Source organism: Thermanaerothrix daxensis (genome assembly GCF_001306145.1).
In the GTDB taxonomy this organism is placed as follows: Bacteria; Chloroflexota; Anaerolineae; order Anaerolineales; family Anaerolineaceae; genus Thermanaerothrix; species Thermanaerothrix daxensis.
The window spans coordinates 288,358-340,950 of sequence record NZ_LGKO01000004.1; the positions used below are offsets into that span (position 1 = coordinate 288,358).

Consider the following 52,593-nt stretch of genomic DNA (forward strand, 5'->3'; position numbering starts at 1 on the left):
GGACGGCGTCGGGTAGATACCCACCTGCTAGCGCTCAAAAAACTGGGAGTGGAAGTATCTTACGATCGCTACTTCCACTTCCATGCCAATGGGTTGCATGGCGCTAACATCCTCCTCGATGAAGCCAGTGTAACCGCAACCGAAAACGCCATCATGGCAGCCGTCATAGCTAAAGGCGAGAGCGTGATCCGCAACGCCGCCTCAGAGCCGCACATTCAGGAACTCTGCCATTTCTTAAACTCTCTGGGCGCTAAAATTGAGAATATTGGCTCCAATACCCTGCACATCACCGGGGTGGATCACCTGCACGGCGGGGAATTCACCATCGGCCCTGATTATCTGGAAGTGGTGTCCTTCATCGGGGCGGCCGCAGTTACCCGTGGAGAAATTACAATCCGCAAGGCCGGACCGGAGTACCTGGACATGATTCAGCTGGTTTTCGGTCGGCTGGGCGTCCACTGGGAAGTACGGGGCGAGGATATCTTCGTCCCGCGCGAGCAACGCCTGACTATCGAGCCCGATTTGGGGGGCGCTATCCCCGAAATTAGCGTCATGCCCTGGCCGGCCTTTCCCACCGATCTGATGAGTATTGCCCTGGTCGTTGCCACCCAATCCAAAGGAACGGTGCTATTTCACGATTGGATGTACCCCAGCCGCATGTTCTTCACCGACAAGTTAGTCAGCATGGGCGCTCAAATTGTCCTGTGTGACCCCCATCGTTGCATTGTCCAAGGCCCCACCGAGCTCTACGGCGAGAAACTAGAAAGCCCGGATATTCGCGCGGGCATGGCACTGGTGTTAGCGGCCCTTTCCGCCCACGGCACCTCGGTCATCCGTAACATTGGGCAAATTGATCGGGGATACGAACGAGTGGACGAAAAGCTGGCGGCACTGGGCGCACACATTCAGCGTGTACGTGAGTGAGTGGCCGCTCGCCCCCAAGTAGGAAAGCCCGGTTTGGTTACCGGGCTTTCGCTCATTTTCATCACGAGGGGTAATTCAGGACTTGGTTTGGGTTGAAGCCGTCTGAACCACTTCCAGGAACTGCTCCACGACATCTCGCAACATACCTTCAGGCAAGGCGCCTACCTGACGATGGATCACCTTACCATTGGCAACAAAGAGAAGCGTGGGAATCCCTTGAACACCAAAACGTGTGGCCCATTCCGGATTCTCATCTGTGTTGACCTTGGCTACGATCAACTTACCAGCGTAATCCTTGGCAATCTTCTCAAGGGCTGGCGCGATGAGACGACAAGGTCCACACCATGGAGCCCAAAAATCCACAATTACCGGTAAAGCCGACTGCAACACCGTTTTCTCAAACGCTGCATCCGTCACGTGAATAGGTGCATCTATCATTCTATAATCTCCCTTCTGATACCCAAAGCTAAATCGGGTTTAGTATATCACAGTTCAGGCCCGATACCGTCTAATATGACTTATTATTTCTCCTCGCTTGAAGGCTTAGGACGATGGTCCGTGCTATACCAACCACTCCCCTTAAAAATCACCGCAGGTGCCTGGTACACCTTACGCACTCGAGTATGTCCACGCGGACATTGGGGCAGGTGGCCGTTATGAGAAAAATGAGCAAAGTGCTCAAAGGGCACCCCACACTCCTCGCACACGTACTGGTAAATTGGCATCTCAACCTCCTGTTTGCCAGAAATGTCAGCCGCCCCATCATTCTTCGGGGCGGCTGCTCCTCAGACTTACTTCGCTTTCACCGTAATGGTTTTCGGTCGCACAGCTTCGGCTTTAGGCAAGGTTAGGGTCAAAACCCCATTCTCATACTCGGCCTTCGCCTTATCTACTTCGACCGGCACCGGCAGAGTAAGGCTGCGGGAATATTGCCCATAGCGGCGCTCACGCAAGTGATACACCGCGTTCTTGACTTCCTCTTCCTGCTTCACCTCACCCGCAATAGTCAACACATTGTTGTTCACCGTGACGTGGATGTCTTCGGGCTTTACCCCGGGCATGGTGGCTTTCACCACTACCTCGTTGTCGGTCTGATACATATCTACTGCTATCCACTCCGTCCCCCGCAGCCAGTCCACCTGCCGGGTGAAGAGATCGTCAAAGAGTTGATCTACCGTTGAACGCAAAGCGGCAATCTCACGCATCGGATCAAAAACCATCAAGTTGGCCATCGTCCACCTCCTTCTCAGAAGGTTTTGATGACACCCTTTTTATATGCCCGATGCATAAGATTTGTGCTAGAGAAATATCAATTTTTTGTAGATTCTCGGCTCTGCTCACCGGGTTTCTGGCGTCGAAAATCCACAAAACGATAGCCCACTCCGCGTTCGGTCAGAATGTACTTGGGATTGGAAGGATCCTTCTCAATCTTTTGGCGGAGATAATTGATATACAACCGCACATAGTGGGGCTCATCACGATATTCATACCCCCAAACCTTCGACAATATTTGATCGTAGGTGAGAACCCAGCCAGCGTTTTGCACCAAGTGATATAACAAGCGGTACTCCGTAGGACGCAACTTGACCAATTTTCCTTCTACCCATACCTCACGTCGCCCAAAGTCAATCCTCAAACGGTCATCAACCTCTACCACCTCTTTGGAAATTGGGCTGGCCATTTCGGTCCTCCGTAGAACCGCCCGCACCCGGCTGACCAGTTCACGTGGGCTGAAAGGCTTGGTCACATAATCATCTGCCCCCAATTCCAATCCCCGAATGCGATCTTCTTCTTCTCCCTTGGCAGTCACCATAATAACCGGAACCTGGCTGATCTCACGAATGAGTTGGAGCACTTCAAAGCCGTCCATATCCGGCAGCATCACATCCAGAATCACCAAGTCGGGCAGGGCATCGCGCAATACGCGAATGGCTTCTTCACCGCGATGAGCCTCTACCACGCGGAATCCATCGTGCTCCAGGTTGAGGCGAATGAAACGTGCCATTTTCTCCTCGTCATCTACCACGAGGATCAGGCGGTCCCTCAGGCTCATATCGCTCATGGACGGGTTACTCCCTCACAAAGGAGATGACTTCCTCTTCTTCAGCCGCTGGCAGAACCTCAATGAAATTGATGCGGCTCACTGGCCAGATCACGGTGGTCACATTGGCTTCAATATAATGAAGATCCTTGCCATCCCGTTTGCGCGGATTTTTGACAATGATCAAATAATCCGTTGGGGCGGGTAAAGCGTCAATCTCACCCAATACAGGATCCTCATTATTCAAATGGATGATCACGCTCGGCATAGCTCCCTCATCTCTTATTGAATAATAACCTGGATTTTAAGCTTCCCCAAGGCAATAACATCGTGATTCTTCAGCGGATAATCCACGTGAGGAACAATCTTCTGACCGTTGACACGGGTGCCGTTAGATGATCCCAGATCCATAATGGAAATACGCTGAGGGGTAATTTTAATTGCCGCATGCAACCGTGAAACCCCATGAGCATAGGCTTCGTAGGGGGTAAGATCAATGTCGGGAAGAATGGGCTGACCTTCTACAACTCGCCCTAGAGTTACTTCTGAGCGCCCACTCAGGTGAATTACTTCGTCAGAATCAATGACCCGCAGGGCAATGCTTAATGCCGCGACCGGAGCCGCATTTTCCTCTGGAAGCGGAGGCAACGGCTTAGAGCGCTTCCGTTCAAAGTAGTCCGACTGAATCATATCCAGGGTTTGGGTGGCGCTTCGGTCCACAACCACCAGTTGAGCCCCACATTCACTACAAAATAACGCGCCAGGCAATTCTTGATGATGACAATTGGGACAGGTGATCATAGCCTTAATCCTTACGGGGTTCGGGTAGCATGAGAAGGGATCGCGTGCCATATTTGATCTGTTTCCCGCGCTCACCACTGAGTTGGTGGGTGCGTTGTAGATGTTCCGCCTCCAAAAGCACCGTCCGGGCCAAACTACGTTCGCCCTTTGCTAGCAGGTGAGTCGCTAGATATTGTAATCGGCGAGCCGCTCTTGATACCTCTCCGGTAGCAATCTCCTGACGGGCTTTCTCTTGCATGCGATAAAGCGTGAGGCGCGAAAGGGCTTGAAGTAAGGTTTCAGGAACAATCATTGATCCAACCTCCTCGCCCACCTCGCAACTGATCGTAAAGGGTAACCGCCAGTAGCGTGCCTCAAAAGCGGGGACCTCCATCATTAACTTACCCCACATTAAATTTAGACTTGTGATCTCAGGGGACAAAGGGGGAAGCAAAAATTCCAGCGCAATGCTCATCTTTTCGTCATAATATAAATCCCCCATTGGAATGGGAATTTCCAGAGGGAGCGGCGCAACATCTCCTGCGACTTTAAAGGCATAACGCAGGTTGCCTCCCCCTTCACTTATAAAATGGAGTTCCAGACCTCGCGCAAAGACTTGACGAGCACTCCTTCCCTTACGCTCAAAGTATGCAAGCAGATCTTCAGGGCTTCGCACATAGTGGGTATTGCCGCCGGCAATGCTCGTTAAGGCATCCAAAAAATCATCATTCCAATCCTCACCAATCCCAAATGCGTTGATTACAATCCCATCGCGGCGTACTGTTGCAGCCAGTTCAACACAGGCCTGCTCATCACCATAGGTGTGACCATCGGTAATCAACCATACCTGAGTAAATATGTTATTTGCGTGATTGGCATACCGCGAAAGGTTAATCGCCGTTTCCAGCCCGTGTAATATCTCCGTGCCCCCGCCCACTTGAATTTGATTGATGTGATGCAATATATCAATTTGATGCTGGGCAGGCGTCGCGTGCAGAATGACTTCTGCCCGATCACTAAATGCAATTAACGAAATCAAATCATTGGGTCTCAGATTCTGCACCAAATGGGCAATGCTCCGCTTGACCATTTCAATCCGCTCGCCTCGCATCGAGGTTGAGCGGTCTACTACCAGGCAAATATGAGCAGGCGGGGCTTTAGAAGGATCTGCAGGCGTTGTTACCCGCAGGTTGAGCAGCGCGTAAACCAGTTGGGGCTCCCTCAGACGGGGTAACACCTGGCGGCTGAGAACCCACTCGATAGCAATCGGCGGGGGTTGACGATAATCCGGGGGAATGCCAGCATCATAAGTGGCGCGACGTTGGGGATTGGAAAGCACTTCATACGCTTCCTGCACCCGAATAAACATTTGTCGGGCTTCGGGCGAGGGGTTGACATCTGGGTGATAGGCTCGTGTAGCAGAAAAGTAGGCAGCCCGAATTTCCTCGGCGGTTGCATCCAGAGGTATCTTGAGAATGTTATAGTACTCCGCTACACCAGTTGCCATCATCTATTTTCAAAGATATTGAACCAGAATCACACTAATATTGTCCGGCCCACCCGCTGCATTGGCTGCATCAACCAGATTCTTGCACGCAATTGCAGGGTTACGTGCCGCAGCGATGATTTGGAACATTTCGTCATCCGAAAGCACACCCCACAATCCATCACTGCAAATCAGCAAGAATCCAGGATGGGGCATTGGGTGAGTGTGAATGTCCGGTCGAAAGGGTTCCGACTGGCCTAGCGCACGATAGAGCACGTTCCGCTGTGGGTGACTTTGTGCCTCCTGTTCCGAGATCTGCCCCAGCTCGACCAAACGATGAACCAAAGAATGGTCCTGGGTGATCACCTGCATCCGTCCATCTGGATGAACAAAGTAGGCTCGGCTATCTCCCACATGAGCCAGTGTAACCTGCTCGCCGACAACCAGGGCAGCGGTTAGGGTAGTACCACCACCCGGCGCATACCTTACCACCGCTTGTTGGGCTTGCACAACCCCGTTTTCCATTACCTCTTGTAGACTGCTGCGTTGACGCTCTTCCATGGATAAAAATGGAAGATAAGAACGCGATAGAATGTATTCTGCCATTGTCCGCACAGCAACTCCACTGGCAATCTCACCATGCTCATGCCCTCCCATCCCATCGGCTACGATGAAAACCCCGAATGGCAACTCAGTATTTCCATCCGCCAAAATAGAAGTGAGCGAGAACAGAGCATCCTCATTGCGCTCACGCTGCAAGCCCACCGACTGCCCAACTCCCACCAAAAGGTGCCCGGGGGTTATAACCACAGGGGTCATCGTAACGGGTTGTAACTGCTCATCCGTTAGAGGGGCTGTTTGAACAAACTTGCTCTCGCTTTCCGGAAGCGTGGATTTGCGCCGGTTGAAAATACGCTCAAAAAACTTAACCACCTCTACCTCCACCTGGCTGGGGATCAGGCAAGCAAAGCATACACCATATGATCGGCTGAACCGAAATAAATAATGTTATTAAAAGCAGCAGGTGTACCGGTAATCGGGCCGTCGGTTGCAAACTTCCAACGCAACTTACCCGTCTTGTAGTCCAGACAGTACAAGTTACCATCCGCCGAGCCACAGTACAGGCTGTCCTTATACACAATTGGTGAGCCACTCACCTGGTGATCTGTCTGGAAGCGCCAAATTTCTTTAGATGTATTGGCATCCAGGCAGTAGATAAACCCATCTGCCGACCCGGCAAAGACGAAATTATCCACTCGATAGGGAGACGACACCGAGCCCTTACCCATTCGAAAACGCCAGATCATCCACCCCGACTTAGAGTCCAGGGCATAGAATGAGGCATCCAAGGAAGTAAAATACACCATTCCCTGGGTCACCGTGGGCGAAGAGGTAATGGCCCGTTTGGCTCGAAATCGCCACTTGATCTGCCCGCGATAATCTACGCAGTAAAATTCCCCTCCCTCAGTGCCAAAGTAGATGTATTCATTAGTCAAGAAAGGGGTTGAACGGATGGCTTCGCCCGTATCCAAACGCCAGGCCCGACGCGCAGAGGTGAGGTTGACTGCATACAGGTAGCCATCGTCACTACCGAAGAAAACATGCCCCTCGCTCACCCGCGGAGAGCTGTGAATTGCACCATCTGTCTTGTGATTCCACAGCAGTTTCCCGGTCTTGGCGGAAATACAGTACAAGAAAGCGTCCTTGGAACCGATCAGCACCATGTCTTGAGAGACGATAGGCCGTCCAACAATTGGACCTTCAGTGGGGAATTTCCAACGGAAGTCCCCATTGGTAGCATCCAAAGCATACAAATTATTGTCATAAGAGCCAATGTAGATCACACCGTTATCATAGAAAGGAGACCCTCGCACCTCATCTTCACACTTAAAAGCCCATAACGGCTTGATCTTTTCTTCTTTCATTGTGGCAGGCAAAGTGATGCGAGAAAGAATTCCCGTCTTGCGCGCCACAGCAAGCAAGGCTTCCTTCATTGCCGCCGCCGAAGGAAAACGATCTTCAGGATTGTATTGAAGGGCCGTGTTAACAACCGCCTCTAATTCTGGCGATACCGCGGGGTTAATTTTGCGGATTGGACGCTCTGAGAAAGAGAAAGGTGGTTCAAGTCGTGGATCACGCTTGGTTAGTAAATGATGCAGGGTAGCCCCCAGCGCATAGATATCTGCCAACGGCGTTGCCTCACCTCGATACTGTTCCGGAGGGCTGTATCCCTCTGTACCGATCATGGTGCCTTTTTGGCCCTCGCGAAAGATCTTGGCAATGCCAAAATCAATGAGCATAACATGGCCGTTGTGATTAATCATTATATTTGAGGGCTTCATATCCCGAAAGATGATCGGCTCGGGTTTGTGATTGTGCAGATAATCTAAAACATCACAAATCTCAATCGCCCATTTGACTACTTGATCTTCGGGTAAGAAGCCCTCGGTTTCATTTAAGATGGCTTCCAGGTCCTTGCCGTTAATATATTCCAGGACCAAGTAAGAACGTTCATCATACGAGAAGTAGTCAAATATTTTGGGGATGGCAACATGATTCAGCGTGACCAACAAATTGGCCTCGCGCTCAAAATTTTGCAGGATGGTCTGGCGCACCATCGGATCGCGTGCCTGATTGATCATCTCTTTAACGGCTACAATCTTGACCACATTCGGGAAGTGTAAATCGCGGGCTCGATAAACAGAGCCCATCCCCCCGACTCCAATGACTTCTTGGATCAGGTAGCGATCCACCAGTACATGACCTGGGGGTAGTTGCCGATTTGCTCCGCCACCACTAAAGCTTTGGGTAATACGTTGGGTCTCCAGGGCTACCTCCTCCAAAACCAAGAGACTGGAAGATAGTTTTGTTTATTATATGCCAAGCAAACTTTCCCGGGACCAATCTATGCAAACTAATTCTCCCCTGCTAGTAACACCACACCTTTAATAAATTATAATTTCAAACAGAGTTTTTGCGATTTCGCAATTCAAGGTCATTTTTCATGGATCCTTCCCTTTATCAATCTCCCTTTTCATGGCGATACGGCAGCCCGGACATGCGGACGCTTTGGAGTGAACACACCAAGCGCCGCTTGTGGCGTAAGGTGTGGGTGGCTCTGGCTGAGGCACAGGCAGAGTTTGGATTGGTAACCCCGTCCCAGATTCAGGACCTACATGATCATCAAGAAGATATTGACCTAAAGCGAGCCTTCGAAATAGAAGCCGAGATTCAACATGACCTCATGGCCGAACTTAAAACCTTTGCAGAGCAATGCCCCATAGGAGGGAAGATTCTTCATCTTGGCGCCACCTCTATGGATATTGAGGACAATGCCGAGGCCATACGATTACGCCAGGGAGTCAGCCTGCTCCTGAGCCGCCTCTCCGATCTCCTTCTGGCTCTGGTGGATAAGATTGAACGTTACGCCCGTCTGCCGATAATTGGTTACACGCATCTTCAGCCTGCCGAGCCGCTGACTTTGGGCTATCGTCTGGCTCTTTATGCTCAGGATTTGCTTGAGGATCATCAGACACTGACAGACCTGCATCACAAAATTCGCGGCAAAGGCTTCAAAGGAGCCGTAGGAAGTGCCGCCTCCTACGCTGACTTGCTCGGCCTCGAAAACTTAGAGCGTTTCGAATCGCTCCTCAGCCAAAAACTTGACTTGCCTTTCTACCCCGTAGCCAGCCAAACCTATCCTCGAAAACAAGATTTTCTGATCCTGAGTGCCTTAGCGGGCGTGGGAGCCTCTATTTACAAATTCGCTTTTGATCTCCGTCTGCTTCAGAATCCTATGATCGGCGAGTGGCGCGAGCCATTTGGAAGAGCCCAAGTGGGTTCCTCTGCCATGCCTTTCAAACGCAATCCAATTCGCGCCGAACGCATTAATTCTCTGGCTCGTCTACTGGCCACCTACCCATCTATTGCCTGGCAAAATGCCGCCCATTCGCTTCTTGAACGCACATTGGACGATTCAGCCAATCGCCGCATTATCCTCCCCGAGGCTTTTCTGGCGACAGACGAACTCTTGCTAACCGCGCTTACCATCGTAAGAGGACTTGAAGTGGACGAGGTGGCTATCCAGCGTAATCTACATAACTATCTCCCTTTTGCGGCTACAGAACGCGTGCTCATGGCGTTAGCCAAGAAGGGAGCAGATCGTCAAGCCATGCACGAGCGACTACGTCAGCACGCTCTGAAGGCGTGGCAAGCCCTTCAACAGGGAAAGGCCAATCCCTTACCTCAATACCTCAGCCAGGATGAAGCCATTTTGCGTTATTTGAGAGTCGAGGAGATCCTCGATCTTTTCCAGAACGCCGAGCATTATCTAGGCTCCTCTGCCCAGCGCGCCTTGCAGATGGCTGACTTTATCCGCAATAAATTAAAGCCTATGGCCTCCGAATCTGGAAACCAGGGTGATGAATGAACAGGGATAGCATGATAAAAACAACTAGACTTGCACCCTGGCCACGGCTAAAATGCTAGTGGAGTTCATCACTGACTTTATTGAAGGAGGTTCTTAGGCGTGAGCCAGTTTCCTGGTAAGGGCCGTGTGGCTGTTCTAAAAACCACCCCAGCCACAGTCCTAGAAGACATTGAACAATTAATGCGCATGGCAGGGGTAGAACAAGCCCTTCCGCATGGAGTTACCACCGGATTGAAGATCAATATCTCCTGGCAGACCTGGTATCCCGCCTGTTCCACAACCCCTTGGCAACTAGAAGGGGTGATCCTCGCTTTGCGCAAGATGGGATATCAGGACTTGGTGGGCATTCACAACGACACCGTCGTGGTAGATACCCGCGTGGGCGAATACAATAATAAGCACCGCTTTGTGACCGACAAACACCAGGTGCCCTGCCTCTATCTCTACCAGGATCAATTCGAGTGGATACGCTATCAACCCCGCTCACGCCCATTTTTGGTGCTCGATAAAGTCTATCCCGAGGGGGTGTACATACCCAAAGCCCTGATTGGGAAAAACATCGTCCATCTTCCCACTGTTAAGACCCATGTTTTCACCACCATTACCGGCGCGATGAAGAATGCGTTTGGTGGACTCCTCCATCGCAATCGCCACTGGACACACGGTGTCATCCACGAAACTTTAGTGGACTTGCTGGTCATTCAACAGGAAATTCACCCCGGGATCTTTGCCGTCATGGACGGAACCTTCGCAGGTGATGGCCCTGGTCCGCGCGCTATGCGCTGGCATGAAAAAGACATTCTGCTTGCCTCTGCCGACCAGGTAGCCATTGATGCCGTCTCGGCGCGATTACAAGGGTTTGACCCATTGCGCATCCCATTCATTCGGATTGCCCACGAACTTGACCTGGGAATAGGCGACCCTCGTCAAATTGAAATTGTTGGATACGATATCAACCAGGAACCCCCCTGGAATTTTGTACAAGAAGATACCTTCGCCTCTCGTGGGCAAAAGATGATCTACCACGGGCCGCTCAAGCCTTTTGAAAAAATTCTTTTACAAAGCCCCTTGGTGCCCTGGAGTTATTTTGCCAGCAATTTTTATCATAATGTCTACTGGTATCCTTTTGTTGGGCGCAAGCGTGTAGAAGCCGCCCTGCAAACCAAGTGGGGAAAGCTCTTCAAAGAATACGGCGATGGCCAAGTCGTCATGCCTGGAATGGAGCCTAAAACGGTAATCCAGGCGATTATAGCCCTTGGAGGAGTGGGTTTGTTGTTAGGTTTGTTGGGATATAGACGATATCGGCGATCCCGCCATTAGCCCATCTCCTCACAGCCTGTGGTCAGCACAGGCTGTGAAATTCATACCTCCCGGAGCCAATATGTTCAAAAATTTTACCGAGGCCCAAACTTACATCACCGAACATCATATCCGTCAGGTGGACCTGAAGTTTTGTGATTTATGGGGTGCCTGGCATCACGTCACAATCACCGCGCGTGAATTTACCCCAGGATTGTTCGCTCGGGGCGTTGGTTTTGATGGTTCCAGCGTAGGCTTCAAGAGCGTGCGGGCAGGAGATATGGTGCTTATTCCCGACCTGGGTACTGCCTTCCTGGATCCCTTCTGGGAGATCCCCACGCTCAGTTTTATCTGTGACATTTACGAAGCAGATACTCGCGAGCCGTTTTCCCGCGACCCGCGTGGAATTGCTCGCCGTGCAGAAATCTACTTGTGTCAAACCGGCATTGCCGATCAATCCATATGGGGGCCAGAGTTCGAATTCTACGTATTTAGCAATGTCCAGTTCGAGAACGGTGTCAACACTGCCTGCTATCGCCTGGATTCGATAGAATCGGCCTGGAAGAGCGGCACCGGTGGCCATGGCCATTACATTGCCCTCCATGAGGGCTATCACGCCATTCCTCCTAAGGATCAGCTCTATAACCTCAGAGCCGAGATGGTAGATCACCTCGAAGCGCTGGGACTTCCAGTTAAGTATCATCATCATGAAGTGGGCGGACCCGGTCAGTGCGAAATTGAAACACCTCTAATGGAATTCCTCCCGGCCGCCGATGCTGCGCTGATCCTCAAATACGTGACTAAAATGACTGCTTTGCGTATGGGATTATCAGTAACCTTTCTTCCCAAACCCCTCTACGGTGAAGCCGGCAATGGCATGCACTTCCACCAATTACTGAGGCTGAAAGGCCAAAACGTATTCTACGACCCTGACGCCCCTTATCACCTTAGTCCCATCGCACGTTATTACATTGGAGGGCTTCTCTTCCACGCACCAGCCCTCCTGGCTTTCACAAATCCCACCACCAATTCTTACCGTCGCTTGGTACCCGGATTTGAGGCACCAGTCAACTGCTTCTTTTCCAGTGGCAATCGCAGTGCCGCCATCCGCATTCCCAAATACGCCACTGAACCCGAAAGTTTTCGATTCGAATTCCGCCCCCCAGATGCAACTTGCAACCCCTACCTGGCAATGGCCGCCATGCTTATGGCAGGAATTGATGGCATTCGCCAGCAAATAGATCCCTCCGCTCATGGATTTGGCCCGATAGATGATGATATTTTTAGCTGGCCTCCCGAAAGGCGTAAGTCCATTAAGAGCCTGCCCACTTCACTAGGAGAAGCGCTTCAAGCTCTTGAAGCCGACCATGACTTCCTGCTAGCCGGTGGTGTATTTACTCCCGACTTGATTCAGGATTGGATTCGTAGAAAATCTGCTGAGGAAGCCCAGGTGCGTCTTCGCCCCCACCCTTATGAGATTGAGCTCTATTATAGCGTGTAGGTAGGCTCGACCACCCAAGCCTCACCCAACTGCGCCTGCGCGACATTTTGGGCACGGGCAAAGAGCCCGCAGGTAATCCCAGTGATAATTGCCAAAGTGGTGTCCGTCTTCCCATTCGATCGTAATGGCATAATTACCAACCGCTTCAACGGTCTTCAGACGCGTGGCTGGGGATTCAGGCAGTTCCAGTTCAAACACCTCAGGGTCGGGAAAGCGGCTCATACGTTCATGTCCACCTCGACAAACCGCGCAAGAACAGGCGGCTCGCAATAATCCAAAAGAATAAACGCTCACATGCCCATCATTCCATGTAATGGTAAGCGTTCGTTCACTCCTGTTAGCAGAGATGGAAAGCGGATAATATGACACCACGGTCTACCTCCATGTCGGGATCAAGGTTGTGGGGTTAGTTCCACAATTCTCAGGAAATCCGCGGCAGCCCACCCACTTCGATTTTTATCGTAGGGAGCCTGAAGGAACCACCAAACATAACCATCGGCCGGAACCGGACCATCCAACACCTGGAAGACTTCTTCTTCCATTGCCAGAAACATGACTGGCGAGCCTGTGCCAGGCTTTGCCCGCAATCGCAACCCCTCACCTCCCGTGCCAGACACCTGCACATACCCCCCAACCCGAATGCCTGTGGGGTTGAGTAGAGGATCAATGGTGGGCGTGGAAGTAGGCACTTGAAGCACAGCCGGCAATGAAGTTGATGTTGGAGCGGGGATCAGGGTATAAACGGCGGTGGTCTCCCCACCCACGGGCGCGCCTGAACGTAGAAAGATAAAAGCGGCCACCAGAGTGGCAAATCCCAAAGCCCCCAGACCACCTCCTATGGCGATTAAGATACCCAACGGCATTTTTCGCGTTTGCATGGCGAATCTCCTACACACCCATTGGCAATAGGAAAAATGCCAACCCAAGGATCAGATACACTGCCAGCAAGGTAGCCCCTTCTAGCCAGTTTGACTCCCCATCCATCGCCACCAGCGCTGCAATTAAGATGGCAGCAGCAAGTGCAATGAGTTCAAAGGGGTTAAAGATCAGGGTAAGCGGGTTCCCCATCATCAAACTGATGAATACCAGCAGGGGTGCCACAAACAGGGCAATTTGAAGGCTGGATGAAACAGCAATTTCAAGGCTTAGATCCATCCGATTCCGCGCAGCCACATTCACAGCCACCAAGTGTTCCGCCACGTTGCCGATCACCGGAATAAGGATGATACCAATGAAAAATTCGGAGACTCCCAGCGATTCCACTACCGCTTCAACCACGCTGACCAGTAATTCGCTCAAACCCACAACTCCCAGGGTGGCAACCACTAGGATCCCTACTGCAGTGCGTACGCCCCACTGTGGAGCGGTTTCCTTAAGATGTACATCACCAACCACCATCGGGGTCGTGGGACTACGTAAACTGTAAATAAGGCCAGCCATGTAGAGCACCATCATCACCCCGGCCACCCCCAGGCTGAGCCATTCAACCTCGAGGCTGGTTTCCGGGCCAATCAAATGGCTAAAGAGGGAGGGGATCAATAAGGCCACGACCGCCATCAGCAGCAATATGGCGTAATTTGAGGCCTGCCGGCGGTCAAAGGTTTGCACACCGTGCCGCAGGCCACCCACCAGCAGAGCCAATCCCATTACAAACAGCAAGTTACCCAGAATCGAGCCTGTGATTGAAGCCTTTACCAATTCTAGCAAGCCCGAGCGAATGGCTACCAGCGTAATGATCAACTCAGCCGCATTACCCAGGGTGGCGTTTAACAAACCACCAACTCTTGGCCCGGTGTGACTTGCCAGCGCTTCAGTTGCCTCGCCAAGCAAGCCCGCGAGGGGAATCAACCCTAAGGCCGACAACCCAAAGATCCAATAATTCCCCCAACCTTGTATCTCAGCCCAAATGACCAGCGGGATCGCTACCAACAACCATCTTAGTGGGTTCTTGAATGCATTAGCCATTTTGATCAGCAATTCGTCTTCCTAAACCAGGGAATCCAAAAATCCCCTATAATTTACCACGTTATGAGCCGATGCGCAGGTCGAGATTTTGTTTGGCGCGGGTATGATATAATCGGCCCTGAATGGATGGAATGAATACCGGCACTGAAATGTTGCCCACATTGGGGGGGCGCTACCGCTTGCTCCGGGTTATCGGTAGCGGTGGCATGGCGCTGGTGTATCTTGCGCATGATTTGACGCTTGACCGCCGAGTAGCAGTCAAAGTTTTGCGCGAGCCCTTTTCCCGCGAACCCGGCTTCCGTGAGCGCTTCCAAAACGAAGCCAGGGCAGCGGCCAACCTTACTCACCCCAATATCGTCACGGTTTACGATTTCGGATACGATGACAACACGGCCTTCCTCTACCTGGTGATGGAGTATATCCCGGGTACCGACCTGAAAAGCATTCTCAAAGAGCGAGGAGCCCTCCCGGTCGAGGAAGCCGTAAGGTTGTTAATCCAAGCCGCTCGAGGGATTGGGTATGCTCATCGTATGGGGCTCATCCACTGTGATGTCAAACCTCACAACATGCTGGTGACCCCTGATCAGACTTTGAAGGTCACCGATTTGGGGATTGCCCGAGCCATGGCTTCCATCCAACCGGATGAAAGCCAGGATGTCGTGTGGGGATCGCCCCTTTACTTCTCCCCAGAACAGGCTGCGGGCCGGCCCCCCACCCCTGCTTCCGATGTCTATTCCCTTGGGGTCGTCCTGTATGAGATGCTCACAGGACAGCCGCCCTTTTATGCTGGTGACGCAGTTGAACTGGCTCGCCTGCACCGCGAAGTGCCTCCGCGCTCACCCCGCACACTCAATCCAAGCATTCCACCTTCCCTTGAGTCCATCCTATTGAAACTTCTGGAAAAAGAGCCTGCACGGCGCTACCGCACTGCGCAGCAACTGGCGCTGGTGCTCGAGGACTGGCTGCAAAAGACCCAATCATTAGACAATGAAGCTACACAACCCCCTCCTTATCCACAACCGTGGGTCGTCTCTTCCTCTCCCCCGCCTCCAGTCGAGGCCCCATCTGTCGCCCCAAACGCTGAAGATAACCTCGAAGTGGATTGGATCACTATTCTGCTTGGGCTCCTGGCCGTTATTGCTGTGGGAGGACTAATCCCCTTCTGGCTGTGGATTTGGCTGACCTTCAACCCACCGCGCTAAAAATATGGACGAGATCATCCTCTCCGCCTCCATTCTCTCCGCTGATTTTGCTCATCTGGCTGATGAAATTCGTCAGGCAGAAGCCGCTGGCGTGGACTGGCTACACATTGATGTCATGGATGGACATTTTGTTCCCAATATCACGATGGGTCCCTTCATCGTTGAGACCTGCCGGCGAGTCTCCACTTTACCCCTAGATGTGCACTTAATGATCGAAAAACCTGAGCGCTACATTGAGGCCTTTATCCATGCGGGAGCCAATTATGTGAGCGTTCATGTGGAGGGTAACCCTAACATTCACCGCACTTTGCAGACCATCCGCTCCCTTGGCGCCAAGGCTGGCATAGTCCTTAATCCCGGCACCCCTACCTGCGCGATTAGTGCACTTATCCCCGCGGTGGATTTTATCCTGGTCATGACGGTTAATCCCGGCTATTCGGGCCAGACGTTTTTACCCGAGACGTTGAGCAAAATTTCTGAAATAAAAGCGCTACTTGAGAGGTACCAAAGTTCAGCCCTGATCCAGGTGGATGGAGGCATCAATCCCACAACGCTTCCTCTGGCTTATCAGGCAGGAGCACGTGTGTTTGTGGCTGCGACTGCCATTTTTAAACACCCCCAAGGTGTTCAAGAAGGGGTAAAATCATTGCGTGAGGCAATTAAATGAAAATGCGGCTTGCGCCGCAATTTTTATTCGAGAGAGCATAAAGATTGGAGCAACTACTGAGTTTTCGCAAGAGTTTTAATGCACTTAGCGCAGAGGGTTTTGCGTACCTTGCGCCCGTTCACAAAAAGGGTCACCCGCTGGAGATTGGGTTTGAAAGCCCGATTCGTCGCGCGCATGGAAAAAGAGCGCCGGTGACCAAATGTGGTCGTCTTACCGCAATGCTCACACTTTGCCATGGTTTACAATCCTTTCCGCATCCAGATGATATCAGCAAAGGTGCATTTTATCACACTCCGCATCTATTTTCAACCTCCCCTGTTAAATTGATAGAAACAAGAAGGAAGGGTGGGCAGAGATGAAACAGTCGGTCAATCCATACGGGAACATCTATCTTTCACCAAAAGCAATTGCAACCATAGCCTACCATGCGGCGCTGGAATCCTATGGGGTTGTGGGGTTGGCCCCCAAAAACATTGCCGAAGGGATTGCCCAGGTACTGGTCAAAGAGCCTGCGCATGGGGTGGATGTTCGCTTTACGGATGATTCAGTGATAATTGATCTGTATATTATTGTGGAATATGGCACCCGCATTCAAACGGTTGCCTCCAGTGTGGCTGATAATGTACGCTATCAGATTGAGAAAAGCACGGGCTTGCCCGTGAAGGAAGTCAATGTGCACATCCGCGGTTTGCGCGTTAGCAACACCGATTGATTTCTTGATTCCAGGCTAGAGGTAAGGTTGTAAACCCATGAGCAATGATATTCAGTTTTCACCCATTCCCGACGGACGCCAGTTGCTGGATTCACCCGTTTTGGACGGACAAGGGCTCAAAGCCCTGCTCGAAGCAGGATTAACCTGGTTGCGAAATAACCAGCAAGCCGTAAATGCCCTAAATGTTTTTCCCGTCCCCGATGGGGATACTGGGACCAATATGGTATTAACCCTTCAGGCAGCGTACAACGAAATTTTGGGGATGGGGGACCGGAATATTGGAAAAATTGCGCACGCGATTGCTCAGGGAGCTCTTCTTGGCGCCCGCGGCAACTCGGGGGTTATCCTCTCACAACTCTGGCGTGGATTCGCACGTGCGTTGGACAACCTGGAGGTTATGGATGCTCCCCTTCTGGTAAAGGCCCTGGCAGAGGCGCGCAACACGGCTTATAAAGGGGTAGTTCGGCCGGTTGAAGGAACGATTCTCACCGTCGCGAAAGACATTGCACAGGCAGCCGAGGCTTTTACCGGCAAAGAGCTCAAAGTCGAGATGCTTGAAGCCCTGGTCGAGGCTGCCGACCGTTCAGTACAGAAGACTCCCGAATTGCTACCGATCCTTAAACAAGCAGGTGTTGTAGATGCTGGTGGAAAAGGACTGTACTTCATCTTGGAGGGTATGCTCCGTTTTGTCAAAGGCCTATCGCTGGAGACCCCCCTCACCACCGTGGTACAACCCCTCGCCTCAATGAGAATGGAAGAGACCATGGAAGAAATCGAGCCTGGGCAAGATTATGAAGTGGTAGTTGATTTTCGTCCTAACGCCCCCATTGATTTGGAAAAGTTTTACTCTGACCTTGCAGAAATGGGGACTTCCATTCAGGTGGGCGAAGGCGATGGAATGTATCGGATGCACATCCATGTGCCCACCGAGAATCGCTATCGTCCCATTGATTACGTCATGGGACTTGGCACAATCACCAAAGTTTCCATCGAAAATTTGATTGCCCAGATCGAAGAACGCAGACAAGAACAATCTAGCGCTACCCGCCTCAATTTGGCAAAAATCGAACCCGGGCAAATTGCTGTGGTAGCCGTGTCGCCAGGGTTAGGTTTAAGCCGCATTTTCGCCAGCCTGGGAGTTGCAGCCATCGTAGAAGGCGGACAGACCATGAATCCCAGTACCGAGGAAATTCTCAATGCCTTCGAGAATTTGCCCACCGATAAAATTATTATCCTCCCCAATAACAAAAACATTATCCTGGCTGCCCAGAACGCCGCTAGCATGACCGTCAAAAAGGTGGCTGTGATCCCCTCCAAATCGGTCCCTCAAGGACTGAGTGCCCTGCTCCGCTATGACCCTGATGGCGATTTTGAAACTGTGGTAAAGGAAATGGAAGAAGCCATTCAAGAGGTAATCACTGGTGAGATCACAACAGCCACCCGCTCCGTCGAAATTAACGGTGTCAAGGTATCTCAAGGGGAAGTGATCGCCCTATTAAACGGGAATCTCGTAGGCTCTTCCCCAAGTATCCTGGAGGCATGCCAGACACTTCTGGAAAAAGCCAATGCCCGTGAGCGAGAACGCATCACCATTTTTTACGGCCAAAATATTGCCAAAGCCGAGGTCAATAAAATCGCGGATAAAATTCGCGAACTCTATCCGCACCACGAAATTGAAATCCACGAGGGGGGCAACCCCACTATCAACTGATCCTGTCCATTGAATAAACCCGGCTCTATGGCATCCATTGGGATACTCACCGACACAACGGCTCATTTTCCTCAACCCAAATTTTCCGGGCAAGATCACGTTGCCTTGATTGATTTTACCCTCGTCTTTCAAGGCAATCATCTTGGGGAGTCCCGCAATCACAAAGCCCTGGATCTTCCCTTATCCTTAATCGGCTGGGAGGCGGAAAAGGCCCCCAGGCTGATTCCCCCATCGGTAGAAGATTTTTACCAGCATTATCTCCTTCTTCACCAGCGTTTCTCCGGGTTGCTGGTTATCACCCATTCGGCCCAATTGAGCCTCACTTATGAAAACGCACTTCAGGCGGCTGAGATTCTGCACGGAACCTCGGAGATCGCCGTGATCAACGCTCAGACCATCTCCGCGGGACTGGGCTTGCTGGTCCAGGCAACTGCACAACACATTGTACGTGGGTTGTCGTTTGACCAGATTGAAACCATTGTCCGGCGCAACATTCCCAAAATCTATACCCTGATCTGCACACCCGGCCTCTCCTACCTATCCCATAACGGGCTGCTTACCCATCCCCAGGCCATTGTGGGAGAAATGCTCAATCTTTTGCAAGTATTTTCATTGGAAGAGGACCACCTGGTTCCTGTAGAAAAGGTGCGTAATTACCGCCATGCGGCGGAGTTCTTCATTGAGTTCTTAAGCGAGTTCGAGGAATTATCTCACGTCGCCCTCATTCAGACAGCCAACACCCCTCTGGGCGAAACTCACTTGCTACGCCAATTTATCAATGAGTCTTTCCCAAGGACAGCATTCACCGAGCACAAAGCCAACCCGCCAATGAGCGCCCTGTTTGGCCCCCGCTTTGTCTGCCTGGTTGCCCTTGAGACCCTGGAGCCCTAAGTTTAGGGTAAAATAAAAACATGCTACCCGCATTGCAGAAACTCCAAAAGTTCATAAAGTTGGAAGCCGAACGCGGTTATGACAACCGAGCAGTTCTTGGGGGGTTAGATAAGATTATCCCTCTCTGGCAACAAGAAGCCCGCGAGAACGGCGTTCCTGAACCCCTTATCCAGGAAGTCACCCGCTGTTTGGAGCGCTATGCTTCGTTGTCTCCCGAGGAGCGTGCTGATTGTCTGCAAGCACTGCTAGAGAAAATTGATGTCCCCGAATCCTTCGGTCCCACAGACTCCACGCCTCACGAAACTCAGGCAGTAAATATCGCCCCGACGCCAACCGTTAACGGAGGACGCAATCGAGGTCCCCGGCGTTCGGCCCCCAGGACTTATTCGCTTTCCACCGATTCTCTCCCCGCCCATGGGCTTAAAGCCCCCCTAACGGTGCTACCTGGAATTGGTCCACGTTATGCCCAAACCCTGCGCCAGCTCGGGTTAGAAACCCTTGAAGACCTTCTCTATTACTTCCCTCGCCGTTACGACGACTACAGCCGCCTAAAACCCATCAACCGCTTGCGCTACGGGGAGGAAGTAACCGTTATAGGAACGGTACAAAGCGTCAACAACCGCGATACTCGTGGGGGGCGTCTGAATCTAACTGAAGTCATCGTCAGTGATGGTACAGCGGCCCTACGGGTTAATTGGTTTAACCAGCCCTGGCTGGCCAAGTCCATTACACCGGGAATGCAGATTGTTCTTTCAGGCCGGGTAGATATGTACCTCGGGCGGTTGGTCATGAACAGCCCAGAATGGGAACCCCTGGAGCAGGAACACCTGCATACCAACCGTATCGTGCCGGTGTACCCTTTGACGGCCAAAGTAACCCAGAAAATGCTTCGCCGGATTATGTATCAGACGGTTACTTTCTGGGCACCCCGCATCCAGGACTACCTCCCCGAATGGGTGCGCCAGGCAGGCGAATTGGTTCCGCTTTCTCATGCGCTGCTAAATGTACACTTTCCCGAAAGCCAGGATGATCTGAAAGCGGCACAAGACCGCCTCGCCTTTGATGAATTATTCCTTCTGCAATTAGGTGTCCTCCAACAAAAGCGTGCTTGGCAAGCCAACACCGCCACGATATTTGAAGCCCCAGAGGCCTGGCTTGAAGAGATCATCGCAAACCTGCCGTTTGAACTCACTAACGCCCAACGCCGCGTTTTGGAAGAAATCCGTCAGGATCTCCGGGCTGGCCGCCCAATGAATCGTCTGCTTCAGGGGGATGTGGGTTCCGGAAAAACGATTGTAGCCGCGCTTGCAGTGGCCATAGTGACCCGTGCAGGAGCACAGGCCGCATTCATGGCGCCTACCAGTATTCTGGCCGAACAACACTACCGCAATCTTCTGAAATTACTGGCGGATTCAGAACGTGGGACGCCTGTACTTCCTGCTGGGAACATTCGCTTGTTAGTAGGAGACACGCCCGAAACCGAGAAAGAAGAAATCCGGGCCGGTTTAGCAGATGGTTCCATTAAACTTGTCATCGGCACTCACGCGCTCATCGAAGACCCGGTTACATTTGCCAATCTTCAACTGGTCATTATTGACGAACAACACCGCTTTGGGGTAGAACAGCGCGCCGCGCTACGTCTCAAAGGGCACAATCCGCACCTGCTGGTGATGACAGCCACCCCCATTCCCCGCTCACTGGCTCTTACTATCTACGGGGACTTAGATCTTTCCGTCATGGATGAGATGCCACGTGGCCGTCAGCCCGTAGAAACACACCTGCTGTCCCCTCTTGAGCGCGAACGGGCTTATTCCTTAATCCGATCTCAAGTGGAGAAAGGGTATCAGGCTTTTATCATCTACCCCTTGATCGAAAAGGGCCAAAATGACGAAACCCGGGCAGCGGTTGAGGAACACGAGCGGCTGCAACGGGAGATTTTTCCTGACCTCCGGCTGGGTCTTCTGCACGGGCGTTTGCCACCTGCCGAAAAAGAGCGCATCATGCGCGCTTTCCGCAATGGGGAATTCCATATTCTGGTTTCCACCTCGGTAGTAGAGGTGGGCGTAGATGTCCCCAATGCTACGGTCATGCTGATCGAGGGTGCCAACCGCTTCGGGTTGGCCCAGCTCCACCAGTTCCGCGGACGTGTTGGACGAGGAAACGCGAAATCGTACTGCCTGCTCATCCCCGAAACTAACGATGATGTTGAAAATGAACGCCTGTTAGCCATGGTTGAAACTAACGATGGGTTCGTGCTAGCCGAACGTGATCTGCAACAGCGCGGGCCAGGTGAATTTTTGGGCACGCGTCAGGCGGGTTACTCCGAATTGCGCATGGCCAGCCTCGCAAATGTCCACCTCATCGAAAAGGCTCGGCGTCTTGCCCAAACCTTGTTTGAAAATGATCCGGATCTATCCCATCCAGAGCATCAGCCTTTGCGGTTAAACTTTGAGCGCTTCTGGCAGGGAGGCCGGGGAGATATCAGTTGAAAAAGGAGAAAACCATGGTGCGTGCTTTGTTCCCCGGCACTTTTGATCCCATCCATTTTGGACATATTGACATTGCCCGGCGTGCAGCGCGCCTTTTTGACGAATTGATTGTAGCCGTATACGACCGTCCTCTAAAAAATGCACTGTTCAGCCCAGAGGAGCGCATAAACCTGGTGCGTCAGGCGTTCGAGAGTGAACCGAAAATCCGTGTTGTTGGCTACAGCGGGTTAACCGTAAAATTTTGCCGCCAGGTGAATGCCCAGGTCATTGTGCGTGGCCTGCGCGTATTCTCAGATTTCGAGCACGAGTTCCGCATGGCGTTGGCCAACCACCGCCTTGACCGAGAGATTGAAGTCATTGCGCTCATTACCAGTGAAGAACACTCCTTTCTCTCATCCTCAACCGTTCGTGAGATTGCGTCACTGGGTGGGGATGTCTCCACCATGGTGCCATTTCACGTAGCAGAAGCCTTACGCAGCAAGTTCGGCGCCAATGCGCATCAAACTAACAATTCACCTGTGAGTATTGACTCGCTTCGCGATTGATTTTTGGGGGTCTCAAGCAAACTGGCCTGAAAATTGCATCAGGATGGGGCAAAGGGTAAGGAGGAGGATATGGACATCTTGCATCTTGTGGATCGTCTTGAAGAGCTCTTCAACCAAAGCCGGCAAGTCTGGTTCACTCACAGTGTTCTGGTGGATGAGGATCGCCTGATTGATATTATTGACCAAATGCGCGCCACCATCCCGGAAGAAATTCGCAAAGCACAGCAATTACTGGCTCAGCGCGATCGCATCCTTGCCCAAGCCCAAGAAGAAGCCAATCGGATCGTCCAGCTGGCCCGGGAAAAAGCGGAGCAGATGGTTGAGCGCGATGCCATTACCCAAGCCGCACAGGCACGCGCCGAGCAGATCATCAGCCAGGCTCGCCTGGAAGCCGATATGACACGGCGCGAAGCCGATGAATATGTGCTCGAAACCCTCACTCGCCTTGAGACCGAACTCGAACGGTTGCTCAACCAAGTGCGCAATGGGATACGCACCTTGCAGAGTGACCGTTACCCCACACCACCTTCACCGCCCCCGCCCCAATAACCGGCTCAAGCCTCCTCACCCTCTGATCCTGAGCGTTCCTCTTCCCGGTCGCGCCGTTTCTCCCGCGCCAGCGCCTGTGAGACCAGTTTGACCACTGACTTACGCCGCGCATGGCTCTTATCGGGAGGCCGTAAGGCAATCTCTATGACCTGATCCATATGCGAAACCGGGATAATCTCTAAGTCTGAGCGTACCTTCTTGGGAATGTCCACCAGGTCTTTCAAATTGCGTTCCGGCAGCAGAACTTTTTTCAAGCCGGCTCGATGCGCTGCAAGCACCTTTTCACGGATTCCGCCAACTGGTAGAATACGCCCGCGTAAAGTGATCTCCCCTGTCATCCCAATCTCTTTAGCCACGCCACGGTCAGTAAACGCAGAAATCAGCGCCGTAGCAATGGTGACACCAGCGCTTGGGCCATCTTTGGGCACTGCACCTTCCGGTATGTGGATGTGAACGTCCAACCGCTCAAAGATTTCAGGGTCTAGGTTGAAGTCGCGTGCACGCGATTTGGCATATGAAAGCGCCGCCTGCGCCGATTCCTGCATGATCTCGCCCACCTGACCCGTAATCTGCAGATTCCCTTTCCCTTCCAAAATCAACACTTCCACCGGCATGATTTCACCACCATTTTCCGTCCAGGCAATGGCGGTCGCCACACCAATTTCGTCCTCTTTCTCGGCCTCGGTCATAAAGAACTGCGGCGGTCCCAGATAGGTTTCTACCAGACTAGGAGTGATGCGGCGAGGATAAGACCGTTTCTGGGATTTTAGGCGAGCAACTTTACGGCAAATTTGCCCAATCTCCCGCTCCAAATTGCGTACCCCCGCCTCGTAGGTATATTCACGAATAATCTTGCGCAGCGCTTTCTCTTGAAAGGCAATTTCATTTGCCTCCAAACCACTCTCATCCAATTGACGCGGAATAAGAAAGCGCTTGGCAATCTCTACCTTCTCCTCTTCAATGTAGCCGGGGAATTCGATGACCTCCATACGATCCAGCAGCGCCGGTGGAATGGTAGCCAGAGTATTGGCAGTGGTGATAAACATAACTTTGGAGAGATCATACGGGACTTCCAGATAGTGATCTGAAAAGGCAAAGTTCTGCTCTGGGTCCAATACCTCCAGCAGAGCAGCCGATGGGTCACCCCGAAAATCGGCGCCCAATTTGTCAATCTCATCCAGCATGAACAATGGGTTAATGGTGCCGGCGCGCCGCATAGTTTGGATGATTCTCCCGGGCAGAGCACCGATGTAAGTGCGACGATGCCCTCGAATCTCTGCCTCATCGCGCACTCCTCCCAGGGAGACACGAACAAACTTGCGTCCTAAAGCCTCAGCAATGGAACGCCCCAATGAGGTCTTACCAGTCCCCGGGGCACCCACAAAGCACAAAATGGGCTGGCGCAGCCGCTTGGGTTTTAGACTGCGCACGGCAATATACTCCAGGATGCGATCCTTGGCTTTGCCCAGCCCATAATGATTCTTCTCCAGAACCTCCGCCACGTGATTGACATCAAGATTGTCCTCGGTTTCCTCGACCCAGGGCAACTCTAACAGCCAATCCAAGTAAGTACGGATAATACTCACCTCAGGAGACATGGGAGGCATCTGGGCCAGGCGCTCCACCTCTTTAAGCGCCTGCGACTTAACCTCCTCGGGCATGGCTTTCTCTTCAACCCGCTCACGCAACTCGTTTATCTCGCGGGTGAAAATATCCCCCTCCCCCAGTTCAGTCTGGATTGCTTTCATCTGCTCGCGCAGGTAGAACTCGCGCTGGGTGCGATCCACTTCGCTCTGCACACGTGTCTGGATCTCATCCTCGAGTTGCAGCACATCCAATTCTTGGGCCAACAGCCAGTTGACCCGCTTCAACCGCTCAATGGGATCGGTTTGCACCAGTAAAGTGCGCCGTTCAGGAAACGGCAACGAGATTGCCGTTGCCACCATGTCGGCCAACCAACCCGGCTCATGAATATTCAGCGAGAAAAGATGGGCTTCCTCAGGCAGGCTGCGGTCCAATTGCACACATTTTTCAAACAGGTCGCGGGTGGTGCGCATGAGCGCTTCAACCTGCCGATCAATCTCTACTGTCTCCTCAATCGGGCGAGCCTTGACCCGCAGATAGGGTGTTTCCTGCACAAACTCAACCACTTCAACCCGCCGCCGCCCCTGCACCAGCGCCGAGGAGTTGCCATCCGGCATCGTTAACAAACGCCCTACCGCAACCTCAACTCCAATAGGGAGCAGATCCTCAAGTTCAAAAGTTTCTTTCTCGATGTCCTTCAACACCAAAGCGATCATGGTCTCATAGTTGTATTGCGCCTCTTGTACAGCCAGCAAGTTTGGGCCCGGGGCAATAAAAATGGGCGAGACCATGCGCGGAAAGATCACAATATCGCGCAGAATCAGAACGTTGCACTCAATCAGACCCTTGCGGTCCGGTTTCGCATCCGGGATCTGGTAGAGTTCTTCGGTCCGTTGATGCAGAATTGTGCTGAATTCCTCGTCTTCGTCGTCCTGAAACCAGTTGTTTTTCTTCATACGCTTTTTATCGGTCCAAATTGTTAAAAATTTTTGAGCCCTTTATTATACCCGAAAGCGCTCGCGCCAGGTTTGACGGATGGCTGCCGCAATAAAGAGGCTCCCCGTGGCCAGGACCAGGGAATTCTCATCCACCCGGCTCATGGCATAAGCTAAGGCCTCCTCAATGGGGACAACCACACGAGCCGGGTATCCCAGGCGATGCACCAATTCAACCAGGGCTTCTGGCTCAATCGCTCTGGGGTGAAAGGAGCGCGTTGCAATCACCATCTGTGCTTTGGGCAACAATTCGCGCAACATTCCTTCAATGTCTTTATCTTCAGAAGCCCCAAAAATGAGCACTACTTTCCTGCCGGGAAAGTAGTCTTCCAGCGCCAGTCTCAATTTAAGTGCAGAATCCTGGTTATGAGCTGAATCCACCACTAGATAAGGTTCGCGCTGCAAAATTTCAAATCGTCCCGGCCACCTCACCTGTTGAAAACCCCGCGCTATGGCCTCTACCGGGATTTCCCAACCACGTGTACGCAACACTTCTACAGCCGCGAAAGCAGTTGCTGCATTATCCACCTGATGAGCACCCAACAGGGGGATTTCAAACTGGAGAGGTCGCCAGTCCTCCACCTCCCCTTCAAGCCAGCGATTCACTTCAGGTTGATCAGCCGCCTTCCACACCCAGAAGGCTTGTCCATCCAGAGAGTGAGAGGCTACCCGATAGCGAATATCATCCCCCACTCGAAACCAGGGTGCGGCCTGCTGTTCAGCCACCTCACGTATGACTGTCAAGGCCTCCTGGCGCTGGGGAGCTACCACCACCGGAGTATTCGGTTTGATAATACCCGCCTTTTCTCGTGCAATCTGACCCAGAGTTTCCCCCAGCACCTTCATGTGATCGTATGAAATCGAGGTAATGACCGAAACCTCAGGCTGAACCAGGTTGGTAGCATCCAACCGTCCTCCTAAACCCACCTCCACCACAGCCACATCCACCCCTGCCCGAAGAAAGGCTAAAAAGGCTACGGCGGTAGTAATCTCAAAGGTCGTCAGGCGTTCAATACGGGCCACGGCAGGGCGCACCTCGTCCACCAGCGCAGCCAGAACCTCGTGGGAAATGGGCTCCTGGTTGATTTGGATTCGCTCAACAAAATCCTCTAAATGGGGAGAGCTGTAGAACCCTACCCGATACCCGGCTGCCTGCAAGATGCTGGCAATCATTGCCGCGGTCGAGCCTTTTCCCTTTGTTCCCGCTACATGCACCGTGGGGTATTTTAGGTGTGGATTACCCAGTAGTTTAAGAAATGCCTGCATCCGTCCCAGATCAAATTTCTCCGGCGAATAGCGTAATTGGCGCGTCAGGCTATAATCCACAAAGCTATAGAGGTAATCTAACGCTTGCTGATAAGTTAATGGGCTCATGCTCTCATCTCTGATGACAATCTAACCAACGCAGGGAGATTGTAATGGAGAGAAAGTGACAAGGCAAGACCTCAATTCGCGGCCATATTGACTCATTCTCGCATCACCTACTACTTAAGACATTGACGTCAACCCGGAGATGCATTAGAGTTATGGCAAACCAAGGCGAGGGATCGTGTCATGATTGGGGTTCTCACCATGCATTTGCACCTGCCCACCTGCCTTTCGCTCAAAGAAAAACGCAGCCGCCTCAAACCGCTATTGCACCGTTTACACCGCGAATTCAACATCTCAGCCGCAGAAGTGGACTTTCAGGATGCTTGGCAGGAAGCTGTCATCGCCTGCGCTCTGGTCAGCAACGACTCGGCTCATGCTCAGGCAGTGTTACAAAGGATTGTCAATTTCACTGCCACCAATTGGCCAGATATGGATATTCTCGACCATCGAATTGAGTGCCTTTGAAGTTCATCCTACCACAGAGGTTGTATCATGGACCTTGGACTACGTGACAAAGTGGCATTAGTGACTGGCGCCAGTCGGGGTCTGGGCTTTGCCACTGCCAGGGTGCTCTCACAGGAAGGCGCTCGCGTGGCAATTAATAGCCGTGATCCCGAGCGGTTGCAACAAGCCGCCGTTAATATTCAGAAAGAGACCGGGTATCCCGTCCTGGCGCTCCCTGGAGATATCACTCGACCAGAGATGGCCCAACGACTGATCGAGGATGTAATGGCTACCTATGGCCAATTGGATATTGTTATTGCCAATGCGGGGGGACCCCCACCAGGGCCATTCGCGACCCTGGATGATGAGAAGTGGTATGCGGCTATTGAACTATCCCTGATGAGTCAGGTCCGGCTCATCCGTGCCGCTTTACCTTATCTTGAGCAATCCCCTACGCCAGCAGTGCTGACAGTGACCTCGTATGCCGTCAAGCAGCCCATCCCCAACCTTATTTTGTCCAATAGCATTCGCGCGGCTACAGTGGGATTAACCAAATCCCTGGCACTTGAACTGGGACATAAAGGCATCCGCTTCAATTCAATTTTACCGGGCTGGACAGAAACTGAACGCGTCATTGAATTAATGCGCAATCGTGCTGAGATGAACGGTACCACCATCGAGGAAGAGATCCAGAAACAGGCGCGCGAAAGTCCGCTCGGGCGAATGGGAAAACCCGAAGAATTCGCCCGCGTGGCGGTATTCTTGGTCTCGCCCGCAGCTTCCTATGTAACCGGCGTCATGTTGCAGGTAGATGGCGGAATGTATAAAGGACTTTTCTGAATCCTCCACTTTCCTAAATCATTTGCAAATTACAGATTAGAGGTAGGGAGAAATGAACATTAGAGTTACAGAACCTCAGGAAATCGAGGTATGGTTAGAAAACAACCTGATGCGGGTGCAAAAGCCTGGGCGTTATGTAGGCGGTGAACTCAACCAAGTTGTCAAGGAATGGTCATCCACCCCGGTCAAAGTAGCGCTGGTGTTTCCTGACCTCTATGAGATTGGGGTACCCAATCTGGCCCTCACCATCCTCTATGAAGCCATTAATCAACGCCCGGATGCCCTGGCCGAGCGCGTTTATCTCCCAGCGACAGACATGGAAGACCTCATGCGCGCTGCAGGCATTCCCATCTATGGTTTAGAAACTAAGCACCCGCTGGGACAATTTGACATTATCGGAATTACGCTACCATATGAGACGTTATACACCAACGTGCTTAACCTGTTTGACCTTGCCGGAATTCCCCTGCTGGCTGCCGAGCGGCATGAAAATCATCCGGTGATTATTGCTGGCGGGCACGCCACTTTCAATCCAGAACCCATGGCCCCCTTTATAGACGCTTTTGTCATCGGAGAAGGCGAAGAGGTTATCCATGAAATTCTGAACACCTATAAGGCATGGAGATCCCGCTCGGGTAGCCGTGAAGACCTCCTTTATTCATTGCTTGAGATTCCTGGGGTTTACGTTCCCCGTTTCTACATCCCCCATTACCATTCAGACGGTACCATTCAATCTATTGAGCGTACCACAAACTTTGCACCCGCCACCGTCTATAAGCGAGTCGTAGGGCGTCTACCGGCTCCACCCACACGTCCCATCGTCCCTTCTATTGACGTGGTCCACAACCGCATTGCCATTGAAATTATGCGTGGCTGCACCCGTGGCTGCCGCTTCTGCCATGCCGGCATGGTCACGCGCCCGGTTCGCGAGCGTAGCGTCGAAGAAATCCTACACGCGATTCGGCAAGCCCTTCAGAATACTGGTTATGAAGAAGTGGCTCTGCTTTCACTTTCATCCTCCGATTACAGCCAGATCACCCATCTGGTTGAGCGTGTTAGTCAGGAAGCCACCCAACAACACCTGGTCATTTCTTTGCCCTCACTACGCATCGAAACCGTGTCGGTGGAATTGATGGACCGCCTAAAGGGAAAGCGGCAGAGTAACAGTTTCACCCTGGCTCCAGAAGCCGCCACAGACCGAATGCGGGCCGTCATCAATAAACCCATTGAAACTCAACAGCTTCTTGAAACCACACAGGCCATTTATAAGCACGGCTGGACAAAAGTCAAGCTCTACTTCATGATCGGGCACCCCACCGAAACCTTGGAAGATGTGAGAGCCATTGCCGAGGTCAGCCGACAAGTACTTGCTGAGGGACGTCGCATTGTCGGCCGCCGTGCTTCTCTTCACCTGGGCGTCAGCACCTTTGTACCTAAGCCCCACACGCCTTTCCAATGGTTACCCTGCGACACTCCCGAGCAGATCCAGGCCAAACAACGAGTACTGCTGGAATCGCTCAAAGGTTCGGGGATCAAGATAAACTGGACCGACCCTAAAGAAACCCTTCTGGAAGCCTGGCTCTCGCGGGGAGATCGCCGCATGGCCGAGGTTATCTACCACGCCTGGAGTCTGGGAGCAAAGTTCGACGCCTGGCAGGATCATTTTGACTACCAGAAATGGATGATGGCCTTCCAAAGGGCCAATCTGGACCCTGCTTTCTACACCCATCGCCAGCGCAGCCTAGACGAGACATTTCCCTGGGACCACATTAGCCCGGGAGTGCGTAAAGCCTACCTCAAACAAGAATACCTGAACAGCCTTCAGGGTGTTCTGCGCCCCGATTGCCGATTGCGATGCTTCGCCTGTGGAATCCTGCCAACCTATAAAGAACTGCGCCGGCAATACCCGGGACCCCATTGGAAATGCCCGGAGGTTCCTGTCCATGCACGCGCTTAATCCAAACATGTAAGGTGGCCCAATTCCTGTGTTACAGCGCTTTCGCATTGATTATGCCAAAACCCAACCACTGCGCTATGTAAGCAGCCTGGATCTGCAGAAGATATGGGAGCGCTATTTGCGGCGCGCGGGTCTAACTCTGGCATATAGTCACGGTTTTAGCCCCCAGCCACGCCTCCAGCAGGCCCATCCGCTCCCTCTTGGTTACCTGGGCGCCCACGAATTGATAGACATTTGGTTGGAGCCCGCAGTCGAACTCACCTCCACTGAGGTACAGCAACGCCTTATCGCCACCCCGCAACCGGGAATCGAAATAAATCGCGTAGAGGCCATCTCTTTGGAAGCCCCTACACTTGCCAAACAGGTCACTGCCGCGGACTATACCGTTTGGTTGCTTGATCCGGTTGATCCCAAAGAATTATCCCAACGCGTAAGCCAATTACTTAATGCCTCTTCCCTGCCCCGTGAACGTCGGGGCAAAGTCTATGATTTGCGTCCCCTGATCGAATCCCTGTCTCTGCTGACCGACTCTCCCAGTAACCTGGTTGGGCTTCAAATGCGCCTGGCGGCACGGGAGGGTGCCAGCGGTCGCCCCGAAGAGGTCATAGCCGCACTGGGGTTCGATCCATTTGCGGTACGCATCCTTCGTACCCGCCTGCATTTCCATGCTCCTTCTGGCTAGGCCATGTTGGTTTACGTGGAGTGTCTCTCATCTTCCTGCATGTTCCGCTTCCCGGTCGAGTTGGGCCCCGACGATGGGAGCACTCCCTGCCCTCGCTGTGGTTCCCCTACCCAACCCGTAACAGAATTTGCCCCCTCCACTCCGCCGTCACCTCTTCTATCCCCCAAAAGTCACCCGCTCGCAGCAATATTGGACAATCTGCGAAGTGCCTACAATGTTGGTTCTATTTTTCGCATCGCAGATGCCTGTGGTGTCTCCCCCCTGTATCTTGGTGGAATCACCCCGCTTCCCACACATCCCGGAGTGAAAAAAACCGCTCTCGGTGCAGAGGAGACCTTACCCTGGTCCTATACGCCTAATAGTGTCAAGTTAGCCCAGACCTTGAAGCATGAAGGATATTTTCTGCTGGGGGTAGAAACGGCCGGTAATGCCCGTTCACTTTTTGACTTGGAAAAAATCTCCCTCTCTCAACCTGTGACGATTGTAGTGGGCAATGAAATTGCTGGCATAGACCCCGGTCTTCAGCATCTGTGTGATACCCTGGTGTGGATTCCTATGCGTGGCTACAAGCGCTCGCTCAACGTGGCCGTGGCTTTTGGAATTGTGGCATACTTTCTGCGCTACTTGACCCGGGGCACACTCCCAGAAGACATTGACGAGGGATCGGCCCGTGGATAAAATCGCTACACCTGGATAATTCTGACTAATTCACAAGGAGATCCTTATCATGCCCATTTACGAGTACATCTGCAGAGATTGTGGCGCGCGCTTTGAGAGCATGCGTCCAATGCGCGAGGCTGACCAACCCATCTCATGTAAAGTCTGCCTGAGCCCCAACACTTATCGCACCGTCTCGGTGTTCTTTGCCGCCAGTGAGGGCCGCGCCATTACCAATCAAACCGGTTGCGCCTCCTGCGGAGGCGGATCGTGCGCATCCTGCGGCCACCATTAGTCAGCAATGAAAACGTTTCAGAATTGCTTGGCGCTCATTACCGGGGGCTCTAGCGGGATCGGCTTGGCACTGGCTCGCCTCCTACTTGCGGAGGGGGCACGCGTTGCCTTACTGGCACGCAACCCAGAAAGACTCGCTCAGGCCCGCGAAAACCTCCTTGATGCCTATCCCCGGGCAGAGATCAGTGTTTGGAGTGCGGATGTCACAAATGCCCCTCAGGTTACGGCTTTGCTAGAAACCTTCGTAGCCCAACAAGGAACGCCAGACCTCCTGATCAATTCGGCGGGCATGGCTCATCCCGGCCGGTTTGAGGAATTACCGCTTGAAATTTTCGACCAAATGATCGCTGTTAATTATCTGGGTACCGTGTACGTGACCAAAGCGCTGGTACCCGCCATGCTAGAACGTGGCAGTGGTCACATTGTCAATATCTCTTCGGTGGCTGGCTTCCTGAACATCTATGGGTACACGGCCTACGGGGCGGCCAAGTTTGCCGTTCGCGGATTTAGCGACGCTCTGCGTATGGAACTGAAACCCCGCGGTATTCAGGTCTCCCTGGTTTTTCCTCCCGACACGGATACCCCACAGTTAGCCTACGAAAATCAATTCAAGCCGGAGGTCACCCGAGCCCTGGCCGGTAATGCGGGCGTGCTTTCCCCCGATTTTGTGGCACAAGAGATCCTGGCTGGGGTTCGGAGAAATGCCTATTTGATTCTGCCCGGTTTTGAGACCAAGGTTATTTATGTGGTTTCACGTCTCTTGGGTGCCGGGGTCAATCCCATTCTGGATTACCTGGTTCGCCGTACGCTCCAACGGCAAAGGGCGGAACAAAACCTGCATTGAACATAGAACCAGAGTAATCCATATTAAATCAGTAACCAACAAGTGCACAATTTGGATGCCTACAGGGGCTAATAACCCAACGTTTATAACCCCTATTCCCCATTGGATCACAATAAGCGCTATTAGAGCACGTCCAAGCGGTAAGATCCCCCCGCTCTTCTTCCGAAGTGTTAAAACCAATCCAATAATGTAGGCCCCTACCAGAATTGCAATGCCGGGATGAAAGATGCGCAATCGTAAAAACAGATGGGCGGTGGGTGAAACGTCCTGGGCCAAACCTTCTCGAAGGCTAGATACCGGGAAAAGGGTATCTCCAAGAGCCGTGATTGCTCCACTAACTCCTAAGAGCCCCATTCCCAACCAGGCCCCCAGAAACCACGCCAGATGAGAACGATCCCAATGCCAGGATTGCCTCTCTGACCATCTCGATAACCACGCGGTTGCCGTCAGGGCTCCCAGGAGAAGCAAGGTGTTAACCAAATGGAGCGACATGGCCCAGCCGCGTTCTAATGAAGTATTTCCAGCAACCAACTCAAAGAGCACCAACCCCGCTCCAATAAGAGCCTCGGTAAGGGTGAAGGCCAGCGAAGCATAGGCTGCAAAGCGAACCGGATGGCGACGAGGGTAGAATTTAATTGCTCGAATTACCAAAAGGATCACCAAAAGCAGCGCTAAACCGCTCGTCACCCGATGGGTAAACTCGATCAGAGTCTCAACCTGAGGCGAACGCGGAAGCACTTCTCCGTTGCACAATGGCCAGTGCGAACCACAACCTGCTCCTGACCCTGTCGCCCGCACATAGGCTCCCCATAGAATTACGAGAACATTGTACACCAGGACACCCCAGGCAAAACGGCTAAAGCCTTTCATGGTCACCTTTCGAAAAATTGAAGTCAAAGCGGTGGATAATATATCACAAAGTGGACCTAATTACCTCCCAAAATCATCACTTTTTCCTGCTTGACACCGCTTTTGGTGGGGGCTAAAATCGTTTTTGAGGTTGGATAATCCTCCAGGCCAACACACTCTGGGAAAGTTTAGATTATCCGAGTCCACCACGTAAGTTTCACCTTCAATCTCAAGAAAGGAGGAGTCATGAGCCACATTATCACCAGTCTCTGTCTGCGTGATGCAGGCTGTACTACTGTTTGTCCTGTGGATTGCATCGTTCCCGGTAAACCGGTTGAACAGTGGCCATGGTACTACATTGACCCCGACACCTGCATTGATTGCGGCGCCTGCGTTCCCGAATGTCCTTATGCCGCTATATTCCCCGAAGATGAAGTGCCTTCCGCCTACGTAGCCAAGGGCGGCGAACGACTCTCCATGCCTGTGGGCACTCCAGGCTTCACCGAGGTTTATGATGGGGTGAATCACTTTGGCGAGCCTGTCCATCTAGAAGCCACCCGGACCCTGAAACCAGGCGAAACGGTGGACCTCACCCCTGACATTGCCAAAAATTATGCGTACTTCAAAGAGGGCCCCGGCTACAGCGCCCTGGAGAAGTAGATAGCCATCTGGCATTCACCTGGAGGAAGTCGTCAAACGGCTTCCTCTTTTCTTCATACCTATTTGCACCAAGGAGGTTACTTTTGTCTGCTATGGAAGAGACTTACCGCATCGAACGCGACTCCCTGGGAGAAGTTCACGTACCTGCCAAGGCATTATATGGAGCGCAGACCCAACGCGCCGTGGAGAACTTTCCCATCTCTGGCCGCAAACCCTATCGAGCCTTTATCTGGTCCATGGGGCTAATCAAACGGGCAGCAGCAGAGGTCAATAGCGCCCTTGGCCTGCTCGATCCCACCCGTGCCCAGGCCATCGTTCAGGCTGCTACCGAGGTCATGGAAGGACGATGGGATGACCAGTTTGTGGTGGATCCTTTTCAGGCAGGCGCTGGTACCAGCCACAATATGAATACCAACGAGGTAATTGCCAACCGCGCCACTCTGATCCTGGGTGGGAATCTGGGAGAATACCGTGTGCACCCCAATGATCACGTTAATATGTCCCAGTCCACCAACGATACGATTCCCACAGCCATCCGCCTGGGATGCCTATGGCGATTGGATGAATTGCTGCAGACCGTTGATGAATTAACGCATGCCTTGCATGAAAAGGCCGTGGCTTTTGATAATATTGTTAAATCAGGACGCACACACTTGCAAGACGCTGTGCCTGTGCGTCTGGGCCAGGAGTTTGGCGCCTACGCACGGGCAGTAGCGCGCGATCGCGAGCGCATTGAGCGCGCCGCTGAAGGATTACGCCGCCTGGGTATTGGGGGCACTGCCACGGGCACCGGATTAAATGCTCATCCGGAGTACCACCCTCGTATGGTGGCGCGCCTCTCTGAGATCAGCGGGTTACGCCTCTATACCTCGGATGACCTCTTTGAGTCCATGCAGTCCATGGCGGACATGGCTGATTTTTCCGCCTCGATGCGCACCCTTGCTTTAACCCTGACCCGCATTGCCAACGACATCCGCCTGCTTTCCTCTGGGCCGACCACCGGGTTAGATGAAATACGCTTACCGCCAGTGCAACCGGGCTCTTCTATTATGCCCGGCAAGGTCAACCCAGTCCTTGCCGAAATGCTTAACATGGCCATGTACCACATCATTGGCCTGGATACAGCAGTAGCGCTGGCCTCCCAAGCCGGGCAACTTGAACTCAATGTCATGATGCCCATCATCGCTCACGATCTCTTCGAAATGATGCACGTCATGATTGGAGCCGTACGTGCTTTTACCCGTAAATGCGTGGTTGGAATCCAGGCCAATCGTGAAAAAGCCGAGGGTTGGCTGGCCCGCAACCCCATCCTGGTCACTGCCCTCAATCCTCTGATCGGCTACATGGCGGGCGCCGCGCTGGTCAAAGAAGCCATGAGCCGCAACCTGACTATCCAGGAAGTGGCTCTAGAAAAGGCACAAAAAGGAGAACTCCATCATAAAGACACCGGGCTCCCCTTAAGCGAGGAAGATATTCGCGCTGTCTTCCGCGATTTACGACGTTTGACCGAGGGCGGGCTGGTAGGAAGCAGTGGAGGTGGGGGCTAAATCATTCCACCTGCATATAAGGCGGCCCCAATAATTCCGGCCAGGTTTTGAAGTTGGGCGGGCACAATACGGGTACGCAGAGAAAGCAAAGGCAGGAATTTATCCGCCTGCTTGCTAAGCCCGCCCCCAATGATGAACAAATCGGGCCAGAATAGGTTTTCCATCTCATTAAGGTATTCTTGTAAGCGCTTGGCGTACTTTTTCCAGGTTAACTTCTTGCGCTTGCGAGCCGCATCTGAGGCACGCCATTCCGCATCCTTACCGCGTATTTTGAGATGCCCAAATTCCGTATTTGGTACCAGATAACCATCGGTAAAGATGGCCGAACCGATCCCAGTGCCCAGGGTAAGCATGATCACCACCCCCCGCGAATTCTCCTTCCCCACCCCAAAACGCATTTCAGCAATTCCAGCCGCATCGGCATCATTCAAGGTGAAGGTAGGGCAACCAGTGGCTTCGCTCAACAAGCGATTGACATCGGTGCCGATCCAGTTCTTATGCACATTAGCAGCCGTCAGGGCAATCCCATGATGGACAACCGCTGGAAATCCACAACCTATCACCCCGCTCCAGCGTAAAGCGCGAACCAAATCTGCCACCACCTCCGCCACGGCCTCAGGTTTGGCCTGCGCTGGCGTTGGCAAACGCAATCGTTCAGTGAGCAATTTGCCACTCTCCAGATCAACTACGGCACCTTTGATCCCACTTCCTCCGATATCAATTCCTAAGGCCGTCTTCATGATTCGCCTCCACTCAATTTCATCTCATTTACACGCATTGGATAGGTGTTCGTCATAGGTTTCCGCAAAAATGTGGCGCCCTGACCGATCACAACGTGCCCGAAAGTAGTAATAGGGTGTCTGAGCGGGATGGGCTACAGCCTGTATAGCCTCCAATCCCGGGTTACAAATAGGCGTTGGGGGTAAACCTGAATAGATATAAGTATTATAGGGGGAATCTACCTTCAAATCATCCGCAGAAAGCGGGTTTTTCCACCACGTCTGCATATGAATATCGTACCCCAGAGCATATTGCACGGTCGGATCGCTATCCAGTTTCATGCCTGCTTTAAGACGATTAATGAATACCGAAGCGATTATAGGGTACTCTTCTTTGACCACCCCTTCTCGCTCAACAATGGAGGCAAGGATAATCCCCTGGTACAAGGTTAGACCTTGTTGGGCAAATCCTTCCCGGATTTCAGGCGTCAGGGCCTGAACAAAACGTTCTACCATTTGCGCAATAATCTGCCGAACGGGCGCGTCTCGTCGGAAGGTATAGGTGCCCGGCATCAAGAATCCTTCCAGCGCGTGTGGATACTCCAGGGTCTCTAGCCCAGGCAAGGCAGGCGGGTTCCGCACAATTTCTAAAAACTGCGCTTCATTATCCAGTACCCCCGAAAGGCGCAACACACGGGCAATTTCTTCAGCCCGCCAACCCGGCAGGATGGTAACTGTCACCTCAAGGCGTCCTCCTTTTTGAAGAGCGTAAGCCATTTGGATCCCATCCATCGCGGGTGAAAGTTCATATTGCCCGGCTTGAATACCCTTATCCAGCCCTAAATAGATCAGGAGCACACGAAAGGCCTCAGCATCACGAATTAACCCAGCCTGTTCAAGCCGTTGGATAACCGAAAGGGTAGGTTCTCCCTCTTCCACCGTGAAAACCAGGGCAGGTGTTTCGCGAGCACTCGCGGGAGCGGATAAACGAGATTCGTTCAAAAACAGCATCCAGGTCAGATACTGGCGCTCAAGCCAGGAAAGATCTGCCGCCGGGGGGCCAAATCGGTCTGCTACCTGACGGGGGATATCCACCAGAACAATAAACCCTATCAGCGCGAAAAGACACCCTAAGGAAAGAAAAACGAAAAGGCCCAACTGCAAAGATCGTTTTCTACGTGATTTCATAAGAGTTGATCTCCTTACTCAAAGCCCCCCTCATTGAAAAGGTCTTTTTTTAAAGCGGCCTGGGTATCCAAAAAGTCCTGGAGAATGACGGCTGCCGCTCGATGATCTAACGGCTCACGTTGCTTCCTCCGAGAAACCCCCATCTCACGCATTAAAGCCTGAACCCGCTGGGTGCTTCCACTCTCATCCCAAGTGGTAACAGGAATGTGGGTCATGCTCCGAATGGCCTCGGCTAGTCGGAGTGCGCGCCGCGCGGCGGGACCTATCTCCACCCCCGTTTGATAGGGAACACCAACCACAATCAAGCCTACTTCCATGGATTCGGCTAGAGTCACGATTTCGCGCGCGTCCTTATCTCGTGATACGTGGTTAAGAATCATCAAGGGTCGGGCAATGATCCCACCCGGATCACTGACGGCCAACCCAATACGCTTTTCACCCGGATCCACACACAGTACTCGCATGAGACAACCCTATCTCAAGACCACCTGAATCCGCCAGGGTAAAAACGGGAAACGCCCCCACCACGCAGGGGTCAGTGCAACCCGGGTCACCTTTCCTCCCTCAACTGCCGAGCCCAAAATCTCTGCCGCTTCCTCCACAGATTTACCCACCAGCAGCCGGGCTATCTCATCGGTTCGGATTGAGGGCACCAACCACCGACTTCCTCGCACCCTCAACCCCATGGAACCTGCCTCCACGTTTGCATGCTCTTCAAAGCGCTCTACTTTTACTGCATCGTTCAATGCCTGATATCCGGGCGGGGTCTGAACCCCAAGCGTCGCCCGGATCAGTTCTTCCAGATCGCTCTGCCTGATCGAACACCCGTGGTAAAGGCTTTTTGTTTTCACCAGGAACAGAGTCGCTGGTTCTCCAACATTGGGGAAAACACTCTCTTCTAAAATTTCCTGCAAGTGAACTGTGGATGGCACCAGGACCTCACCCGCTTCCAGGTTTTCCTCCATTATCTTGGTAGCCTCACGTTGCTGGATAATCAGCACACGCTCACGGGCCCGTTGTACATCCATCTCGCTCACCACCGTCACCATGGAGTCAGTTCCACCATGCGCCGGCTCGGGATTGGATACACGTACAACCGGGCTCAGTGCCCCCTCAACTTCCCAGGCAGTGCCAGCTGGCACGTTTCCTTTCCTTCCCGCTTGTAAAGCCCGCACCGGGACAGAAACTGTTTGGCCAATCCCGGCCGGAAGTACTATATCCTCAATGGTCTCAAAGCGGATTGGTTCTGTTCCCAACGCGACAAAGAGGCTCTCTCTCGGAATAAGTTGAGAAACCTCGGTCAGATTCTGGATCGTGACCACGGCCTGAGCATAGGTAGCAGGCCATTGGGCTATCCCGCTGGCGACCTCCTCCACTTGAGATTCAACCTCTACTTTCCTCTCCATGCAGGGCACCACACCGCTCATCTGTACAAACTGGGCCTGGGGTGAGAGCCGAACAAACATCTCTACCTGTTGCTCACGTTTGGGTAATTCCACCTCAAGAATAGCGCTTGGCAAGAGCAGCGCCATTAACACCAAGACAGCCCCTAAGCCAAATAAGAAGATCCCCATGCGTAATATTAATGGAAGACTTTTGGGGGTCATTTCAAGAAGTAAAGCCTGTGTTGCTTCCCGTTGACGTCGAAGGGTGTATAGTCGAGCAGAGAGCCAGGAGGATTTTCTCAAAACCGTTCCTGGAGAACGCCGCCACCGTCCCTTTTGGGCTGCCTCCACGGTTTTAAAAACGGGGATACCTACCCCCGCGCATACCCCAATGGTCTCAGACTCTCGGCTGACGACCGCAAGTTGAGCCCCCACGCTTTGAGCACCTCGCTGCAGACGCACCCAGTCCAAACGGGAAAATCGAGGTGAGCGTCTGAGCGGCAGGATCAGAATAATACGCTGAGCCTGCGTCCAGGTTATTTTATCTCCCACTGAGAGCACATCGTCATAAGGCTCGACCCGAATCACATAGGTCTTCATACGCGGCTATTATATCAATCCTGCTGTCAGCATCATCGCCGAGAAGCCTCCTGAAGGCGTGCAACTTCTAGTGGAGAAAGAAAGCGCCACTGCCCTGGCAGTAAACCTTCCAGGTTAATGGGACCAACGGCTATGCGCACAAGACGCAAAGTTGGAAATCCCACCGCCGCCGTCATGTGACGAATCTGACGCTTCATTCCCTCAAAAAGCACAATGCGCAACCAACTGGTAGGGCCATGGGGTGTGACCGGTTTCTCACGCGGGGGCAACGCCGGCTCCGGGATCACCACCACCTGACAGCGCCGCGTACGACGTCCTTTGATGATCACCCCCCGCTGCAAAGCCGCTACCGCCTCTGGCGTAATGATTCCCTCAACCTGCACCAGATATGTTTTAGCAACATGATGACGCGGGTGGGTCAAGCGATGAATGAGATCCCCATCATTGGAGAGAAGAAGCAGTCCTTCACTATCTAGATCCAACCGCCCCACCGGATAAACATCCGGTACCTGAATATAATCCTTTAAGGTGGGTCGGCCCGCCATATCGGTAAAGGCGCTTAACACACCATACGGTTTATAAAATGCAATGACTACGCAAGGCTTTAGCATTTATCCGAGATTCGGCTCTCAAATGGGGTCTGCCTCAATTTTAGACTATAATTCCCAATAAGATGAACCCCAAGGAGGCTCTTGTGCCCAAAGCAATTTTTGTGTTATTGGGCTTATTACTTCTCACAGCCCTGGCATGTAATCTCCCAGTGAGCACTGTACGTGCCACCCCGGACGAAATCGGTACTCAGGTGGCCCAAACCTTGACCCAATATGCCTTGCAACCCACTATCACGCCACCCTATACACCACCCATTCATGAAACCCCTTTGCCATCCCCTTCGCCAACCCCAGAGATATTACCGACCTCGACCCCCACAACAGCCGAAGACCCTCGTGCACACCTGGGAGATCCGATTTACGTGGATACTCTTGACAGTGGGCGCTCGTTTGGGCTTGAGGGCAAAATTTATGAGGACGAGAACACGCTTATCCGTGTTCAAAGCGGCTCTATGATCCTGACCAGTAAATATGCTACCGGATATCACGGCTGGCGCACGGGGGGGCGCAAGATTCAGAACGGCTACGTAGAAGGGCTATTCCGTACAGGGGACTGTGCCGGACAAGACACCTATGGACTGATTGTACGCTCGCCGGATTTTATCCGGGGTTACTGGTTTACACTCACCTGTGATGGGCAATACGGATTTGGATATTGGGATGGCGAAAAATACGTCAACCTCCTCACTCAGAAAGACGACCGGCTGATTCTCCGCACTGGGCCCGAACAAACCAATCGCCTCGGGGTATGGATGGAAGATAACACGTTTCGTCTATTTGCCAATGGGTCCTTCCTGAGCGAAATTAGCAATGCCCAATTCCTCGCTGAGGGCTATACTGGGGCCGTCATTGCCGCTCACAACACACCCGGCTTTACTGTATTTCTCGACGAAATCGCCTATTGGAATCTTCCATAGTGCCTATGAATGAGATGTCCTTCCGTAATCAGATTAGAGATTTTGCCAGACAGCAAATCGAAAAACGCCCTTTATACCTGGACACAGAAACCACTGGGCTGGATAAAAACGCCGAAATCGTTGAAATTGCCATAGTGGAGTATGATGGAAGCCTTCTGTTTCAATCTCTGGTCCGCCCATCCCGTCCGATTCCTCCGGAAGTAATTGCTGTACACGGCATACGAGACGAGGAGGTGAAAACAGCCCCACCCTGGCCAGTGGTATGGAACAGCCTGCGTCCCTTGGTTAGAGGTCGCCTGATTGCCGCTTATAATGCCGACTTTGATCGCCGCATGATGGAACAGTCTCTAACGCGTTACGGTTTGAGATGGCAAGACACTTTCAGCACCTTGGACATTATGCAAATTTTTGCCGAGTTTCGAGGAGAGTGGGACCCCGGCCGCCGTGCTTATCGCTACTTTAAACTCGAAGAAGCGGGACGCTACCTGGGCATCCCGCTTCCGAACAGTCATCGCGCTTTTGATGATGCCTTACTGGCGCGCGCCGTTCTCCATGCTATTGCCGGGTTGCCTTACTGAACTGGCGGCTTTCAGTCTGATGAACGTTTAGGGATCTTGGGGATCAACCAATCCAGAAAAGCGCCCTCGCTTCGAGTCTGCAACAAAACCTTTCCCGGGCCTGTCAGATCCACCACCAGCCCTTCACCACCAAACAAGGTGGATTTCAATCCCCCCACTGCCCGAACCCGAAACCCAACATTCTCTTTGAAAGCAACGAGATGTCCGGTGTCTACCGTGTAGGTTTCGCCGGCTTTGAGGTCAAGTTCATGAATAGCCCCGTAACTGGATAGCAAGAGCACACCGCTCCCACTGCAGCGGAGCATGATCAAGCCCTCTCCACCAAAGAATGTTCGCGCCCCCGACCATTTGGTATCTGTCTGGATCCCTTCGCTCGAGGCCATAAATGAGCCAGACTGCACCAAATAGGTCTCGTTATTCAGCGGCAATTCAAAAACATCACCCGGTAGCGTGGGGGCAAGCAAAATTTCCCCCCCTTGAGAGGGCGCCCGGAAGGTATTGACAAAGAACGACTCCCCGCCCAGCACAGAGCGGCTCAGGGATTTCAAAAACCCTCCACGCATTTTGGTTTCCAACTGAACCCCGGCTGACATTCCTACCATGGCTCCAGTTTCAGCCAGCAAAGCCTCATTCGGCGAAAGCCTCACCCGTGCCACTGAATAGGAAGGCCGATACAAAATTTCCACTTCCATGAGTCTCCTCCAGAATTGGCAAGTCAGAACTTCAACCATTTTAGCACGCCCTTGCGTTTTTAAACACCCTTTCCGAATCAAGAGATTCATAGTAAACTTGGGCTCGCCAAAGCAGACCTCAAGGCTGCTTTCCACCCTCCGTCTAAAGACGAAGGGCAAACCCAAGGAAAGTTAAGGAGGAATAACACTTACATGCGAGCGTACGAACTGGTTTTCATTGTCCAGCCTGAGCTGGACGAAGCCGCCCTTCAGGGCGTCATCGAAAAGGTCAAAGGGTGGATAACCGAAGCAGGTGGCACCATCAGTAAAGTAGATTTGTGGGGCAAACGCCGTTTGGCCTACCCAATTCGCAAACGCCACGAAGGCCATTACGTGCTGTTTGAAATGCAAATGCCCCCCGCCTATAGCGCCGAACTCGAGCGCAATCTACGCTATTTTGAGCCCGTTATGCGCTTTCTAATCGTCAACCGTGCATAGGACGTGTTTGTAGGGTAACCTCAGCGGAGTGTGAAAATGAGCCGGGGCTTGAATAAAGTCATGTTAATTGGCCATCTGGGGCGTGACCCAGAAATGCGCTATACGCCTTCAGGACGACCCGTCACCACATTTACCATTGCAACAACTCGTACCTGGAACACCTCCAACGGTGAACGCCACACTGAAACCGAATGGTTCAACGTGGTCACCTGGGGAAACCTGGCCGAAATTTGCAAGCAGTACCTGAGCAAAGGCCAGCAGGTCTATGTGGAAGGGCGTTTGCAAACACGCCGCTGGGAAGACAGTGAGGGCAATAAACACACCTCAGTGGAAATTGTGGCCAATGAAATGATGATCCTGGGCGAACGCCGCGAACCCCTCTCGAATAATCATTTCACTGAATCGCTGCAGGAAACCCATAGCACTGACGAAGAAATCGAGGAAGATGAATACCCATTCTAGGAGTTTGAAGCATGACCGACGTTGAATTAGTAGAACACGAACAGGTAGCGGCCCCGCGCCGTTTTGCTGCGCGACCTAAAATCTGCCAGTTTTGTGCTGACAAGAATGCCACCATTGATTACAAGCAGGTAGACTTACTACGCCGCTTCCTCACCGAGGAAGGCAAAATCCGCCCACGACGCCAAACCGGCACGTGCGCCAAGCACCAGCGCTTGCTGGCCCGCGAGATTAAACGGGCTCGTCACCTGGCCCTCTTGCCTTTTGTGGCCAAGGATCTGAGCGAGGGCTTGCTGTAAACGCATTGCGTATCGCCCCAAGGGCATGCAGCCAACTGCTCATGCCCTTTATTTTATGCATGTCGCTTTTGAGGCTCAGTCATGGCAAAGAAACCAAAAACCAAAGTCATCTCGCGTAAACAGCAAAGTCGGGTTGAGCGTGAACTGCGCAATCGCCGCCTTGTTTTGTGGGGAACCCTGAGTGTTATAGCCCTTGCGGTGCTGGTGATTGCTTACGGCTTACTGGACCAATACGTTTTACAACAGCAACGCCCCGTTGCCCGGGTTGCCGGTAGTCCGATCTCCTTGGCTGAGTTGCAAAAACGTGTAAAGTTCGAACGTTACCAACTCATTCAAAGCATTACCACACTGACCCAATACAAACAACTGTTTAACTTCGATCCTGTCTCCCAGGCTTACTTCGACGCCCAGATTCAACAGAGTGCCTCTGCGCTCAATGATGCCAATACCCTGGGCTCAAAGGCACTGGATGCATTAATTGAAGCCCGTATCCTCGAACACGAAGCAGCCTCCCTGGGGATCACCGTAAGCGAGGAGGAAATCACCCAGGCCATTCAAGAAGCCTTTGGATATTATCCAGCGGGGACTCCCACTCCGGCCCCCACCAGCACGCCTTACGCCACCGCCACGCTGAACGCCTTGCAGCGAACTCTCATCCCACCCACAGCCACCCCCACCGCGACAAGCACCCCCACCGAAGGTCCTACCCCAACGCCGGTACCGACCAGTACACCAACCGCCACCCCAGATCCTAACGCGACCCCAACCCCCACCGAGACTCCTTTCCCCACCCCCACGCCCCTCACCGAAGAGGGCTTTCGCACCAGTTACAACCAATACCTAGAGGGGCTAACCACAGCCACAGGACTAAGTGAAGCCGATCTGCGAGCGCTATTCAAGGCATTCCTGCTCCGAGATAAACTCATGAAAAAGTTGGATGCCGAAATTCCTTACGAAGAAGAACAGGTATGGGCGCGCCACATCCTGGTCAAGACTGAGGAAGAGGCAAAAAGGGTGCTGGATCGTCTTGCCGCGGGTGAAGATTGGACCAAGATTGCTGCCGAGGTCTCGCAAGATACTAGCAACAAGGACCGCGGAGGCGATTTGGGATGGTTCGGTAAAGGAGAAATGAGCCAGGCCTTTGAAGAGGCTGCCTTTGCCCTGACCGAAATTGGCCAGATCAGTCAACCCGTCCAGACAGAGTATGGGTGGCACATTATCCAGCTCCTGGGACGAGAAGTGCGTCCTATGTCTGCTGATCGCCGCCAACAATTACTGAACCAGAAATACCAGGAGTGGCTTGATGCCAAGAAAACCGAGCTCAAAGTGGAGCGCTACGATAATGTCTGGCAGGGCAAGTTACCTGCCGAGCCCACCCTTCCTCCGGGTATTCTTAATTAGAAAGTTTAGAGCCTCCTCAGGCCCTCGCAATTCAGCGAGGGCTTTTTTCTTGGATCCGGATCAGACCAGCACTTCAGCCAGGTTTTCGAGACGCAGGGAGATTACCTGACTGGTCATATCTTTCCCCATGGTTACCCCGTAAATCACATCCGCTGTTTGTACGGTGTTCCGGTTATGGGTGATGATAATAAATTGAGTCTCCTGGCTCAGTTCTTTGAGCATGTCACAGAAACGGCCAACGTTGGCTTCATCCAGCATCGCATCCACTTCATCCAGAATGCAAAACGGTGGAGGAGAAACTTTCAGCAAGGAAAACACCAGTGCCACAGAGGTCAAACTACGCTCTCCCCCGGATAACAGGGCTAAACCCTGCTCGCGCCTGCCGGGTAAACGCACTTCGATCTCAATGCCCGACTCGCCGGGTTTGGTTTCATCCTCCAGGTACAAACGGGCTTCGCCCCCCCCAAACAGGCGCACAAAATTCTGCTGAAATTCACGTGCCACAGCCTTAAAGGTTTTCAAGAAGGCTTCTCGGATCAATCCATCCAGTTCGGCTATGACCTCACGCAAATCGCTTTCGGCTTTTTTCAGGTCTTCCATTTGGTCACGCAAATAATCGTAGCGTGCCCTAAGTTCCTGGTACTCCTTAAGCAAGTCGGGAGAAATATGTCCGATGCGTTTCAACTGGCTTCGGTAACGAGCAATACTGTCTTCGATATCCGGAGGGAGTTGTTGAAGTGCCGGCAAGGCTTCTACCATCCCATTGAGAGGTAAGGGCTCCTGGCCGGCAACCGTTTCAATGTAGGTGAAGGATACCAGGCCTAAATCCTCCTCAATACGCCGCTGTAAAGAAGCCAGCGCTTCTTCCTCACGCATATGTTCAAGCTGAGCCTGCTGCGCCTGCTTCTCAAGAAGCGTGAGCTGCTGTTGCTGAGCCCGCCATTCTGCCATGACCCGCTCTTGATCAGCCTGAAGGCGGTGATGCTCGGTTTCCAAAGGCGCATATTGCTCACGCAACTCTGCTTCATCCCGCTCAAACTCACGCAGACGTCCTTGAAGTGCCGCCGCTTCCTGTTCCAGGGACATCAGGGTAGTTTGGATTTGAACGGACCTTGCTTCTAGTTCATTCAGCCGAGATGTCGTGCGTTGCAGAGCTTGCTGATAATCGCTTAAGCGTTGAGACAGATGATTCATGCGCTGAGTGGTCATCCGTTCCACAGAACGCCAGTGATTGATCTGGTCTTTGAGCGTACCCACCGCCAATGCCTGAATGGCCGCATTTATCTGCTCTAATTGAGCTTGCAATGCTTTGACTTCGCTCTGTGAGGCTTTCGCCGCCTGTTCCAGGGCTTGCGCTTGCTGCTCAATCACACTCTTCTGAGATTCCGCCTGACGTAAAGTTTCTTCTACCCGGCGCAAATCCTCTTCCTGACGACGAACTCGTCCCACCAGCGCCTCATATTCACGTCGCTTTTGCTCTAATTCTGCCCGCCGACGTTTAAGTTCTCGCTCAACTGCAACACGGTCATTCTCTACTTGCGCCAGGTCAGCCTCGTGGGCAACTCTGGATTGCCCCAAAGCCGCCAATTTCTGTTCCAGCCGCCGTAACGTTGCCTGGAGCTCGCGCTGCCGCTGGCTCCGCGTGATCAACGTCGTGCGCCGATCCAGGCCTGCAGCGATCACGCCATCCGAAGAAAAAACCTCACCCTGAAGGGTCACCAACCGTCCCCCTTCTGGAAGAGCAGGCCAAAGACGGCGAGCATCACGACGATGACGAACCACCCAAACATTTCCCAAAAGTGCCCGAAGCAGTCCTTGATTGGCAGGGGTTACTTGCACAAACTCAATCGCCCGACCAAGGCACGCCTCATCATTCAGCGAAGTGAGGTCATGCTGTAAAATCTCCCCTTGGCCAACCAACAGAATGGCGCGGCCTCTCTCACTTCCCTCTAAAAAAGCCAACAGCGTGTCCACGGCCTCTGGGTCTTCTAACACCAGACCCTCAATTCGTTCTCCCAAAGCCGCAGCAATAGCCTGTTCATAGTCCTGTGCAACGCTCAGCACCTGACTTAGACGCTTGACGCGAGCCGGAAGTTGCCCGTTCTGGATGGCTTGAAGCAGTGCCTGGGTACCCTGACTTAATCCCTCAAAGGTTGCCTCGGCTTGCTCAATCACAGAGAGTTCTGCCCGGGCTTTCAGAATGGCCGCTTCAACGGCATCTTGCTCCTTCTGGATTTCCCTCAAGGTCTCACGTGCTGCCTCAAGTCGCTGTGAAAGGGTGCTCAACTCTGCAGAGAGTTCGCGAGTCCTGGCTTCCAAAGCCTCTACTCCCTGACGCTGCTGCGCCAACCGCTCCTTTGCTTCCCCCAGGAGCCGAAGGGACTCTTCCTTTTGGTTTGTGGCGCGCTTAATTTGATCCTGCAAATCAGACAGCCGGCGCTTATAAGATTCACGCTCAACCTCATAAGCATATTGCCGTTTTTCCAACCCACTCAGCGTCGTTTGAAGTGAGGATCTCTGGGTGATCAACGCTCGTTCTTCCGCTTCCCGACTTTCAAGTTGCTGGCTCAGCGTTTGGATTTCTCGCCGCGCGGTTTCTAACTCGACCTGCACCTGTTCACGTTCGCGCTCCACAGCCAGAATTTGGACCTGGATCTCAGTCTGTTCTGCTTCCAGGCGCTCCCGATCGCTACCGAGGCTCTTCTGCTGAGCCAGTAAAGCTGCCCGACGTTCTTCAAGCACAGCAGCATTCCGTTCCAACTGGGTTTTCTCACGCTCCAGAGCAAGTGCACGCTCTTTTAAGGACTCAATCCGAGACCCTACCTCAACCCATGCTTCGCGAATTTCCTTGAGGCGATTTTCCTGTTCCTCGGTACGCGCGCGCTGTTCGGCCAAACGCTGCTCGATTCTGCGTACGGTTTCCCGGCTTTGTACCACCCGTTGCTGACTTTGGAACCAGTGATACCCATACCATTCTCGCAACAACAATTTCAAATCGGCAGAAATGCGCTCATATTCTTGGGCTCGTTGTGCCTGCCGTTCCAGGCTCTTTACGCGGGGCTCGAGTTCAATTAGGATATCCTGAACGCGCTCCAGGTTTCGGCGTGTAGCATCCAGACGAGTAAGGGCTTCCTCTCGCCGAATGCGATAAAGCCCAACGCCTGCTGCTTCTTCAAAGAACCGCCGCCGCTCCTCGGGACGCAGTGAGAGAGCAGCATCAATCAACCCCTGTCCGATAATCGTATAGGTGCGCTCTGAAAGCCCCGCGCGTGAAAGCAACTCGGTAATTTCCTTCAAGCGAACGCGCTGACCATTAAGCAAGTACTCATTTTGCCCATCCCGGTAGGCGCGCCGCGCAATGCTCACCTCGCTAAACTCCAGAGGCAGCCATTGATCCTCATTATCAAAGATAATGCTCGCCATTGCCATTCCGGCTCGCGGACGATGCTCTGAACCCGAAAAGATCATATCTTCGGTTTTACGCGCCCGCAATAGCGAGAACGATTGTTCGCCCAATACCCAGCGGATGGCATCGGCTATGTTCGATTTTCCTGAGCCATTTGGCCCTACAATTGCCGTAATCCTTCCGGGAAACTCAAACAAAATACGAGAAGCAAAAGTTTTATACCCTTGCAATTCCAGAGATTTCAGCCGAGAAGCCATGGAGAGCGCTTTCACTCCTTCACAACATGGTCTCAGGGACAATACCCAATCGTCGAATAGCGTCGCGCGCTGCCGACTTGGTGGCTGCATGTTTGCTTGACCCGCTACCCCAACCGCACACCTTGCCGTTAATCAGCACTTCCACTTCAAAGACCTTGGCATGTTCGGGGCCATAGACATTACGGGTCACATAGCGCGGCGCAGCAAATCCCTGAGATTGCGCCCACTCTTGCAACAGGCTCTTAGGATCCTCAACGCGATGGTGAAGAAGCACCTCCTCTGCAGCCTCCTCCAGAAATGGAGAAAGAAAAGCCTCTACCGCTTCTAGGCCCTGATCCAGATACAAGGCCCCGATAAGCGCCTCAAAAGTGTCACACAGCAAGGAAGGACGATCCCTTCCGCCGGCTTGGGCCTCACCTCGTCCCAAACGCATGGCCCGCCCTAATTCGATCCGCCGCGCGAACTCGGCCAGTTGCTCAGTATGTACCAGAGCCGAGCGCATGCGGGTGAGGTCACCCTCGGGCATCTCGGGGTAACGGTGGTAAAGCCACACCGCAACCAGAAAATCCAACACAGCATCCCCAAGAAACTCCAGACGCTCATTATCTTCGAGCGCCTCGGGATGTTCGTTAAGATACGAACGGTGAGTTAGCGCACGACTCAGCAGCAGCCAATCCTTGAATTTCAAGTTGAGGCGTTTGGCCAGTTCCTGAGGGGATTCCACTTTCTCCATGGGGATCTCGCTTCCCATGTTTCACCTCCTCGGAACCCGAGAAGCGCAAGCCTCCTACCCAATCAAGGTAAGTGAGTTGCGTTCCCCCGGTTCCTACAAAATTTTAAGATGCATATTTCAATCCCGAGCCAGTCATGATCAAAACCACAGGCTCCGGTAATTGTTCATTCAGATGTTCCAGCGCTGCCCAAACCAGGGCACTTGTGGGTTCCACGTAAATCCCGCTACGGCATAATGTGAGAAAGGCACGCTCAATTTCAAGCTCTTCAATTGCCAGAAAGGTGCCCTGGTCCGAAGCGATTTCTTTCAGCAGTGCCTCCATCCGCACCGGTTGACGCACTCGCACCCCTTCAGCCAGAGTTGGACGCTCTTCGACCTCGGGGATCTCTCCGCCTCGGCGTTGCTCAAAAGCAGCGACAACCGGCGCACATGCCACCGCCTGAACCCCCACGAAGTAGGGCAACTTAGAGATCCACCCCCCTTGCCGAAGGGCCTGGAATCCCCGCACCACTCCTAGCAGCAGTCCTCCGTGTCCCACTGGAGCAATCACTGTGCCCGGTGAACGCTGCCCCAATTGCTCCCATACTTCGTAGGCAATTGTAGCGATGCCGGTCAGTCCAAACGGTAAATAGGCGTGACTGGCATATACAGCACCTTGTTGAACAGCCTCTAACACGGCTTGCGCCGCGGCTGAGCGCGGCCCAGGCACGCGTATCAGGGTAGCCCCATAGCGTTCTATCTGCAAGCGTTTAGGACCCGAGGCGCTCTCTGGTACATAAACCACAGCACGTAAACCCGCGCGTGCGGCATAAGCCGCAAATGAGGCCCCCGCATTTCCTGAAGAGTCCTCAACGGCTTCCATTACACCACGCGCACACAACCAACTTACCAAGACAGCACTTCCTCTATCCTTGTAAGAACCGCTCGGATTGAGCGATTCTAGTTTCAGATAGACTTCTCGCCCCAGAAAGGGTTGCGGAACCAATGGGGTGTTTCCCTCTCCCAACCAGAATGCCCTTGCTTCTGCGGGCAAAGCCAATGCCCCCCAGAATCGCCACAAACCAGGGAGATCATGGCGTAAGGCATTCCGATCAAAGAACGGAGGAGAGTCAAAATCATAAATGCCACCGCAGTGAACACACCGATAAGGCACCCCTTGTTCAGGATATGGCTGACCGCATTGGGTGCACACAACCCGCCCCATGGGTTTACTCCCCCCGCTCTGGATGATAGTGTCCTTCAACCCAAGTCTCGCCCTGGGGACCAATCTCCTTTTTCCAGATCGGCACAATCTCCTTCAAGCGATCAATGCCGTAGCGAGCCGCCTCGAAGACCCCCATGTCCCGATGAGCAGCCGCACAGGCAATGACCACGGTTGGGTCGCCAGGGTTAAGCCGCCCAATGCGTTGCACCATAGCAATCCCTTCTACGTCCGGCCAACGCTGACGGATCTCATCCGCAATCTGGCGCATTTTAGCCTCGGCCATGGGAATATAGGCCTCATATTCTAATGCAACTGTCTGATGATGATCACCGCGTCGCGTTTCCCCACGCACAATGCCGGTAAACACACACACAGCACCTGTACTGGGCTGAACAATTTGAGATACCAATGCATCCAGATCAAGAGCCGCGTCCGTAACAGCGACAAATGTGGGCGGCAGCGATCCACCACTGACCGGAGGAAAGAGAGCCACCTCCGCTCCCTCCTCAAGGATATCTTCATCCCCAGAAAAGACCTGGTTGACCGCCACGATAACATTACTTAGCCTTGAGCCCAGTTCCGGATGGCGATCCAGGAGGGCTTGCTTCAGATCTCGCACTCGCGAACCCTCAGGAAGATAAAGCACCAGTTGATGATGCCCAACCGCCTCGCGCAAATGGGCAAAGAGAAGCACCCGCAGGCTGATCAAGGGCTCCGCCTGGTTTTGTGGATTATTCGTTGACGACATCGCCGCTTTGCCCACCGTGCTTTTCTACCAACCGGATATTGGTGATTTGGGCTGTTTTCTCAACCGCTTTCACCATATCATACACAGTCAAAGCACTAACCACCACTGCGGTCAATGCTTCCATCTCCACGCCAGTTTTAGCAGTAGTACGGGCTGTTGCTGTGATGAGAACACCCGGAAGCCCGTCTTCAAGTGTCAATTGCACATCTACCTGATGCAATGGCAATGGGTGGCACAAAGGAATCAATTCCGAGGTGCGTTTAGCCGCCATAATCCCGGCCACTTGGGCCACTGCCAGCACATCGCCTTTTTTCATCAGACCTTGCCGAATCAAAGCCAGCGTTTCAGGCTTGAGCCTGACCTCACCTTTTGCAACGGCAACCCTCACCGTATCGGGCTTGGCAGAAACATCCACCATTCGTGCCCGACCCTGTTCGTCCAGATGAGTCAGCGTCTCTCCGCTCATATGCCTAATTATACAATCTCTGGTGGAAGTACACCATATAGAGATCGCAACTCGCCACGAACCACCAAAAGGAACTAAACACGGCAAAGCATAGGGAAATCAGACCAATTCAACAGAGCAGAAAGTGTCGTGAGAATTATTCTCGGCAATTAATCTGTGGGGTGTGACATAATTGAAGCAAAGCACCACAAACTTTATTTTATTATGGAGATCAGCATATGGCATCTCTTCCCGAACAGATTGCTCAAATCGGGCGCCGAATGTCTGAACGACGCTTGACCGACATGTCCGGAGGCAACATCAGTGCCAGAGAAGGCGACACCCTCTACATCACCCCCAAATACAGCGGCAGCCGATACCACTGGCAACTGACCCCTCAGGACATCCTCAGCGGCCCCCTGACGTTGGACGACTGGCTCCATCACCCCCGCTTTTCCCGGGAGGGCAAAGCCCATCTCCTCATCTACCAAACCTTCCCGAACGTCCAGGCGGTCATCCACGCCCACCCTTTCCACGTCCTCCCCTTCTGCTCCCTCTC

The 52,593-nt window shown here is 52.8% G+C and carries 54 protein-coding genes and 1 pseudogene (1 of these 55 only partly in view); 28 read left to right on the plus strand and 27 right to left on the minus strand.

Going from position 1 to position 52,593, the window contains the following annotated elements:
• A protein-coding gene (murA, locus tag SE15_RS08405) for a UDP-N-acetylglucosamine 1-carboxyvinyltransferase (RefSeq protein ID WP_054521672.1) crosses the window boundary here: on the plus strand, positions 1 to 924 show its 3' portion. 357 nt of this gene lie to the left of the window's left edge; the window shows 924 of its 1,281 coding nt (coding positions 358-1,281); the start codon falls outside the window, past its left edge; its stop codon occupies positions 922 to 924.
• A gap of 75 nt (positions 925 to 999) precedes the next feature.
• Here the strand turns inward: murA and trxA are convergent, their stop codons facing one another.
• The 9 genes from trxA to SE15_RS08445 all read right to left on the minus strand — a co-directional run bounded on the left by trxA (position 1,000) and on the right by SE15_RS08445 (position 8,074).
• Complete coding sequence (trxA, locus tag SE15_RS08410; RefSeq protein ID WP_054521673.1) at positions 1,000 to 1,362, minus strand: thioredoxin; 363 nt, start codon at positions 1,360 to 1,362, stop codon at positions 1,000 to 1,002.
• 83 nt (positions 1,363 to 1,445) lie between these two features.
• Positions 1,446 to 1,649: an FmdB family zinc ribbon protein gene (locus SE15_RS14150; RefSeq protein WP_083461824.1), complete on the minus strand. Its 204-nt coding sequence runs from the start codon at positions 1,647 to 1,649 to the stop codon at positions 1,446 to 1,448.
• Between the two features lie 66 nt (positions 1,650 to 1,715).
• Positions 1,716 to 2,156 carry an Hsp20/alpha crystallin family protein gene (locus SE15_RS08415; RefSeq protein WP_054521674.1) on the minus strand — a complete coding sequence of 147 codons (441 nt, stop codon included), beginning with the start codon at positions 2,154 to 2,156 and terminating at the stop codon, positions 1,716 to 1,718.
• Between the two features lie 77 nt (positions 2,157 to 2,233).
• Positions 2,234 to 2,986 (minus strand): response regulator transcription factor, encoded by a 753-nt coding sequence (locus SE15_RS08420; protein WP_054521675.1) that lies wholly within the window; start codon positions 2,984 to 2,986, stop codon positions 2,234 to 2,236.
• Between the two features lie 7 nt (positions 2,987 to 2,993).
• Positions 2,994 to 3,233, minus strand: coding sequence for a hypothetical protein (locus tag SE15_RS08425; RefSeq protein ID WP_054521676.1), 240 nt, complete (start codon positions 3,231 to 3,233; stop codon positions 2,994 to 2,996).
• A gap of 14 nt (positions 3,234 to 3,247) precedes the next feature.
• Positions 3,248 to 3,766 carry an FHA domain-containing protein gene (locus SE15_RS08430; protein ID WP_054521677.1) on the minus strand — a complete coding sequence of 173 codons (519 nt, stop codon included), beginning with the start codon at positions 3,764 to 3,766 and terminating at the stop codon, positions 3,248 to 3,250.
• 4 nt (positions 3,767 to 3,770) lie between these two features.
• The gene (locus tag SE15_RS08435) at positions 3,771 to 5,255 is read right to left on the minus strand and encodes a vWA domain-containing protein (protein WP_054521678.1); all 1,485 of its coding nucleotides are present in this window, start codon (positions 5,253 to 5,255) and stop codon (positions 3,771 to 3,773) included.
• A gap of 6 nt (positions 5,256 to 5,261) precedes the next feature.
• Positions 5,262 to 6,164: a PP2C family protein-serine/threonine phosphatase gene (locus SE15_RS08440; RefSeq protein ID WP_054521679.1), complete on the minus strand. Its 903-nt coding sequence runs from the start codon at positions 6,162 to 6,164 to the stop codon at positions 5,262 to 5,264.
• A 23-nt stretch (positions 6,165 to 6,187) separates the two neighbouring features.
• On the minus strand, positions 6,188 to 8,074 hold the full coding sequence (locus SE15_RS08445; RefSeq protein WP_054521733.1) for a serine/threonine-protein kinase: 1,887 nt from the start codon (positions 8,072 to 8,074) through the stop codon (positions 6,188 to 6,190).
• A gap of 161 nt (positions 8,075 to 8,235) precedes the next feature.
• Here SE15_RS08445 and purB point away from each other — a divergent pair, with 161 nt between their 5' ends.
• From purB to glnA, 3 genes are all read left to right on the plus strand, one after another.
• Complete coding sequence (purB, locus tag SE15_RS08450) at positions 8,236 to 9,660, plus strand: adenylosuccinate lyase (protein WP_054521680.1); 1,425 nt, start codon at positions 8,236 to 8,238, stop codon at positions 9,658 to 9,660.
• A 99-nt stretch (positions 9,661 to 9,759) separates the two neighbouring features.
• Positions 9,760 to 10,980 carry a DUF362 domain-containing protein gene (locus SE15_RS08455; protein WP_054521681.1) on the plus strand — a complete coding sequence of 407 codons (1,221 nt, stop codon included), beginning with the start codon at positions 9,760 to 9,762 and terminating at the stop codon, positions 10,978 to 10,980.
• 61 nt (positions 10,981 to 11,041) lie between these two features.
• Entirely contained in the window at positions 11,042 to 12,460 is a 1,419-nt protein-coding gene (gene glnA / locus SE15_RS08460; protein ID WP_054521682.1) for a type I glutamate--ammonia ligase, read from the plus strand.
• A gap of 21 nt (positions 12,461 to 12,481) precedes the next feature.
• Here glnA and SE15_RS14155 read toward each other — a convergent pair whose 3' ends face one another.
• From SE15_RS14155 to cax, 3 genes are read right to left on the minus strand one after another with little or no spacing between them, the layout of a single operon-like run.
• A complete protein-coding gene (locus tag SE15_RS14155; protein ID WP_083461826.1) occupies positions 12,482 to 12,832 on the minus strand; it encodes a gamma-butyrobetaine hydroxylase-like domain-containing protein in 351 nt (116 codons plus the stop codon).
• Between the two features lie 20 nt (positions 12,833 to 12,852).
• On the minus strand, positions 12,853 to 13,338 hold the full coding sequence (locus SE15_RS08470) for an SH3 domain-containing protein (protein WP_054521684.1): 486 nt from the start codon (positions 13,336 to 13,338) through the stop codon (positions 12,853 to 12,855).
• A 10-nt stretch (positions 13,339 to 13,348) separates the two neighbouring features.
• Positions 13,349 to 14,437 carry a calcium/proton exchanger gene (gene cax / locus SE15_RS08475; RefSeq protein WP_236690009.1) on the minus strand — a complete coding sequence of 363 codons (1,089 nt, stop codon included), beginning with the start codon at positions 14,435 to 14,437 and terminating at the stop codon, positions 13,349 to 13,351.
• Positions 14,438 to 14,556: 119 nt separating this feature from the next.
• On the opposite strand from cax, the gene SE15_RS08480 reads away from it, so the two are divergent.
• Together SE15_RS08480 and rpe are read left to right on the plus strand one after the other, a co-directional pair.
• The gene (locus SE15_RS08480) at positions 14,557 to 15,627 is read left to right on the plus strand and encodes a protein kinase domain-containing protein (RefSeq protein WP_054521685.1); all 1,071 of its coding nucleotides are present in this window, start codon (positions 14,557 to 14,559) and stop codon (positions 15,625 to 15,627) included.
• 4 nt (positions 15,628 to 15,631) lie between these two features.
• Positions 15,632 to 16,294, plus strand: coding sequence for a ribulose-phosphate 3-epimerase (gene rpe, locus SE15_RS08485; RefSeq protein WP_054521686.1), 663 nt, complete (start codon positions 15,632 to 15,634; stop codon positions 16,292 to 16,294).
• Between the two features lie 53 nt (positions 16,295 to 16,347).
• On the opposite strand, the gene rpmB is transcribed toward rpe, so the two are convergent.
• Positions 16,348 to 16,530: a 50S ribosomal protein L28 gene (gene rpmB, locus SE15_RS14160; RefSeq protein ID WP_083461828.1), complete on the minus strand. Its 183-nt coding sequence runs from the start codon at positions 16,528 to 16,530 to the stop codon at positions 16,348 to 16,350.
• A gap of 119 nt (positions 16,531 to 16,649) precedes the next feature.
• On the opposite strand from rpmB, the gene SE15_RS08490 reads away from it, so the two are divergent.
• The 6 genes from SE15_RS08490 to SE15_RS08515 all read left to right on the plus strand — a co-directional run bounded on the left by SE15_RS08490 (position 16,650) and on the right by SE15_RS08515 (position 23,191).
• Positions 16,650 to 17,006, plus strand: a complete 357-nt coding sequence (locus SE15_RS08490) for an Asp23/Gls24 family envelope stress response protein (protein WP_054521687.1) — start codon at positions 16,650 to 16,652, stop codon at positions 17,004 to 17,006.
• 37 nt (positions 17,007 to 17,043) lie between these two features.
• Positions 17,044 to 18,717 carry a DAK2 domain-containing protein gene (locus SE15_RS08495; protein WP_054521688.1) on the plus strand — a complete coding sequence of 558 codons (1,674 nt, stop codon included), beginning with the start codon at positions 17,044 to 17,046 and terminating at the stop codon, positions 18,715 to 18,717.
• Positions 18,718 to 18,744: 27 nt separating this feature from the next.
• A complete protein-coding gene (locus SE15_RS08500) occupies positions 18,745 to 19,608 on the plus strand; it encodes a DegV family protein (protein WP_054521689.1) in 864 nt (287 codons plus the stop codon).
• Between the two features lie 20 nt (positions 19,609 to 19,628).
• Positions 19,629 to 22,097: an ATP-dependent DNA helicase RecG gene (recG, locus tag SE15_RS08505; protein WP_054521690.1), complete on the plus strand. Its 2,469-nt coding sequence runs from the start codon at positions 19,629 to 19,631 to the stop codon at positions 22,095 to 22,097.
• A gap of 14 nt (positions 22,098 to 22,111) precedes the next feature.
• Complete coding sequence (coaD, locus tag SE15_RS08510) at positions 22,112 to 22,642, plus strand: pantetheine-phosphate adenylyltransferase (RefSeq protein ID WP_054521691.1); 531 nt, start codon at positions 22,112 to 22,114, stop codon at positions 22,640 to 22,642.
• A gap of 69 nt (positions 22,643 to 22,711) precedes the next feature.
• Positions 22,712 to 23,191: an ATP synthase F0 subunit B gene (locus SE15_RS08515; RefSeq protein WP_054521692.1), complete on the plus strand. Its 480-nt coding sequence runs from the start codon at positions 22,712 to 22,714 to the stop codon at positions 23,189 to 23,191.
• Positions 23,192 to 23,196: 5 nt separating this feature from the next.
• Here the strand turns inward: SE15_RS08515 and lon are convergent, their stop codons facing one another.
• Both lon and SE15_RS08525 read right to left on the minus strand, forming a co-directional pair.
• Positions 23,197 to 25,731: an endopeptidase La gene (gene lon, locus SE15_RS08520; RefSeq protein ID WP_083461829.1), complete on the minus strand. Its 2,535-nt coding sequence runs from the start codon at positions 25,729 to 25,731 to the stop codon at positions 23,197 to 23,199.
• A 45-nt stretch (positions 25,732 to 25,776) separates the two neighbouring features.
• Entirely contained in the window at positions 25,777 to 27,144 is a 1,368-nt protein-coding gene (locus SE15_RS08525; protein WP_054521693.1) for a bifunctional folylpolyglutamate synthase/dihydrofolate synthase, read from the minus strand.
• Between the two features lie 180 nt (positions 27,145 to 27,324).
• Here SE15_RS08525 and SE15_RS08530 point away from each other — a divergent pair, with 180 nt between their 5' ends.
• From SE15_RS08530 to SE15_RS08560, 7 genes are all read left to right on the plus strand, one after another.
• Positions 27,325 to 27,606: a DUF503 domain-containing protein gene (locus tag SE15_RS08530; RefSeq protein WP_054521694.1), complete on the plus strand. Its 282-nt coding sequence runs from the start codon at positions 27,325 to 27,327 to the stop codon at positions 27,604 to 27,606.
• Positions 27,607 to 27,633: 27 nt separating this feature from the next.
• Positions 27,634 to 28,425, plus strand: coding sequence for an SDR family oxidoreductase (locus tag SE15_RS08535; protein ID WP_054521695.1), 792 nt, complete (start codon positions 27,634 to 27,636; stop codon positions 28,423 to 28,425).
• Between the two features lie 52 nt (positions 28,426 to 28,477).
• The gene (locus tag SE15_RS08540; RefSeq protein WP_236690010.1) at positions 28,478 to 30,382 is read left to right on the plus strand and encodes a TIGR03960 family B12-binding radical SAM protein; all 1,905 of its coding nucleotides are present in this window, start codon (positions 28,478 to 28,480) and stop codon (positions 30,380 to 30,382) included.
• A 28-nt stretch (positions 30,383 to 30,410) separates the two neighbouring features.
• Positions 30,411 to 31,064 carry a TIGR03936 family radical SAM-associated protein gene (locus SE15_RS08545; protein ID WP_054521696.1) on the plus strand — a complete coding sequence of 218 codons (654 nt, stop codon included), beginning with the start codon at positions 30,411 to 30,413 and terminating at the stop codon, positions 31,062 to 31,064.
• A 189-nt stretch (positions 31,065 to 31,253) separates the two neighbouring features.
• A complete protein-coding gene (locus tag SE15_RS08550) occupies positions 31,254 to 31,742 on the plus strand; it encodes a TrmH family RNA methyltransferase (protein WP_160316690.1) in 489 nt (162 codons plus the stop codon).
• Between the two features lie 49 nt (positions 31,743 to 31,791).
• Entirely contained in the window at positions 31,792 to 32,016 is a 225-nt protein-coding gene (locus SE15_RS14935) for an FmdB family zinc ribbon protein (protein ID WP_054521698.1), read from the plus strand.
• Between the two features lie 6 nt (positions 32,017 to 32,022).
• On the plus strand, positions 32,023 to 32,859 hold the full coding sequence (locus tag SE15_RS08560) for an SDR family oxidoreductase (protein ID WP_054521699.1): 837 nt from the start codon (positions 32,023 to 32,025) through the stop codon (positions 32,857 to 32,859).
• On the opposite strand, the gene SE15_RS14165 is transcribed toward SE15_RS08560, so the two are convergent.
• On the minus strand, positions 32,767 to 33,729 hold the full coding sequence (locus tag SE15_RS14165) for a COX15/CtaA family protein (RefSeq protein ID WP_083461832.1): 963 nt from the start codon (positions 33,727 to 33,729) through the stop codon (positions 32,767 to 32,769). The genes SE15_RS08560 and SE15_RS14165 overlap by 93 nt on opposite strands.
• 225 nt (positions 33,730 to 33,954) lie before the next feature.
• On the opposite strand from SE15_RS14165, the pseudogene SE15_RS14940 reads away from it, so the two are divergent.
• Positions 33,955 to 34,164 (plus strand): annotated as a pseudogene (locus SE15_RS14940) (4Fe-4S dicluster domain-containing protein); the annotation flags it as partial.
• Between the two features lie 296 nt (positions 34,165 to 34,460).
• Entirely contained in the window at positions 34,461 to 35,915 is a 1,455-nt protein-coding gene (locus SE15_RS08570; protein ID WP_054521700.1) for an aspartate ammonia-lyase, read from the plus strand.
• Here the strand turns inward: SE15_RS08570 and ppgK are convergent.
• Genes ppgK through SE15_RS08595 form a run of 5 tightly spaced genes read right to left on the minus strand, consistent with a single transcriptional unit; the run spans position 35,912 to position 40,418 of the window.
• Entirely contained in the window at positions 35,912 to 36,655 is a 744-nt protein-coding gene (gene ppgK, locus SE15_RS08575; RefSeq protein WP_054521701.1) for a polyphosphate--glucose phosphotransferase, read from the minus strand. The genes SE15_RS08570 and ppgK overlap by 4 nt on opposite strands.
• 24 nt (positions 36,656 to 36,679) lie before the next feature.
• A complete protein-coding gene (gene mltG, locus SE15_RS08580; RefSeq protein ID WP_054521702.1) occupies positions 36,680 to 37,822 on the minus strand; it encodes an endolytic transglycosylase MltG in 1,143 nt (380 codons plus the stop codon).
• Between the two features lie 14 nt (positions 37,823 to 37,836).
• On the minus strand, positions 37,837 to 38,286 hold the full coding sequence (gene ruvX, locus SE15_RS08585) for a Holliday junction resolvase RuvX (protein ID WP_054521703.1): 450 nt from the start codon (positions 38,284 to 38,286) through the stop codon (positions 37,837 to 37,839).
• A 9-nt stretch (positions 38,287 to 38,295) separates the two neighbouring features.
• Positions 38,296 to 39,807, minus strand: coding sequence for a baseplate J/gp47 family protein (locus tag SE15_RS08590; RefSeq protein WP_054521704.1), 1,512 nt, complete (start codon positions 39,805 to 39,807; stop codon positions 38,296 to 38,298).
• A gap of 32 nt (positions 39,808 to 39,839) precedes the next feature.
• On the minus strand, positions 39,840 to 40,418 hold the full coding sequence (locus SE15_RS08595) for a pseudouridine synthase (protein ID WP_054521705.1): 579 nt from the start codon (positions 40,416 to 40,418) through the stop codon (positions 39,840 to 39,842).
• A gap of 83 nt (positions 40,419 to 40,501) precedes the next feature.
• Here SE15_RS08595 and SE15_RS08600 point away from each other — a divergent pair, with 83 nt between their 5' ends.
• Complete coding sequence (locus SE15_RS08600; RefSeq protein ID WP_054521706.1) at positions 40,502 to 41,335, plus strand: hypothetical protein; 834 nt, start codon at positions 40,502 to 40,504, stop codon at positions 41,333 to 41,335.
• A 5-nt stretch (positions 41,336 to 41,340) separates the two neighbouring features.
• Positions 41,341 to 41,913: a 3'-5' exonuclease gene (locus tag SE15_RS08605; protein ID WP_054521707.1), complete on the plus strand. Its 573-nt coding sequence runs from the start codon at positions 41,341 to 41,343 to the stop codon at positions 41,911 to 41,913.
• A gap of 11 nt (positions 41,914 to 41,924) precedes the next feature.
• Here the strand turns inward: SE15_RS08605 and SE15_RS08610 are convergent, their stop codons facing one another.
• Positions 41,925 to 42,605, minus strand: coding sequence for a TIGR00266 family protein (locus SE15_RS08610; RefSeq protein ID WP_054521708.1), 681 nt, complete (start codon positions 42,603 to 42,605; stop codon positions 41,925 to 41,927).
• 192 nt (positions 42,606 to 42,797) lie between these two features.
• Here SE15_RS08610 and rpsF point away from each other — a divergent pair, with 192 nt between their 5' ends.
• The 4 genes from rpsF (at position 42,798) to SE15_RS08630 (ending at position 45,241) form a co-directional block, all read left to right on the plus strand.
• Complete coding sequence (gene rpsF, locus SE15_RS08615; RefSeq protein WP_054521709.1) at positions 42,798 to 43,082, plus strand: 30S ribosomal protein S6; 285 nt, start codon at positions 42,798 to 42,800, stop codon at positions 43,080 to 43,082.
• A gap of 36 nt (positions 43,083 to 43,118) precedes the next feature.
• Positions 43,119 to 43,544: a single-stranded DNA-binding protein gene (locus SE15_RS08620; protein WP_054521710.1), complete on the plus strand. Its 426-nt coding sequence runs from the start codon at positions 43,119 to 43,121 to the stop codon at positions 43,542 to 43,544.
• Positions 43,545 to 43,555: 11 nt separating this feature from the next.
• Entirely contained in the window at positions 43,556 to 43,840 is a 285-nt protein-coding gene (rpsR, locus tag SE15_RS08625) for a 30S ribosomal protein S18 (protein WP_054521711.1), read from the plus strand.
• Between the two features lie 81 nt (positions 43,841 to 43,921).
• A complete protein-coding gene (locus SE15_RS08630; RefSeq protein WP_054521712.1) occupies positions 43,922 to 45,241 on the plus strand; it encodes a peptidylprolyl isomerase in 1,320 nt (439 codons plus the stop codon).
• A 60-nt stretch (positions 45,242 to 45,301) separates the two neighbouring features.
• On the opposite strand, the gene smc is transcribed toward SE15_RS08630, so the two are convergent.
• From smc to moaC, 5 genes are all read right to left on the minus strand, one after another.
• The gene (smc, locus tag SE15_RS08635; protein ID WP_054521713.1) at positions 45,302 to 48,904 is read right to left on the minus strand and encodes a chromosome segregation protein SMC; all 3,603 of its coding nucleotides are present in this window, start codon (positions 48,902 to 48,904) and stop codon (positions 45,302 to 45,304) included.
• Between the two features lie 19 nt (positions 48,905 to 48,923).
• Positions 48,924 to 49,655: a ribonuclease III gene (gene rnc, locus SE15_RS08640; RefSeq protein ID WP_236690012.1), complete on the minus strand. Its 732-nt coding sequence runs from the start codon at positions 49,653 to 49,655 to the stop codon at positions 48,924 to 48,926.
• A gap of 85 nt (positions 49,656 to 49,740) precedes the next feature.
• Positions 49,741 to 50,841: a threonine synthase gene (locus SE15_RS08645; protein WP_054521714.1), complete on the minus strand. Its 1,101-nt coding sequence runs from the start codon at positions 50,839 to 50,841 to the stop codon at positions 49,741 to 49,743.
• Between the two features lie 4 nt (positions 50,842 to 50,845).
• A complete protein-coding gene (moaD, locus tag SE15_RS08650; RefSeq protein WP_083461835.1) occupies positions 50,846 to 51,589 on the minus strand; it encodes a molybdopterin converting factor subunit 1 in 744 nt (247 codons plus the stop codon).
• Positions 51,573 to 52,055, minus strand: a complete 483-nt coding sequence (gene moaC, locus SE15_RS08655; RefSeq protein ID WP_054521716.1) for a cyclic pyranopterin monophosphate synthase MoaC — start codon at positions 52,053 to 52,055, stop codon at positions 51,573 to 51,575. Before moaC ends, moaD begins: the two co-directional genes overlap by 17 nt.
• A 218-nt stretch (positions 52,056 to 52,273) precedes the next feature.
• Between moaC and SE15_RS14175 the strand changes: the two genes are divergently transcribed.
• Positions 52,274 to 52,593, plus strand: a 320-nt coding sequence (locus SE15_RS14175) for a class II aldolase/adducin family protein (protein ID WP_160316691.1), incomplete at its 3' end; no start/stop codon positions are given.

Excerpts from the sequence above, each read along its gene's own strand:
- trxA (WP_054521673.1), bottom strand. The coding sequence starts at position 1,362 with ATGATAGATGCACCTATTCACGTGACGGATGCAGCGTTTGAGAAAACG.
- SE15_RS14150 (WP_083461824.1), bottom strand. The coding sequence starts at position 1,649 with ATGCCAATTTACCAGTACGTGTGCGAGGAGTGTGGGGTGCCCTTTGAG.
- SE15_RS08415 (WP_054521674.1), bottom strand. The coding sequence starts at position 2,156 with ATGGCCAACTTGATGGTTTTTGATCCGATGCGTGAGATTGCCGCTTTG.
- SE15_RS08420 (WP_054521675.1), bottom strand. The coding sequence starts at position 2,986 with ATGAGCGATATGAGCCTGAGGGACCGCCTGATCCTCGTGGTAGATGAC.
- SE15_RS08425 (WP_054521676.1), bottom strand. The coding sequence starts at position 3,233 with ATGCCGAGCGTGATCATCCATTTGAATAATGAGGATCCTGTATTGGGT.
- SE15_RS08430 (WP_054521677.1), bottom strand. The coding sequence starts at position 3,766 with ATGATCACCTGTCCCAATTGTCATCATCAAGAATTGCCTGGCGCGTTA.
- SE15_RS08435 (WP_054521678.1), bottom strand. The coding sequence starts at position 5,255 with ATGATGGCAACTGGTGTAGCGGAGTACTATAACATTCTCAAGATACCT.
- purB (WP_054521680.1), top strand. The coding sequence starts at position 8,236 with ATGGATCCTTCCCTTTATCAATCTCCCTTTTCATGGCGATACGGCAGC.
- glnA (WP_054521682.1), top strand. The coding sequence starts at position 11,042 with ATGTTCAAAAATTTTACCGAGGCCCAAACTTACATCACCGAACATCAT.
- SE15_RS08470 (WP_054521684.1), bottom strand. The coding sequence starts at position 13,338 with ATGCAAACGCGAAAAATGCCGTTGGGTATCTTAATCGCCATAGGAGGT.
- SE15_RS08480 (WP_054521685.1), top strand. The coding sequence starts at position 14,557 with ATGAATACCGGCACTGAAATGTTGCCCACATTGGGGGGGCGCTACCGC.
- rpe (WP_054521686.1), top strand. The coding sequence starts at position 15,632 with ATGGACGAGATCATCCTCTCCGCCTCCATTCTCTCCGCTGATTTTGCT.
- rpmB (WP_083461828.1), bottom strand. The coding sequence starts at position 16,530 with ATGGCAAAGTGTGAGCATTGCGGTAAGACGACCACATTTGGTCACCGG.
- SE15_RS08490 (WP_054521687.1), top strand. The coding sequence starts at position 16,650 with ATGAAACAGTCGGTCAATCCATACGGGAACATCTATCTTTCACCAAAA.
- SE15_RS08495 (WP_054521688.1), top strand. The coding sequence starts at position 17,044 with ATGAGCAATGATATTCAGTTTTCACCCATTCCCGACGGACGCCAGTTG.
- SE15_RS08500 (WP_054521689.1), top strand. The coding sequence starts at position 18,745 with ATGGCATCCATTGGGATACTCACCGACACAACGGCTCATTTTCCTCAA.
- recG (WP_054521690.1), top strand. The coding sequence starts at position 19,629 with ATGCTACCCGCATTGCAGAAACTCCAAAAGTTCATAAAGTTGGAAGCC.
- coaD (WP_054521691.1), top strand. The coding sequence starts at position 22,112 with ATGGTGCGTGCTTTGTTCCCCGGCACTTTTGATCCCATCCATTTTGGA.
- SE15_RS08515 (WP_054521692.1), top strand. The coding sequence starts at position 22,712 with ATGGACATCTTGCATCTTGTGGATCGTCTTGAAGAGCTCTTCAACCAA.
- lon (WP_083461829.1), bottom strand. The coding sequence starts at position 25,731 with ATGAAGAAAAACAACTGGTTTCAGGACGACGAAGACGAGGAATTCAGC.
- SE15_RS08525 (WP_054521693.1), bottom strand. The coding sequence starts at position 27,144 with ATGAGCCCATTAACTTATCAGCAAGCGTTAGATTACCTCTATAGCTTT.
- SE15_RS08530 (WP_054521694.1), top strand. The coding sequence starts at position 27,325 with ATGATTGGGGTTCTCACCATGCATTTGCACCTGCCCACCTGCCTTTCG.
- SE15_RS08535 (WP_054521695.1), top strand. The coding sequence starts at position 27,634 with ATGGACCTTGGACTACGTGACAAAGTGGCATTAGTGACTGGCGCCAGT.
- SE15_RS08540 (WP_236690010.1), top strand. The coding sequence starts at position 28,478 with ATGAACATTAGAGTTACAGAACCTCAGGAAATCGAGGTATGGTTAGAA.
- SE15_RS14935 (WP_054521698.1), top strand. The coding sequence starts at position 31,792 with ATGCCCATTTACGAGTACATCTGCAGAGATTGTGGCGCGCGCTTTGAG.
- SE15_RS08560 (WP_054521699.1), top strand. The coding sequence starts at position 32,023 with ATGAAAACGTTTCAGAATTGCTTGGCGCTCATTACCGGGGGCTCTAGC.
- SE15_RS14165 (WP_083461832.1), bottom strand. The coding sequence starts at position 33,729 with ATGAAAGGCTTTAGCCGTTTTGCCTGGGGTGTCCTGGTGTACAATGTT.
- SE15_RS08570 (WP_054521700.1), top strand. The coding sequence starts at position 34,461 with ATGGAAGAGACTTACCGCATCGAACGCGACTCCCTGGGAGAAGTTCAC.
- ppgK (WP_054521701.1), bottom strand. The coding sequence starts at position 36,655 with ATGAAGACGGCCTTAGGAATTGATATCGGAGGAAGTGGGATCAAAGGT.
- mltG (WP_054521702.1), bottom strand. The coding sequence starts at position 37,822 with ATGAAATCACGTAGAAAACGATCTTTGCAGTTGGGCCTTTTCGTTTTT.
- ruvX (WP_054521703.1), bottom strand. The coding sequence starts at position 38,286 with ATGCGAGTACTGTGTGTGGATCCGGGTGAAAAGCGTATTGGGTTGGCC.
- SE15_RS08590 (WP_054521704.1), bottom strand. The coding sequence starts at position 39,807 with ATGAAGACCTATGTGATTCGGGTCGAGCCTTATGACGATGTGCTCTCA.
- SE15_RS08595 (WP_054521705.1), bottom strand. The coding sequence starts at position 40,418 with ATGCTAAAGCCTTGCGTAGTCATTGCATTTTATAAACCGTATGGTGTG.
- SE15_RS08605 (WP_054521707.1), top strand. The coding sequence starts at position 41,341 with ATGAATGAGATGTCCTTCCGTAATCAGATTAGAGATTTTGCCAGACAG.
- SE15_RS08610 (WP_054521708.1), bottom strand. The coding sequence starts at position 42,605 with ATGGAAGTGGAAATTTTGTATCGGCCTTCCTATTCAGTGGCACGGGTG.
- rpsF (WP_054521709.1), top strand. The coding sequence starts at position 42,798 with ATGCGAGCGTACGAACTGGTTTTCATTGTCCAGCCTGAGCTGGACGAA.
- SE15_RS08620 (WP_054521710.1), top strand. The coding sequence starts at position 43,119 with ATGAGCCGGGGCTTGAATAAAGTCATGTTAATTGGCCATCTGGGGCGT.
- rpsR (WP_054521711.1), top strand. The coding sequence starts at position 43,556 with ATGACCGACGTTGAATTAGTAGAACACGAACAGGTAGCGGCCCCGCGC.
- SE15_RS08630 (WP_054521712.1), top strand. The coding sequence starts at position 43,922 with ATGGCAAAGAAACCAAAAACCAAAGTCATCTCGCGTAAACAGCAAAGT.
- smc (WP_054521713.1), bottom strand. The coding sequence starts at position 48,904 with ATGGCTTCTCGGCTGAAATCTCTGGAATTGCAAGGGTATAAAACTTTT.
- rnc (WP_236690012.1), bottom strand. The coding sequence starts at position 49,655 with ATGGGAAGCGAGATCCCCATGGAGAAAGTGGAATCCCCTCAGGAACTG.
- SE15_RS08645 (WP_054521714.1), bottom strand. The coding sequence starts at position 50,841 with ATGGGGCGGGTTGTGTGCACCCAATGCGGTCAGCCATATCCTGAACAA.
- moaD (WP_083461835.1), bottom strand. The coding sequence starts at position 51,589 with ATGTCGTCAACGAATAATCCACAAAACCAGGCGGAGCCCTTGATCAGC.
- moaC (WP_054521716.1), bottom strand. The coding sequence starts at position 52,055 with ATGAGCGGAGAGACGCTGACTCATCTGGACGAACAGGGTCGGGCACGA.